The organism is Streptomyces sp. NPDC045431 (genome assembly GCF_040646655.1).
Classification (GTDB): domain Bacteria; phylum Actinomycetota; class Actinomycetes; order Streptomycetales; family Streptomycetaceae; genus Streptomyces.
Genome location: NZ_JBEZAQ010000001.1, coordinates 792,886 through 849,157, shown reverse-complemented (window position 1 = coordinate 849,157; position 56,272 = coordinate 792,886). Strand labels below are relative to the sequence as shown.

At 71.8% G+C, this 56,272-nt stretch carries 54 protein-coding genes (2 of these 54 running past the window's edge); 16 read left to right on the top strand and 38 right to left on the bottom strand.

Annotated features, from left to right (window positions below):
* Positions 1–1,645: the 5' portion of a cellulase family glycosylhydrolase gene (locus AB0A69_RS03785; RefSeq protein WP_361414910.1), read on the bottom strand. Its footprint begins 446 nt before the window's first position; the window shows 1,645 of its 2,091 coding nt (coding positions 1–1,645); it begins with the start codon at positions 1,643–1,645; its stop codon lies beyond the left edge, outside the window.
* Between the two features lie 430 nt (positions 1,646–2,075).
* Here AB0A69_RS03785 and AB0A69_RS03780 point away from each other — a divergent pair, with 430 nt between their 5' ends.
* Genes AB0A69_RS03780 through AB0A69_RS03770 form a run of 3 tightly spaced genes read left to right on the top strand, consistent with a single transcriptional unit; the run spans position 2,076 to position 4,760 of the window.
* Positions 2,076–2,624 (top strand): cysteine dioxygenase family protein, encoded by a 549-nt coding sequence (locus AB0A69_RS03780; RefSeq protein ID WP_361414908.1) that lies wholly within the window; start codon positions 2,076–2,078, stop codon positions 2,622–2,624.
* Positions 2,621–3,799, top strand: a complete 1,179-nt coding sequence (locus AB0A69_RS03775; RefSeq protein ID WP_361414906.1) for a methyltransferase domain-containing protein — start codon at positions 2,621–2,623, stop codon at positions 3,797–3,799. Before AB0A69_RS03780 ends, AB0A69_RS03775 begins: the two co-directional genes overlap by 4 nt.
* A 31-nt stretch (positions 3,800–3,830) precedes the next feature.
* Positions 3,831–4,760, top strand: coding sequence for an EamA family transporter (locus AB0A69_RS03770; RefSeq protein ID WP_361414904.1), 930 nt, complete (start codon positions 3,831–3,833; stop codon positions 4,758–4,760).
* A 62-nt stretch (positions 4,761–4,822) separates the two neighbouring features.
* Here AB0A69_RS03770 and AB0A69_RS03765 read toward each other — a convergent pair whose 3' ends face one another.
* The 14 genes from AB0A69_RS03765 to AB0A69_RS03700 all read right to left on the bottom strand — a co-directional run bounded on the left by AB0A69_RS03765 (position 4,823) and on the right by AB0A69_RS03700 (position 21,504).
* Entirely contained in the window at positions 4,823–6,127 is a 1,305-nt protein-coding gene (locus AB0A69_RS03765) for a polysaccharide lyase family 1 protein (protein ID WP_361414902.1), read from the bottom strand.
* A gap of 16 nt (positions 6,128–6,143) precedes the next feature.
* On the bottom strand, positions 6,144–6,992 hold the full coding sequence (locus AB0A69_RS03760) for a rhamnogalacturonan acetylesterase (RefSeq protein ID WP_361414900.1): 849 nt from the start codon (positions 6,990–6,992) through the stop codon (positions 6,144–6,146).
* Positions 6,993–7,031: 39 nt separating this feature from the next.
* The gene (locus tag AB0A69_RS03755) at positions 7,032–8,378 is read right to left on the bottom strand and encodes a sugar ABC transporter substrate-binding protein (RefSeq protein ID WP_361414898.1); all 1,347 of its coding nucleotides are present in this window, start codon (positions 8,376–8,378) and stop codon (positions 7,032–7,034) included.
* Between the two features lie 52 nt (positions 8,379–8,430).
* Complete coding sequence (locus tag AB0A69_RS03750; protein WP_361414896.1) at positions 8,431–10,425, bottom strand: pectinesterase family protein; 1,995 nt, start codon at positions 10,423–10,425, stop codon at positions 8,431–8,433.
* Positions 10,426–10,453: 28 nt separating this feature from the next.
* Complete coding sequence (locus tag AB0A69_RS03745) at positions 10,454–12,010, bottom strand: family 43 glycosylhydrolase (RefSeq protein WP_361414894.1); 1,557 nt, start codon at positions 12,008–12,010, stop codon at positions 10,454–10,456.
* The gene (locus AB0A69_RS03740; protein WP_361414892.1) at positions 12,007–12,843 is read right to left on the bottom strand and encodes a PmoA family protein; all 837 of its coding nucleotides are present in this window, start codon (positions 12,841–12,843) and stop codon (positions 12,007–12,009) included. Before AB0A69_RS03740 ends, AB0A69_RS03745 begins: the two co-directional genes overlap by 4 nt.
* Positions 12,840–13,976: a Gfo/Idh/MocA family oxidoreductase gene (locus AB0A69_RS03735; RefSeq protein ID WP_361414890.1), complete on the bottom strand. Its 1,137-nt coding sequence runs from the start codon at positions 13,974–13,976 to the stop codon at positions 12,840–12,842. The genes AB0A69_RS03740 and AB0A69_RS03735 overlap by 4 nt, the downstream gene beginning before the upstream one ends.
* Before the next feature lie 6 nt (positions 13,977–13,982).
* Positions 13,983–14,894, bottom strand: a complete 912-nt coding sequence (locus tag AB0A69_RS03730; protein WP_361414888.1) for a carbohydrate ABC transporter permease — start codon at positions 14,892–14,894, stop codon at positions 13,983–13,985.
* Positions 14,891–15,781 (bottom strand): sugar ABC transporter permease, encoded by an 891-nt coding sequence (locus AB0A69_RS03725; RefSeq protein WP_361414886.1) that lies wholly within the window; start codon positions 15,779–15,781, stop codon positions 14,891–14,893. The genes AB0A69_RS03730 and AB0A69_RS03725 overlap by 4 nt, the downstream gene beginning before the upstream one ends.
* 120 nt (positions 15,782–15,901) lie before the next feature.
* A complete protein-coding gene (gene araD / locus AB0A69_RS03720; protein ID WP_361414884.1) occupies positions 15,902–17,626 on the bottom strand; it encodes an L-arabinonate dehydratase in 1,725 nt (574 codons plus the stop codon).
* Positions 17,623–18,525, bottom strand: a complete 903-nt coding sequence (locus tag AB0A69_RS03715) for a dihydrodipicolinate synthase family protein (protein WP_361414882.1) — start codon at positions 18,523–18,525, stop codon at positions 17,623–17,625. The genes araD and AB0A69_RS03715 overlap by 4 nt, the downstream gene beginning before the upstream one ends.
* A 32-nt stretch (positions 18,526–18,557) precedes the next feature.
* Positions 18,558–19,196 (bottom strand): GntR family transcriptional regulator, encoded by a 639-nt coding sequence (locus tag AB0A69_RS03710; RefSeq protein ID WP_361414880.1) that lies wholly within the window; start codon positions 19,194–19,196, stop codon positions 18,558–18,560.
* A gap of 173 nt (positions 19,197–19,369) precedes the next feature.
* A complete protein-coding gene (locus AB0A69_RS03705; RefSeq protein WP_361414878.1) occupies positions 19,370–20,548 on the bottom strand; it encodes a hypothetical protein in 1,179 nt (392 codons plus the stop codon).
* Positions 20,545–21,504 (bottom strand): 5-dehydro-4-deoxyglucarate dehydratase, encoded by a 960-nt coding sequence (locus tag AB0A69_RS03700; RefSeq protein ID WP_361414876.1) that lies wholly within the window; start codon positions 21,502–21,504, stop codon positions 20,545–20,547. Before AB0A69_RS03700 ends, AB0A69_RS03705 begins: the two co-directional genes overlap by 4 nt.
* Before the next feature lie 255 nt (positions 21,505–21,759).
* Between AB0A69_RS03700 and AB0A69_RS03695 the strand changes: the two genes are divergently transcribed.
* The 3 genes from AB0A69_RS03695 to AB0A69_RS03685 all read left to right on the top strand — a co-directional run bounded on the left by AB0A69_RS03695 (position 21,760) and on the right by AB0A69_RS03685 (position 24,682).
* The gene (locus AB0A69_RS03695) at positions 21,760–22,569 is read left to right on the top strand and encodes an NAD(P)-dependent oxidoreductase (RefSeq protein ID WP_361414874.1); all 810 of its coding nucleotides are present in this window, start codon (positions 21,760–21,762) and stop codon (positions 22,567–22,569) included.
* Between the two features lie 80 nt (positions 22,570–22,649).
* Positions 22,650–23,855, top strand: coding sequence for a TerD family protein (locus AB0A69_RS03690; RefSeq protein ID WP_361415211.1), 1,206 nt, complete (start codon positions 22,650–22,652; stop codon positions 23,853–23,855).
* Positions 23,856–23,914: 59 nt separating this feature from the next.
* Positions 23,915–24,682: an SDR family oxidoreductase gene (locus tag AB0A69_RS03685; RefSeq protein WP_361414873.1), complete on the top strand. Its 768-nt coding sequence runs from the start codon at positions 23,915–23,917 to the stop codon at positions 24,680–24,682.
* 153 nt (positions 24,683–24,835) lie between these two features.
* Here AB0A69_RS03685 and AB0A69_RS03680 read toward each other — a convergent pair whose 3' ends face one another.
* Positions 24,836–26,308 (bottom strand): hypothetical protein, encoded by a 1,473-nt coding sequence (locus AB0A69_RS03680; protein ID WP_361414871.1) that lies wholly within the window; start codon positions 26,306–26,308, stop codon positions 24,836–24,838.
* A 205-nt stretch (positions 26,309–26,513) separates the two neighbouring features.
* Here AB0A69_RS03680 and AB0A69_RS03675 point away from each other — a divergent pair, with 205 nt between their 5' ends.
* Positions 26,514–28,379, top strand: coding sequence for an endonuclease/exonuclease/phosphatase family protein (locus tag AB0A69_RS03675; RefSeq protein WP_361414869.1), 1,866 nt, complete (start codon positions 26,514–26,516; stop codon positions 28,377–28,379).
* 21 nt (positions 28,380–28,400) lie between these two features.
* Here the strand turns inward: AB0A69_RS03675 and AB0A69_RS03670 are convergent, their stop codons facing one another.
* The 4 genes from AB0A69_RS03670 to AB0A69_RS03655 all read right to left on the bottom strand — a co-directional run bounded on the left by AB0A69_RS03670 (position 28,401) and on the right by AB0A69_RS03655 (position 30,176).
* Positions 28,401–29,123 (bottom strand): antibiotic biosynthesis monooxygenase, encoded by a 723-nt coding sequence (locus AB0A69_RS03670; protein ID WP_361414867.1) that lies wholly within the window; start codon positions 29,121–29,123, stop codon positions 28,401–28,403.
* A gap of 104 nt (positions 29,124–29,227) precedes the next feature.
* On the bottom strand, positions 29,228–29,524 hold the full coding sequence (locus AB0A69_RS03665; RefSeq protein WP_361414865.1) for a DUF4235 domain-containing protein: 297 nt from the start codon (positions 29,522–29,524) through the stop codon (positions 29,228–29,230).
* An 8-nt stretch (positions 29,525–29,532) separates the two neighbouring features.
* Complete coding sequence (locus AB0A69_RS03660; protein ID WP_361414863.1) at positions 29,533–29,790, bottom strand: DUF3618 domain-containing protein; 258 nt, start codon at positions 29,788–29,790, stop codon at positions 29,533–29,535.
* A complete protein-coding gene (locus AB0A69_RS03655; protein WP_361414861.1) occupies positions 29,787–30,176 on the bottom strand; it encodes a phage holin family protein in 390 nt (129 codons plus the stop codon). The genes AB0A69_RS03660 and AB0A69_RS03655 overlap by 4 nt, the downstream gene beginning before the upstream one ends.
* Positions 30,177–30,318: 142 nt before the next feature.
* Between AB0A69_RS03655 and dapA the strand changes: the two genes are divergently transcribed.
* Complete coding sequence (dapA, locus tag AB0A69_RS03650) at positions 30,319–31,239, top strand: 4-hydroxy-tetrahydrodipicolinate synthase (RefSeq protein WP_361414859.1); 921 nt, start codon at positions 30,319–30,321, stop codon at positions 31,237–31,239.
* On the opposite strand, the gene AB0A69_RS03645 is transcribed toward dapA, so the two are convergent.
* The 10 genes from AB0A69_RS03645 to AB0A69_RS03600 form a co-directional block, all read right to left on the bottom strand.
* Positions 31,221–31,430 (bottom strand): hypothetical protein, encoded by a 210-nt coding sequence (locus tag AB0A69_RS03645; protein ID WP_361414857.1) that lies wholly within the window; start codon positions 31,428–31,430, stop codon positions 31,221–31,223. The two genes, dapA and AB0A69_RS03645, sit on opposite strands and share 19 nt — an antisense overlap.
* A 233-nt stretch (positions 31,431–31,663) precedes the next feature.
* Positions 31,664–32,656, bottom strand: a complete 993-nt coding sequence (dapD, locus tag AB0A69_RS03640) for a 2,3,4,5-tetrahydropyridine-2,6-dicarboxylate N-succinyltransferase (protein ID WP_361414855.1) — start codon at positions 32,654–32,656, stop codon at positions 31,664–31,666.
* A 115-nt stretch (positions 32,657–32,771) separates the two neighbouring features.
* Positions 32,772–33,086 (bottom strand): metal-sulfur cluster assembly factor, encoded by a 315-nt coding sequence (locus tag AB0A69_RS03635; protein WP_361415209.1) that lies wholly within the window; start codon positions 33,084–33,086, stop codon positions 32,772–32,774.
* Positions 33,087–33,190: 104 nt separating this feature from the next.
* Positions 33,191–33,655, bottom strand: coding sequence for a Fe-S cluster assembly sulfur transfer protein SufU (gene sufU, locus AB0A69_RS03630; protein ID WP_361414853.1), 465 nt, complete (start codon positions 33,653–33,655; stop codon positions 33,191–33,193).
* An 8-nt stretch (positions 33,656–33,663) separates the two neighbouring features.
* A complete protein-coding gene (locus AB0A69_RS03625) occupies positions 33,664–34,920 on the bottom strand; it encodes a cysteine desulfurase (protein ID WP_361414851.1) in 1,257 nt (418 codons plus the stop codon).
* A complete protein-coding gene (gene sufC, locus AB0A69_RS03620) occupies positions 34,917–35,681 on the bottom strand; it encodes a Fe-S cluster assembly ATPase SufC (protein ID WP_355360186.1) in 765 nt (254 codons plus the stop codon). The genes AB0A69_RS03625 and sufC overlap by 4 nt, the downstream gene beginning before the upstream one ends.
* A gap of 7 nt (positions 35,682–35,688) precedes the next feature.
* The gene (locus AB0A69_RS03615) at positions 35,689–36,006 is read right to left on the bottom strand and encodes a non-heme iron oxygenase ferredoxin subunit (protein WP_361414848.1); all 318 of its coding nucleotides are present in this window, start codon (positions 36,004–36,006) and stop codon (positions 35,689–35,691) included.
* Positions 36,006–37,202, bottom strand: coding sequence for a Fe-S cluster assembly protein SufD (sufD, locus tag AB0A69_RS03610; protein ID WP_361414846.1), 1,197 nt, complete (start codon positions 37,200–37,202; stop codon positions 36,006–36,008). Before sufD ends, AB0A69_RS03615 begins: the two co-directional genes overlap by 1 nt.
* 56 nt (positions 37,203–37,258) lie before the next feature.
* The gene (gene sufB, locus AB0A69_RS03605) at positions 37,259–38,674 is read right to left on the bottom strand and encodes a Fe-S cluster assembly protein SufB (protein ID WP_355360177.1); all 1,416 of its coding nucleotides are present in this window, start codon (positions 38,672–38,674) and stop codon (positions 37,259–37,261) included.
* Positions 38,671–39,402, bottom strand: a complete 732-nt coding sequence (locus AB0A69_RS03600; protein ID WP_361414844.1) for a metalloregulator ArsR/SmtB family transcription factor — start codon at positions 39,400–39,402, stop codon at positions 38,671–38,673. Before AB0A69_RS03600 ends, sufB begins: the two co-directional genes overlap by 4 nt.
* Positions 39,403–39,628: 226 nt before the next feature.
* Here AB0A69_RS03600 and AB0A69_RS03595 point away from each other — a divergent pair, with 226 nt between their 5' ends.
* The 3 genes from AB0A69_RS03595 to AB0A69_RS03585 all read left to right on the top strand — a co-directional run bounded on the left by AB0A69_RS03595 (position 39,629) and on the right by AB0A69_RS03585 (position 42,350).
* Entirely contained in the window at positions 39,629–40,555 is a 927-nt protein-coding gene (locus AB0A69_RS03595) for an ABC transporter ATP-binding protein (RefSeq protein ID WP_361414842.1), read from the top strand.
* Positions 40,552–41,319: an ABC transporter permease gene (locus AB0A69_RS03590; protein WP_361414840.1), complete on the top strand. Its 768-nt coding sequence runs from the start codon at positions 40,552–40,554 to the stop codon at positions 41,317–41,319. The genes AB0A69_RS03595 and AB0A69_RS03590 overlap by 4 nt, the downstream gene beginning before the upstream one ends.
* A gap of 65 nt (positions 41,320–41,384) precedes the next feature.
* Positions 41,385–42,350 carry a COX15/CtaA family protein gene (locus tag AB0A69_RS03585; protein ID WP_361414838.1) on the top strand — a complete coding sequence of 322 codons (966 nt, stop codon included), beginning with the start codon at positions 41,385–41,387 and terminating at the stop codon, positions 42,348–42,350.
* Between the two features lie 21 nt (positions 42,351–42,371).
* On the opposite strand, the gene AB0A69_RS03580 is transcribed toward AB0A69_RS03585, so the two are convergent.
* The 3 genes from AB0A69_RS03580 to AB0A69_RS03570 all read right to left on the bottom strand — a co-directional run bounded on the left by AB0A69_RS03580 (position 42,372) and on the right by AB0A69_RS03570 (position 44,864).
* Entirely contained in the window at positions 42,372–43,451 is a 1,080-nt protein-coding gene (locus AB0A69_RS03580) for an amidohydrolase (RefSeq protein WP_361414836.1), read from the bottom strand.
* A gap of 90 nt (positions 43,452–43,541) precedes the next feature.
* On the bottom strand, positions 43,542–43,874 hold the full coding sequence (locus tag AB0A69_RS03575) for a hypothetical protein (protein WP_361414834.1): 333 nt from the start codon (positions 43,872–43,874) through the stop codon (positions 43,542–43,544).
* A gap of 45 nt (positions 43,875–43,919) precedes the next feature.
* Positions 43,920–44,864, bottom strand: a complete 945-nt coding sequence (locus tag AB0A69_RS03570) for a heme o synthase (RefSeq protein WP_361414832.1) — start codon at positions 44,862–44,864, stop codon at positions 43,920–43,922.
* Positions 44,865–45,242: 378 nt separating this feature from the next.
* Between AB0A69_RS03570 and tkt the strand changes: the two genes are divergently transcribed.
* The 5 genes from tkt to pgl are packed head-to-tail and all read left to right on the top strand — an operon-like array spanning position 45,243 to position 51,867.
* Positions 45,243–47,330, top strand: coding sequence for a transketolase (gene tkt, locus AB0A69_RS03565; RefSeq protein ID WP_361414830.1), 2,088 nt, complete (start codon positions 45,243–45,245; stop codon positions 47,328–47,330).
* Positions 47,331–47,364: 34 nt separating this feature from the next.
* The gene (gene tal, locus AB0A69_RS03560) at positions 47,365–48,483 is read left to right on the top strand and encodes a transaldolase (protein ID WP_361414828.1); all 1,119 of its coding nucleotides are present in this window, start codon (positions 47,365–47,367) and stop codon (positions 48,481–48,483) included.
* Between the two features lie 5 nt (positions 48,484–48,488).
* Positions 48,489–50,021: a glucose-6-phosphate dehydrogenase gene (gene zwf, locus AB0A69_RS03555; RefSeq protein ID WP_361414826.1), complete on the top strand. Its 1,533-nt coding sequence runs from the start codon at positions 48,489–48,491 to the stop codon at positions 50,019–50,021.
* Entirely contained in the window at positions 50,018–51,088 is a 1,071-nt protein-coding gene (opcA, locus tag AB0A69_RS03550) for a glucose-6-phosphate dehydrogenase assembly protein OpcA (RefSeq protein ID WP_361414824.1), read from the top strand. Before zwf ends, opcA begins: the two co-directional genes overlap by 4 nt.
* A complete protein-coding gene (gene pgl, locus AB0A69_RS03545; protein WP_361414822.1) occupies positions 51,085–51,867 on the top strand; it encodes a 6-phosphogluconolactonase in 783 nt (260 codons plus the stop codon). The genes opcA and pgl overlap by 4 nt, the downstream gene beginning before the upstream one ends.
* Positions 51,868–51,931: 64 nt before the next feature.
* Here pgl and AB0A69_RS03540 read toward each other — a convergent pair whose 3' ends face one another.
* The 5 genes from AB0A69_RS03540 to secG all read right to left on the bottom strand — a co-directional run.
* Complete coding sequence (locus tag AB0A69_RS03540; RefSeq protein WP_361414820.1) at positions 51,932–53,449, bottom strand: PH domain-containing protein; 1,518 nt, start codon at positions 53,447–53,449, stop codon at positions 51,932–51,934.
* A complete protein-coding gene (locus tag AB0A69_RS03535) occupies positions 53,446–53,946 on the bottom strand; it encodes a PH domain-containing protein (protein ID WP_361414818.1) in 501 nt (166 codons plus the stop codon). The genes AB0A69_RS03540 and AB0A69_RS03535 overlap by 4 nt, the downstream gene beginning before the upstream one ends.
* Positions 53,947–53,960: 14 nt before the next feature.
* The gene (pgi, locus tag AB0A69_RS03530; protein ID WP_361415207.1) at positions 53,961–55,619 is read right to left on the bottom strand and encodes a glucose-6-phosphate isomerase; all 1,659 of its coding nucleotides are present in this window, start codon (positions 55,617–55,619) and stop codon (positions 53,961–53,963) included.
* A 175-nt stretch (positions 55,620–55,794) separates the two neighbouring features.
* Positions 55,795–56,130 carry an RNA polymerase-binding protein RbpA gene (locus tag AB0A69_RS03525; RefSeq protein ID WP_003957010.1) on the bottom strand — a complete coding sequence of 112 codons (336 nt, stop codon included), beginning with the start codon at positions 56,128–56,130 and terminating at the stop codon, positions 55,795–55,797.
* Between the two features lie 110 nt (positions 56,131–56,240).
* Positions 56,241–56,272, bottom strand: partial view of a preprotein translocase subunit SecG gene (secG, locus tag AB0A69_RS03520; protein ID WP_361415205.1) — the 3' end only. The gene runs 199 nt beyond the window's last position; only the last 32 of its 231 coding nucleotides appear in the window; the start codon falls outside the window, past its right edge; its stop codon occupies positions 56,241–56,243.

Here is a 56,272-nt window from a genome sequence, read left to right as displayed (position 1 = left end):
CACCGGACGGGGTGCCGGCCGATTCCGTGGTGACGCTGAGCGCTGCTGACGGCGTCGACACGTTGCCCGCCGCGTCATGCGCCCGCACGGTGTAGCTGTACGCCGTCGAGGCCGCGAGCCCCGTGTCGGTGTACGTCGTCCCCGTCACCGGGGCCGCGTTCACCTTCGTACCGCCCCGGTACACGTCGTACCCGCTCACACCCACGTTGTCGGTCGACGCCGTCCACGACAGCGTCACGGAGGACGACGTCTTCGCCGGGCTGGTCAGGCCGGTCGGCGCGGTGGGAGCGGTGGTGTCCGTGGGATCACCGGGGCCGTCCCCGTACACATCGCGCAGGCTGACGCCGGTGGTGGTGCCGGAGCCGCCGAGCGGGACCTCGTGGTCGAGGCTGACGAACTTGCCGTCGTGCTGCCACAGGGCGGGCTTGAGGAGGGCGTACTTCTCCTCGTCCCAGGTCTTCCAGTCGCCGAGGAGGAGCCCGCCGGTGTCGCCGGAGTTGGGGTTGAGGCACCAGAAGGTCTGGTGGATGCGGTGCTCGACGATGAGGTCACGGAGCGCGGTCATCCACTTCTGGTTCGGGCCGCCGTCGAGGAAGCCGCCCCATTCGCCGATGAGCAGCGGGGCCTTGTTCTCCTTGTGGAGGTAGAGCCAGTTGGGGTCCCAGACGTCGCGTTCGAGGGTGGTGCGGTTCCAGTCACCGGTGAACCAGGGCTGGAGGTGGACCAGCGGTCCGTAGTCGTGCGGGGAGTAGACGAGTTGGTCGTTGTGGGCGCCCAGGTCGACGGGGTGGTCGCGGACGCCGCGCAGGTTCCCGCCCCACCAGGTGGAGTGGTAGTCGGTCGGGGTGGTGGAGGTCCAGCTCACGCCCGCCTTGGGGTAGATCTCGATGCCCTCGCACAGCACGAGCAGGTTCGGGTTGATGGCGAGCATGCGCTTGCCCGCGGTCTCACAGACGTACTTGAAGTTGTCCTGGTCCGTCGAGCCGTCCCACTTGGCGCGCGGGCTCGTGCTCGCGGTGCCGTGGGGCTCGTTCTTGACGTCCATGGCGACGAGCGTGTCGTCGTTCTTGTAGCGCGCGGTCACCCACTCCCAGGCGGTGTAGAAGTCCTCGGAGGTGATGGAGCCCTTCCACCACACCGGGTACACGTGCCCGGAGTTGTCGGCCTCGGCGCTGTGCACGTCGAGCATGACCTTGATGCCGTACCGCTTGCACAGGGCCAGCCAGGTGTCGAAGACCTCCAGGGAGGTCTTGCCGGCGATCTCGGGGTTGGCGTAGGCGTTGACGCCGCTGGGGACGGCCGCCTGGCCGTTCTTCCACTCCAGGAGGAGCTGGGTGGAGACGGGGACGCGGACGATGTTGATGCCCCGGTCGGCCATGGACTTGGTGATCTCGGTGATGTTGCCGGACCAGAGACCGTGGAAGACGCGCTCGCCGGCGTTGAAGCCGAACCAGTTGGCGCCGGTGAGCCAGACCTCGTCGCCCTGCGCGTCGACGATCTTGTTGCCCTGCGTGCGCAGCCAGTCGTCCCCCGGGGCGGCGTCGGCGGCGGCCCCCGGCTCGACCGACCGCACTGCGGGCTTGGCGGCGGCCGCGTCCGCGGCCCACACGTCGGTCCCGGCCGCACCCAGCAGCCCGACGGTCATCACCGCGGCGACGAGTGCCCGGACATGTCGGAGTGGCCCGCGGGGGCGGCGGCTCCTTGTTGGTGACTGTCCCACTGTGTGCCCTTCTGTCGTTTTGCCGAAACGAGAAGCACGTTCAGTTGTGGGAGCGCTCCCATTGCGCGATGTTCATGAAGCCAGGCGCCACAGGAGGTGTCAACCTTCCCGACACGATCCGACTGCCGAAGCGACTTCCGGAGGCGGAGCGCGGCCCGGGGAGCCGGAGCGGGATCAGAGTGCGGAGCACGCCCCGACCGCACATTCTTTCGTGGCGAGCGCTTCCGAAAAGAGCCTTGACTGCCCATCCGGACAACTGATGGCCTTTTCCCGCTTGAACCCCAACTAGGCGCTGCGCGCGGAAGGTTGACCCCTCATGCAGTTGATCGAGCGCATATCAAGCACATTCGATTCCTTGCGGCGGCCCGGCCCGCACGAACTCCGGGAAGCCTGGGAGAGCATCGACGCCTCACTGGACGAGGTCCTGCCCTACGCGGGCGACCCGGGCGTCTACCCCTACGGGCGCAAGAAGCTGTACGCCACCGGGGACATCGAGATCCTCGCCATGAACTGGGCGTCCCACCGTCCCTGCGCGCCGCACGACCACGGGCACTCCTTCGGGTGGATCAACGTCATGGCGGGAACCGTCCGGCACACCCTGTACACCCTCGACCAGGACGACATCCCGGTCTCCTTCCTCACCCGCGACGAGCCGTGCGGCTCCCGGTACTTCGCCCCCCGCGGCATGATCCACAGCATGGAGAACCCGACGGACGACCTGACGGTGACGCTCCACCTGTACGCACCGCCCATCACCGGCATGCGCGTCTACGACCTCGAGCGCTGCGCCGCCTGCGTCGTGAGCGACGACTGCGGGGCGTGGTGGCCCGACGAGCAGCGCCAGCTCGTGCGGGAGATCAAGCTCAGCCGTACCCGTACCGTCCGAGAAGAGGCCCTGTCGTGACCGCGACGCCCCCGGTGCACCACGCGATATCGCTGCGGAGCGTCCTCGCTCCCGATACCTCCTGGAACGAGCTGCGCTCCACCCTGACCACGGGCTCCGTCGACATCGACTCCTTCGCGGCCCTGGAAGAGGCCCGATGTCTGCCGGACGGCAGGACGGTCGCCCGGCGATGTATCGACGGGCCGGTGTGCTTCACCGTCTCCGACGAGGCGTTCCTCCTCGTCGTCTCCGGCCGGGTCGAGCTCGTCGCGCTCGCCGGCCACGCCTCGGACGGGCCCTCGGGCGAGGTCGTGGGCGAAGGCCAGGTCCGCCGGCTCGTCCCCGGCGCGGCGGCCGGGATCCGGCCGAGTGCCAGTACGGACACCGCCGTGGTCGTGGAGGTCTCGAACGTCCCCGGTGCCCTGAAGGAGCAGCCCGAGTCGCTCCCGCGCCTGGCGGAGGTCCCCGCGCTGCCCGACTACTACTACGGCTACTCCGACCGGTACGCCCGGGTCTACGAGGCCGGCGCGCCGCTCTGGGAACCCCCCGAGCCCAACGAGGCGCTGGTGCACGCCCTGGAGACCATGGGCGTCGAGCCCTGCTCCGTCATCGACCTGGGCTGCGGCGAGGGCCGCGACGCGAACTACCTGGCGGGGCGGGGCTTCGACGTGGTGGGCGTCGACGTCGCCCGCCCCGCGCTCACCAAGGCGCGGGAGCGGGCCGCCGCCCAGGGCGTGGAGGCGACGTTCCTGGAACGGGACATCTGCGTCCTGGCGGACCTGCCCCGGCAGCGGTTCGACCTGGCGATCAACATGGGCTGCCTGCACATGATCCCGGACAGCGACCTCCGCTCCGCGCACCTGAAGCGGGTGCACGAACTCCTCGCCCCCGGCGGCCTGTTCCTGGTGGCCCACTGCCGGGAGCGGTGGCTCGACGGGTTCTTCTCCGTGCCGGACTACGAGTCGGTGGGCCCGGTGGTCCCCGGACGGGTCATCCCGCGGCGCATCCGCCTCGAGGACGGCAGCACCACCGAGCTGATGCTGCCGCTGGTGCCGTACAAGGAGAGCCCGACGAGCGAGCTGATCGACGAGATCCGCGTGCACGGCTTCGAGCTCGCGGCGGACCTGAGCAGCCGTACCGCGGCGTTCGGCAGCACCACCGTGCTGGCGATGCGAAAGCCCTCCCCCGATGCCTGAGCCGGGAGGAGGGGGGAGGTCCACCGCCTTCGTGTGGCTGGTTTTCACCACCCTCTGCATCGCCTGGGGGAGCACCTGGATCGCGATCCGGGTCGGGGTCACCGCGATGCCCCCGCTGTGGTTCGCCGCCACGCGCTTCATCGTGGCGGGGCTGATCCTGCTGCTGCTCGCGCGGTGGCTCGGCGGCTGGAAGCCCATCGCCCGCTCCGACATCAGGCCCCTGGTGGTGATGTCCTTCGGGGCCATCAGCGTGTGCTTCGGGCTGATCTTCTGGGGCGAGCAGTACGTCGAGTCGGGGACCGCCGGAGTCATCGTCCAGGGGTTCGTCCCGATCGGGCTGTTCTTCTTCGCGGCGCTGATGACCCGTGAGGTGATCGGCCGGACGCAGTGGGCCTCTCTCGGCATCGGCCTCTGCGGCGTGGTGCTGCTCCTCTACGGGCAGACCAGCAGCGACTGGTCGCCGCGCAAGGCCCTCGCCGCCCTGGCGATCGTCGTGGGCACGCTCGTGTACGACTGGGCGGGCGTGTACGGAGGGGGCGTGCTGTCCCGCTACCCCTCGGCGCTCATGTCCGCGTTCGAGAACCTGGTGGGCGGCCTGCTGCTCCTGCCCTTCGCGTTCCTCCTGGAGGGCCGGCGCATCCTGGAGCATCCGCTGCCGGAAGCCTCGTCGACCTGGCTGAGCTGGGGCTATCTCGTCCTCGTGGGGTCGGTGCTGGGCTTCACCGCCTACACCTACCTGCTGCGGGCCTGGGGTCCCACGCGGACGTCCGCGTACGCCTTCGCGACCCCCGTCATCGCCCTGCTCCTGGGGGCGTGGCTGGCGGACGAGCGCATCACCTGGCAGCACGTCGTGGGCACCCTCCTGATCCTCGGGGCGGTGGCCGGGATCACCCGGCGGCGGAACCGGTCCTCGCGCACCGACGCGTCGAAGGGGCCGCTCCACGAACCCGTCGACGCCTGAGGGCGGCCTCCTTCTCCGGGCGTCCCGCCCCGCACGGCGGTCGCCCGGAGAAGGAGGCCCGGTCAGCGGAGCCTGCCCGCCCCCGCGCGCGCGGTGACGAGTCCCGGCAGGGCACGCGGGTCGTCGACCCTCGTGCGCAGGGTCGGGGTCCAGCCCGCCCCCGGCGTGAGGACCTCGCCCGGCGTCTCCGCGTTGTGGACGGCGATGAGATCGACCGGCCGGCCGTTGACGTGGTTGCCGACGGCCGTCACCGGGGCCTCCTTCCACTTCTTCAGGATCCGCCCGGCGCTGACGCCCGCCGGCAGGCTGAAGGAGTTCTTCTCGGCGTGGAGCCGCGACGCGTGGCCGATGCCGAAGGCGTACGCGTAGGGCTGCCCCTTCCTCACCACGTGGTGGTTGTTGTACGCGTCGACCTGGCCGAAGCGGACGCGGGGGGCGCGCTCGACGACACCGCTGAAGAGGTTGTGGTGGAGCGTCACCTTGAGCTTCCCCGCGTCCGTGGCGGCCGCGCCGTCGCTGTTGCCGATCATCAGCGTCTTGTCGTGGTCGGCGAACACGTTCCAGGAGGCGGTGACGTGGTCGGCGCCCCGCACGATGTCCAGTTCGCCGTCGTGCTGCTGGTACAGCTCGCCGTAGTAGTGGGGCAGGGAGCTGTCGGGGTACCGGCCGTCGGTGAAGGTGTTGTGGTCGATCCACACATGGGTGGAGCCGTACACCACCATCGCGTCGTACTCGGAGTTCCAGGCGCCCGTCGCGCCGTCCGTGGGGTCCCACTGCGGGAAGCAGTCGAGCGGGCTCTCCAGCGTCAGGTTGCGGACGATGACGTCGTCGACGTGCCGGATCTGGAGGCTGCCGCCCGTGATGCCGGCGTCGTCGCCGACGCCCACGATGGTGGTGCGGGCGGGGACGGCGGCCTTGACGGAGGCCGCCTGCTTCTCGGCGGAGGCGGCACGCAGGTCCTCCTGGGGGCCGCTGACGGGGGTGTCACGGCCCCACACCGCCGGGTCGTACGCGGCGAGGTACCGGTCGAAGTCGTACCCGTCGGCCTCGAAGGAGGCGCAGCCGCCCTCGGTGGCGTTCAGGGTGCCCACCACCCGGATGATCCTGGGCGCGCCGCCGGTGTCGGCGGCGAGCGCGGCCTTGAACCGGGACCAGGTGGTGACGGTGTACACGTGCTCGGGCGCGGCGGCGGCCCCGCCCTTGGTACCCGGGCCCTCGGAGGCCCAGCCGTCACCGGCCGGGAGGGTCTGCCGGGCGAGGTCGCGCGGGGCGGGCGCGGTGGCGGCGTGCGCCGTGACCGTACCGGTCAGGGCGAGCACCAGGGCGGTGCATCCGGCGATCACCGGCGCGGATCTGTGGGGACGCATGGCGGCTCCTGTCGTGTCAGGTCTGCGGGGAGGTCCCGGGTTCGGGCCAGGTGATCCACTCGGCGGGTACGGGGTCCTCCAGCCGCCGTACGTGCCGCGGTTCCAGCACTCCGGCCGCCCGCAGGCCCCGCGCCACCAGCCGGGCCACCTCGATGGCGCCGCGCGGCCGGAAGTGGGTGTTGTCCTGCTCGCCGTCCGGGAAGTTGGGCGCCTCGCCCGGCGCGAGCCACAGGAAGTACTCCTTGGAGGGCTCGGGGCCGAGCCTGCGCCACTCGGCGAGACTCGACTCCTGGACGTCGACGAGGGCGACGCCCTCCTCGGCCGCCAGCGCCCGCACGGCCGCCGGATACGCGCCGTGCGTCGGCACGGGGCTGCCCGAGGCGTCGAACCTCCGCCGCTCGACGGAGGTCAGCAGCACCGGCCGGGCCCCGCGCGCCCTGGCCCCGGCCACGTACCGGCGCAGGTGGTCCTGGTAGGTGGTCCACGGTTCGGTGGAGCGGGTGGGATCGGCCGACTTCTGGTCGTTGTGGCCGAACTGGACGAGCAGGTCGTCGCCGGGGCGCAGCACCTCCAGGACGGCATCGAGGCGGCCCTCGTCGATGAAGCTCTTGGAACTGCGGCCGTTGACGGCGTGGTTGGCGACGGCGAGGCCCGGCGTGAGGAAGAAGGGGAGCGCCATCCCCCACCCCGTCTCGGGCGCGGCGTCGGCGTACTTCCGCGCGGCGGTGGAGTCTCCGGCGATGTGGAGGGTACGGGGCCGGGGGCGGGGGCGGGCCGTGGCCTCCCCCGCGGCGGCGGGCACCAGCGGCAGGGCGGCGGCGAGCGCCGCCGCGGTCCGCACGGTCTGTCTGCGGCTCAGGGACACGGGTGGGTGCTCACTCTCGTCGGGGGGTCGTCAGAGGGCTCAGCTCTTGTTCTGCTGCTCGTTCCACTCCGCGCGCGCCGTGTTCAGCTGCTCCGCGAGCGTGTCCAGGAACTGCTTCGCGGTCAGCCGGCCCAGCAGCACCTTCTGGAAGTTCGGCTCGTTGTCGGCCTTGCTGATCTTGTTCCAGTCGGGGAGGAAGTACGGCAGCTCGACGATCGTGGTGGAGCCGTCGGTGAGCGCCTGCGCGCCCAGCTTCGTCGCCTCGGCGTCCCGCAGCCACGGATCGGCCTGGGCTTCCTTGTTGGCCGGGATGGCGCCGGCGGAGGCGTTCCACTTGCTGTTGGACTCGTGGGAGACGGCGAACTCGATGAACTTCCACGCCGCGGCCTTGTTCTTGCCGGTCTTGAAGAGGCCGAGGCCGTCCACCGGGTTGGAGACCTGGACGCGCTTGCCGTCCGGTCCGACCGGGTTGGGGATGCCGGCGAACTTGTCCTTCCCGAGCGCCTTCACGTGGTCGGTGTAGGAGCCGAGGTTGTGGCTGAGCATGCCGATGGTGCCGGTGTCGAACTGCGCGACCATCTTCTTGAAGTCGTTGTTGACGTCCGCCGCGGGCGTCGTCTTCTTGTACAGCCCGACGTACTTCTCCAGCGCCGCCACGTTCTTCGGGTCGTTGACGGTGGTCTTGTCGCCCTCCCAGAAGGAGGTGATGCCCGACTGTCCGTACATGGCGTCCAGCGCCTGGGCGATGGAGCCGGCCCCGCCCCGGATGGTGTAGCCGAACTCGTTGTTCTCGGCGTCGGTGAGCTTCTGGGCCGCAGCGTAGAACCGGTCCCAGGTCGTCGGCGGCTCGAGGCCCGCCGCCTTGAACAGGTCGGTGCGGTAGTAGAGCGTGCCGTTGCTGGCGGAGGTGGGCACGGCGTACATCTCGTCGGCGCGCCCGCCGGCCGACGTGACGGAGTCGACCATCGTCTCGACCAGCTTGCCGTCGAGGCCGGAGTCCTTGATCCGGTCGCCGACCGGGTCCAGGGCGTCCTGGGCGACCATGTTGGCGAGGTAGGCCGCGCCGACGCCGCCGACGTCCGGCAGGCCGCCGCCCGCGATGGCGGTGTCGTACTTGGACTGCACGTCCTCGCTGGGGACGGGGACGTACTTCACCTTGATGTCGGGGTGCTTCGCCTCGAAGTCCTTGATGATCTCCTGCCAGACGGCGGTGCGGACGCCGCCGTTGTTGTCCCAGAAGGTGATCGTGCCCGTGCCGGAGCCCTCGGCGCCGCTGCCGCCGGTGCCGTCGTCACCGCAGGCGGTGGCGGTGAGGGCGAGCACCGCGGTCAGGGACAGGGCCACGGCGGTCCGTCTGGTGCCGGAGTGCGGGTGGTGGTGGGTCATGTGCGGCTCTTCTCTCTCGGTGCGTGCGGGAGTGCGGGAGTGTGTGCGTGGGTCACGGAAGTCGTGGGGCGCGGTGCGGGGCCCAGCCGTCCCGGCCCGCGAGGTAGTCGGCGACCTCGTGCCGGGCGGCGTCGGCGTCGGACATCTGGGGGCGGTCGGCGGTGACGGCGGCGCCCGGGCCGTACGTGCGGTACTCGCTGAAGCGGGCGTCCTTCCACGAGAAGCCGCCCATGTCGGTCCACGGCGCCGCCTTGATCGCGGCGGGCAGCTCCGTCTCGCGGATCAGCACCTGGCCGACCGCGTCCGGGTTGCCGCCCGGGTGCCAGGGCCGGCCGAGGTGGAAGGAGCCGGCCGGGGCGTCGCTGACGATGCGGGAACGGGTGATGAGGAAGCCGTACGGGTTGTCCTTCCAGGTGCTGGCGGCGGTGACGTACCCGTTGTTCGTGGTGGAGCCGCGGCTCAGCGCCCGGATCAGCGACCCCTCGATGACGGTCGTCGCCCGTCCGTAGACGAAGTCGACGTCGCCCTCGATGTACGCGTCGCGGAGGTAGACGCGGCTGATGGCGTCCAGGCGGGGGCTGTCGGTCATCAGGGTGTCCTGGTTGCCCTTGAAGGCGGTGTTCTCGAAGACGATCCGGTCGCCGGTGGTCTTCATCGCCAGCGCCTGCTCGGCGTTGAGCTCGACCGCCGCCTCGTCGAAGTCGTTGACGAAGGTGAGGTTGCGGGCGGAGACGTCGGAGGCGGCGATCAGGACGGTGGCGCTGGCGCTGGACCCCCCGTACGCGTTCGGCGTGTCGTACACGATCACGGTGTCGGCCCGGTTCCGGCCCGTGCCGGCCAGGGCGATCCGCGGCCGGTCGGCCGGGACGCGGACCTTCTCGCGGTACGTCCCCGGCGCGATCCGCACCGTCACGAGCCCGTCGTTGCCGGCCGGCACGGCGTCCACGGCCGACTGGACGGTGGGGTACGCGGCCGGCACGTCGAGCACGGTGTCGACGCCGATCGTCTTCTGCGGGCCGGAGAAACGCTTCACCAGGGCGGGCACGGCGGCGGCCGGGTCGAGCCGGTAGGCGTAGAAGGCGCGCGGGTCGAAGGCGCTGCCCCACTCGTCGTGGCGGCCGGTCGTGCCCCGCAGGATCGAACCGCGCTCGACCAGTTCGGCCGTGGCGTCGGCCTGGTAGGGGTGCTGGACGTCCTCGTAGTAGCTGTTCTCGATGACCATCCGGGTGCGGCCGCGGGCGTAGGTGCCGTACGACCAGACCGGGTCGCCGTCCGCGACCTGGGAGGAGAGGTAGTTGTTGTAGAGGTGGGCGTAGGCGCAGTTGTCGGCGGACGGGTTGCGCTGCTTGGTGCCGCTGAACCAGTTGTGGTCGATGGTGATCTCGGTGGTGAGGTTCTCGGTCCAGCCGATCCCGAACGCCTTGTTGTGGGTGTCGAAGCGGTTGTACGAGACGGTGACGTACCGGCTGTCCTTGCGGACGTCCAGCAGCCCGTCGCCCATGTGCGTGAAGCGGTTGTGGTCGATCCAGACATGGTGGACCGCGTCCATCTGGATGGCGTCGAAGTCGCTGGTCTTGCCGTCCCAGTCGCCCTCGACGTACGAGTCACGGATGGTGAGGTTGCGGATGATGACGTTGTGCGTGCCGGGCTTCAGCTGCAGCTCGCCGTGGACGATCTCGCCGCTCGTGCCGACGCCGACGATGGTCTTGTCGGAGGCGACGGTGATCGACGAGCCGAAGGGCTCGACGTCGATCGCGCCCGCGACGCGGATGATGTAGGGCTCGGCGGCGGCCGCGTACCTCGCCAGGTCGGCCTGGGTGCGTACGGTGACGACCTTGCCGCCCTTGCCGCCGGTGGTGCCGCCGGCGAGGGAGGCGAAGCCGTGCGGCTCGTCGGCCCAGTGCCGGTCGGCCCGCTCCCGTACGGGCTGGGGCGCGGCCTCGGCCGGGGTCACCGCGCCCAGGCCGAGGACGGCCGCGAGGGCGGTGACGGTGGCCAGCGCCCGGCCCGGAAGTGAGGCCAGGCGCGTGCTCCATGGGTACGGCATGGCGGCTCCAAAGAGAGGTGCGGACGGGTCAGTTGACGCGGAAGTCGGTGAAGGTGGCCGTCCCGGCGCCGCCGGGCGGCCCCTCGGGCGGCGCCACCGCGAACAGGCCGAGCAGCGCCCCGACCCAGCGCCAGGGCGTGGCGGCGAAGACCGGCCCGGACGGCCGCCACCCGTCCCCGGTGCCGGTGTCGTACGCGAACCGGCAGCGGGCGCCGGGCGAGACCGCGACCCGCAACCGCACGCGGCCGTCGGGTGCCTGGGCCCGGAGCCGGACCGGGTGCGCCGCGTCCCGCTCCCGCTCCGCGACCGGCTCGGCGAACCGGTGCACCAGGGACACCGACCCGTCCGCTCCCCGCTCCAGCCCGATCCACGAGAAGGCGTCGCCCAGGACGGCGAGCCCGGCGCGGGCCCCCGGCACGGCGGACTCCAGGGTCAGGGTCACCTCGGCGGTGAAGGTCTCGGCGGGCAGCCGCTGCGTGAGGACGTTCGGCAGGAGGCGCAGGTCATGGGCGTCGGCGGTCCGGACGCAGGCGAGGCGCAGTCCGTCACCGCCGTGGGCGGAGGTCCAGCCGGGCCGGGGGTTCGCGGTCCACTGCCACTGGCGCCCGAACCGCCCGCCGGGGAAGGCGTCGTCGGTCGCCGGGGCCCCGACGGGCTGGGGCGGGCCGGCGGGCTTGCGGTGGACGCGTACGGGCTCGCCCGCGTCGCCGATCACGGGCCAGCCGTCGTCCGCGTCCCACGCCATCGGCTGGAGGTGGACGACCCTGCCGTACGCGCCGCGCGCCTGGAAGTGCAGGAACCAGTCCTCGCCCGCCGCCGTGCGCACCCAGCCGCCCTGGTGGGGGCCGTTGACGTCGGTGGCGCCCTGGGCGAGCACCACCCTCTCCTCGTACGGGCCGAGGAAGTCGCGCGCGCGGAAGGCGCCCTGCCAGCCGGTCTCCACTCCCCCGGCCGGGGCGAGGATCCAGAACCAGCCGTCGTGCCGGTAGAGCTTGGGCCCCTCCAGGGTGAACCAGCCGGGGATCCGGTCGCCGTCGACGATGACCGCGCCGTCGTCGAGGAGGGTGCGGCCGTCGCGGCTCATGCGGTGGCCGGTGAGCCGGTTCTTCACGCCGGAGCGGGACTTGGCCCAGGCGTGGACGAGGTACGCCTCGCCGGTCTCCTCGTCCCACAGGGGGCAGGCGTCGATGAGGCCCTTGCCCGCCTTGAGGAGGTACGGCTCGCTCCACGGGCCCCGGACGTGCTCGGCGTTCACCTGGTAGATCCCGTGGTCCGGGTCGCCCCAGAAGATCCAGAAGCGCCCGTCGGCGTGGCGCAGGGAGGGCGCCCAGACGCCCCGGTCGTGGCGCGGCGCGGCGAAGTCGGCGGCCGGCTCCAGCCGGTCCAGGGCGTGCCCGACGAGCGACCAGTTGACGAGGTCGCGGGAGTGCAGCAGCGGCAGGCCGGGGGCGCGGCCGAAGCTGGAGGCGGTGAGGTAGAAGTCCTCGCCGACGGCGATGACGTCGGGGTCGGACCAGTCGGCGTGCAGGACCGGGTTGCGGTAGGTGCCGTCGCCGAGGTCCGCCGTCCCTACCGGTGGTGTCACGACAGGGCCTTCCGTACGAGGGCGGCGGCCTCGCCCGCCTCCAGCCGGCCGTCGGCGACGACGGTCACCACGCGGCGTACGGCGGTGGCGCCGGCCGGCAGGGGCAGCCGGGTGTCCCAGGCGAGCGCGGAGCCGACGCCCGGGTACTCCTCGGTGCGGACGAACCAGGGGTCGCGGCGGGTGGCGTCGGTGGCTCCGGCGAAGACGAGCGTCCAGTCGGGGCCCGCCAGGGCGAGCCAGTCGGCGGTACGCCCGTGCACCGCCCGCTCGCCCTCCGCGTCGGCGGTGAAGACGCCCGGCGCGGCGGGGCCCTTGGGGGCGCGCCAGAAGAAGCCGCCGTAACCCGCGCCGGGGCGGCCGTTGGTGGCGGGTGATCCGATGGAGAGGTCGCCGGGGCCGGGGTTGGTGAGCGAGTAGGTGAAGTCCAGCGCCCACGCGGTGGCGGTCAGTTCGGTGGCGGCGACCGTACGGCGCTCGCGCAGCAGCTCCCGGCCGTCGGCGCGCCAGACCAGGTCCTCCACGAAGCCGTCGGGGTCGCACAGCTTCCAGTCCTCGTGGCGCTGTTCGCCGTGGTTGTCGAGGGCCGTCGGCCCCCGGTCGCGTACGTAGGTGCGCCCGCCCCAGAAGTTGCGGCCGTCGACGTCGGGCACGGCGACGCAGACGCCCAGGTGGTGGCGGTGGTCGTCGGGGAGCTCCTCGGTGACGGGGGTGCCCTTGAGGGTGGTGACGGGGTGGAGGTACGGGCGGGGCGCGAGGTCCGGGGCGAGGGAGGACGGCCGGTAGAGGTAGCGGCCGACGGGCCGGCCCGCGCAGCGCAGGACGAGGAGGTTCATGGGGAGTTCTCCAGTTCGGAGAAGAGGGAGAGGGTGTCGGCGCTCGCGTGGACGAGCGCGTCGATGCCTTTCACCACGCGGCGGTTCCCGTCCGCGTACCAGGTCCCCTCGGGGAGGCGGCGCGGTTCGGGGGCGGTGCGCACGGCTTCGACGAGCCGCATGAAGGCGCCGGTGCGGTGCGGCGGGACCAGCAGTTCCTCGCCCGCGGTCAGATGGCCGACGAGGTTCTCCAGCAGGTCGGTGCGGCCGTGGAGGCTCTCGGCCGGTCCGTGTCCGGCGCGCTGCAGCAGCACGCGGTCCTGCTTGTACCAGAGGGTGATGCGGCCGCGGGTGCCGTGGACGACGACGTACGGCTCGCCGGGTTCCTCGGCGCAGAGCGTGACGGCGACCGTGACGCGGGTGCCGCGGCGCGTGGTGAGGCGTACGCAGGAGGTGTCGTCGGCCTCGATGGCGTGGGCGCGGGCGAGCTCCAGCTCGATGGCGGCGACGTCCTCGGCGTGCGGGCTGCCGTCCAGGGCGAGGGCGGTGACGGCGGCGTGGGCGAGCGGGTTGGTGAGGACGCCGTCGACGACGTCGGTGCCGTCGTCGAGGCGCCGCCTGCCGGCCCACGGGGAGCGGCGGAAGTACGCCTCGTCGCGCGCCCAGGCCCCGGCGGCGCCGATGCCGGTGACGTCGCCGACGGCTCCCTCGGCGACGAGCCTGGCGATGGCGGGCAGGGCGTGCGAGCCGAGCGACTGGAAGCCGATCTGGCAGGCGGTGCCGGCGGCCCGTACGCCGTCGGCCATCCGCCGGAACTCCGCGAAGGAGGGCGCGGGCGGCTTCTCCAGCAGGATGTGGGTCCCGTGCGCGGCGGCGGTGAGGGCGAGGTCGGTGTGGGTGTCGATGGGGGTGCAGAGGACGGCGATGCCGCCGTCGGCGGCGCCCGTCGCGTCCAGCAGGGCGCCGAGGTCGGCGGACTGGAGCGGGGGCGGAAAGCCGAGGGCGTCGAGCTCGGCGGCGTCGAGGGGGCGCGGCTCGCAGACGCCGGCGAGGCGTACGAGACCGGCGCGCTGGAGGCGCCGGATGTTGGCCAGGTGCCACCGGCCGTGGCCTCGGGCGCCCGCCAGGACGAGCGGTATCGGGGTGGGGGTCATGCGGTCTCAGCCCTTCACCGCGCCGGCGCTGAAGCCGGTGATCAGCCACTTCTGGATGAAGGCGAAGACGATCACCACGGGTACGGCCGCGACGACGCCGCCCGCCGCGAGCGCGCCCAGGTCCACGCTGTCGGCGCCGATGAGGGTGTTGAGCCCGACCGGGATCGTCTGCTTGTCCTGTTCGCTCAGGAACATCAGGGCGAAGAGGAAGTGGTTCCAGCTGTGGACGAAGGCGAAGGAGCCGACCGCGATGAGCCCGGGCCGCAGCAGCGGCAGGACCACGGCGAGGAAGGCGCGCAGGCGCGAGCAGCCGTCCACCCAGGCGGCCTCCTCCAGGGAGACCGGCACGTTCTTGATGAAGCCGCTGATGAGGATGATCGACAGGGGCAGTTGGAAGACGGTCTCGGCGATGATGACGCTGCCCAGCGAGTTGATCATCTGGAGGTTGCGGAAGATCTCGAAGAGCGGCACCAGCATGAGCGCGCCTGGGATGAACTGCGAGCACAGCAGCGCCAGCATGAAGCCGTTCTTGACGCGGAAGTCGAAGCGGGCGAGCGCGTAACCGCCGGAGAGGGCCACAAGGGTGGTTGTCACGAGCGTCACCAGGCCGACGATCATGCTGTTCTCGAAGAAGACGCCGAAGCTGCGCTCGGTCCAGACCTTCTCGAAGTGGTCGAAGGTCATCGGCCACGGCAGGAGGGAGGTGGACCCGGCCGGCCGTACCGCGAACAGCAGCATCCAGTAGAAGGGGACGAGCGTGAACAGCAGGTACAGCCCGAGCGGGAGGTAGATCTGCCAGCGGGGTACGTCGTCGAAGGCGCGCTCGCGCTGCGGTGTGCGCGCGGGGGACGGGGGCAGCGGGCCCTCGGGCGTGGCCACGCGTACGCGGGTGCCCTTCTCGGCGAGTTGGGCGGTCATGAGCGGTCGCCTCCGAACTTGCTCAGGCGCAGATAGAGGATCGAGCAGAAGAGGAGGATCACGAACGCGACGGTGGTCAGCGCGGAGGCGTAACCGAAGTCGTGGCCCTCGATGCCGGTGTTGGCGATCATCAGCGGCAGGGTCGTGGTGACGCCGGCCGGGCCGCCGCCGGTGAGCGTGTAGAGCAGGTCGACGTTGTTGAACTCCCAGACGCCGCGCAGCAGCGTGGAGAGGATGATCGCGTCCTTCAGGTGCGGCAGCGTGATGTGGAGGAACTGCCGCAGCCGCCCGGCCCCGTCGACGGAGGCCGCCTCGTACAGGTCCCTCGGGATGGACTGGAGGTCGGCGAGGATGAGGATGGCGAAGAAGGGGACGCCGCGCCAGAGTTCGGCGAGGACCGCTGCCCAGAAGACGGTGCCCGTGTCGGACAGCACGGAGGTGCCGTACGCGCCGATGCCGGCGTCCGCGAGGTAGCGGCTCAGCCCGGTGGAGGGGTTGTAGAGCAGCATCCAGATGGTGGTGGTGAGGACGCCGGAGACGGCCCACGGGGAGAAGACCAGCGCGCGGGCGAACGCCCGGCCGACGAAGGTCTGGTTGACCAGCAGCGCCAGGACGAGCCCGAGGGCGAGTTGCAGGCCCACCTGGACGACGACCCACTTGGCGCTGAAGCCGAGGGTGGACCAGAAGAGCGGGTCCTCGGTGAAGATCCGCGTGAAGTTGTCGAGCCCGGCGAAGCCGTTCTTCCAGGGCTTGGTGACGTTGTAGTGCTGCAGGCTGTAGTAGAAGACGCTGAGCACCGGGTAGGCGATGAAGCCGGTCATCAGCAGGGCGGCGGGCGCGATCAGCAGGTACGGCAACCGGCGTGGTGCGGCCGTGGCGTGGGCCATGGCGTGTCTCCGTTCATCGGACGTGGGGAAGCGCTTTCCGGATGCCGTTCGGTATCCCGGACATGCGGATCCTCGGGCGTACGGATCCTCGGGCGTACGGATCTCCGGTACGGCGGCGGCTCAGCCCGCGTAGGGGTCCGGGACCTCGCCGCTCCTGGCCAGGAACGCGAAGTCGCAGCCGGTGTCGGCCTGGGTGATGTGCTCGCTGTACAGGGCGCCGTAGCCGCGCTCGTACCGGACCGGCGGCGGCGTCCAGGCGGCCCTGCGGCGCGCCAGCTCCTCGTCGTCCACGTCCAGGTGGAGGGTGCGCCCCTCGACGTCGAGGGTGATGAGGTCGCCGGTGCGGACGAGGGCGAGCGGCCCGCCGACGTACGACTCGGGCGCGACGTGCAGCACGCAGGCGCCGTAACTGGTGCCGCTCATCCGGGCGTCGGAGATCCGCACCATGTCCCGCACCCCCTGCTTGAGCAGGTAGTCCGGAATCGGGAGCATGCCGTACTCGGGCATGCCGGGACCGCCCTTGGGGCCGGCGTTGCGGAGCACCAGCACGTGCTCGGGGGTGAGGGAGAGCGACGGGTCGTTGATGGTGCGCTGCATGGTCCGGTAGTCGTCGAAGACGACGGCGGGGCCGGTGTGCTTGAGCAGGTGCGGCTCGGCGGCGATGTGCTTGATCACGGCGCCGTCGGGGCAGAGGTTGCCGCGGAGGACGGCCACCCCGCCCTCGGGCGCGAGCGGGTTGCCGCGGGGCCGGATGACGTCGTCGTCGTGGACGAGCGCGCCGTCGAGCTGTTCGCGCAGCGTGTCGTGGGCGACGGTGGGCCGGTCCAGGTGGAGCAGGTCGGTGATGCGGGAGAGGAAGCCGGGCAGTCCGCCGGCGAAGTGGAAGTCCTCCATGAGGTGGCGCCCGCCGGGGCGGAGGTTGGCCAGGACGGGCACGGTGCGGGCGATGCGGTCGAAGTCGTCGAGGGTGAGCCCGACCCCGGAGCGGCCCGCCATGGCGATGAGGTGGATGACGGCGTTGGTGGAGCCGCCGAGCCCGAGGACGGTCGTCACGGCGTCCTCGTACGCCTCCGGGGTCAGGATCCGCGACAGCCGCAGGTCCCGGCGGACGAGCTCGACGATCCGCATCCCGGCGGCGGCGGCCATCCGGTCGTGTCCGGAGTCGACGGCCGGGATGGAGGAGGCTCCGGGCATCGTCACGCCGAGCGCCTCGGCGGCGGCCGTCAGGGTGGAGGCGGTGCCCATGGTCATGCAGTGGCCGGGCGAGCGGGCCAGGCCGCTTTCGAGCTCGGCCAGCTCGCAGTCCCCGATGAGCCCGGCGCGCTTCTCGTCCCAGTACTTCCACATGTCCGTGCCGGAGCCGAGGACCTCGCCGCGCCAGTGGCCCGGCAGCATCGGCCCGGCCGGTACGAAGACGGTGGGCAGGTCGGCGGAGGCGGCGCCCATGAGCAGCGCGGGCGTCGACTTGTCGCAGCCGCCCATCAGCACGGCCCCGTCGACGGGGTAGGAGCGCAGCAGCTCCTCCGTCTCCATGGCGAGGAGGTTGCGGTAGAGCATGGGGGTGGGCTTCTGGAAGGTCTCGGAGAGCGTGGAGACCGGGAATTCGAGCGGGAAGCCCCCGGCCTGCCACACCCCCCGCTTCACGGCCTGGGCGCGGTCGCGCAGGTGGACGTGGCAGGGGTTGATGTCGGACCAGGTGTTGAGGATCGCGATGACCGGCTTGCCGAGGTGCTCCTCGGGGAGGTAGCCGAGCTGGCGGGTGCGGGCGCGGTGGCTGAAGGAGCGGAGACCCGCCGAGATGCCGCTGCCGTACCACCGGTGGCTGCGGAGCTCTTCCGGATTCATATCTCCCACCCCTTGACGATCTCGGCGACCTCGGCGCGGCGGGCCTCGGGCAGCGGGCGGCTCGGCGGGCGCACGTCGCGGCGGCACACCCCGAGCACGTCGAGGGCCTCCTTGACGACGGTGACGTTGTCGGCGGACTGGTCGGCGGCGCGCAGCTCCTCGAAGGGGCGGATCCGCTCCCACACCTCGGCGGCGGCCGCCCGGTCGCCGCCGCGCAGCGCGTCGCGCAGGGCGAGGGAGACGGCCGGGGCGACGTTGACGAGGCCGGAGGTGAAGCCGGTGGCGCCCATGGCCCAGTAGGCGGGCGCGTACAGCTCGGCGAGGCCCGCGATCCACACGAACCGCTCCAGACCGGCGTCGCGGGCGACGGCGCCGAAGCGGGCGGCGTCGGGGACGGCGTACTTGACGCCGATGACGTTCGGGCACAGCTCGCCGAGGCGGGCGATGGCGGCGCCGTCGAGGAGGGGGTTGCGGACGTACGGCACGACGCCGAGCTCGGGGACGGCGTCGGCGATCTCGCGGTGGTAGTCGATCCACCCGTCCCGCGAGACGTACGGGTGGACGGGCTGGTGGACCATCACCATGCCGGCGCCGGCGTCGCGGGCGTGCCGGGCGGCGGCGACGGCGGTGGGCAGGTCGTGCCCGACACCGGCGAGGACCGCGGCGCGGTCGCCCACGTACGCCACGGTCAGTTCGGTGACGAGGCGCCGCTCGTCGGGGGTGAGCGCGTAGAACTCCCCGGTGTTGCCGCCCGGGGTCACGGCCCGTACGCCGCCGTCGAGGAGCCGGCCCAGCAGGGCGCGGTACGCGTCCCGGTCGACGCCTCCGTCGGGGCCGAAGGGTGTCACGGGGATCGCGACGACGTCCGCGAGCGCCGCCCTCGGTGATGCGTGGTCCATGCGGCTGTCCTTGTCTTCCGTCTGCGGAGTGTTCACGGGCGGGGGAAGGCGCGCTCGACGAACGAGGCGATGTGCTGGTGCAGCGCCCGCGCGGCACCCTCGGCGTCCCCGGCGGCCGCGAGGTCCAGGATCCGCCGGTGCTCGTCGGCCTCGCGCCGCCAGGACGGCTCGGCGCTCCAGGCGACGGTCGACACGAGGGCGGCCTGGTCGCGCACCTCGTCGAGCATCCGCGCCAGCAGCGGGTTGCCGCAGTGCGCGTACAGGGCGCGGTGGAACTCCCGGTTGGCGAGGGACCGTTCGGCCTGGTCGGCGGCGTTGTCCGCGTCGACCAGCGCCTGGCCGGCGACCTCCAGGGACGCCTTCCGCTCGACGGTGCGCCGCAGCGCCTCGGGCTCCAGGAGGAGCCGTACGTCGTACACCTCGCGCGCCATCGCGGCGTCCACGGTGCGGACGGTGGCGCCCTTGTACTGGCTCATGACGACGAGCCCGGTCCCGGCGAGCGTCTTCAGCGCCTCGCGCACCGGCGTCTTGGACACCCCGTACTGGGCGGCCAGTTCGGTCTCCACCAGCGCTTTGCCGGGGGCCAGCCGCCCGGTGAGGATCGCGTGCTTGATCGCTTCGAGGACGTACTGGGTGCGGGAGGGTATCGGGGTGGGGGCGGCGAAGGCCATACGGGCGGCTGCTCTCATATCTCGCGTATCGCGTCTCATATATGACGTACGAAGGACGACGGGTTGAAGGTAGGGCGGTGGCATGGCTACGTCAACGCTTCCGGCGAAAAAGGCCCGGCCGGATCGGCCGGGCCCGAACGCAGGCCGCCCATAAGGGCGTTGGCCTCTCCGCGTCAGCGCAGGTCCCGCAGCGCCTCCGCCACCGCCGCGAGGTCGCGGGGCGAGGCCAGGCCCGCGTGGTAGAGGCGCAGTTCGGTGGCGCCGAGGGTGCGGGCGCGGCGGGCGTCGGCCGCGAGGGTGGCCGGGGAGCCGCCCATGCCGGAGACCACCGTGAGGTTGGCGGCCAGGACGGTGTCCCCGCGGGCGTGCGCGGCGAACGGCGGGAGCACCTCCTCCGCCCCGCCGCCCGTGCAGGGCAGGACGACGCCGTCCGCGACGGACAGGAGGTGCGCCGGGTCCGCGCCCGCGTTGGCGCCACAGCGGTACGGGGCGGGGTCGGCGTGCAGCAGCACCCGGAAGCCCGGCGGCGCGGCCGCCCGGACCGCCGCGACGCACGCCTCCTGGAGGGCTCGGGCGACACGGGTGCGCCAGGCGAGGGTGGCGTCGGCGAACCCGGCGCCCAGCAGCTTCCCGACCGCCGGCCACCCGGCCCCGCCGGTCCCGCTCCCCGCCCACACCGGCTCCAGGGCGCGGCGCACGACGGCGCCGAGCTCGTCCGGGTCCAGGCCCTCGCCCGCGTACCCGTCCCGGCAGGTGCCGCAGAAGCACAGCGACATCAGGTACTGCGCGGCGTCCCCGAGGGTGACGCCGCCGGTCTTGTCGTGGGCGTGCAGGTGGGCCATGCCGTACCAGCCGCACGACTCCAGTTCGGTGCCGCGCGCCCCGGGGCGTACCGCCGCTTCGGCGGCGAGCTCGGCGAGGTACCCCCGCACGTCGGGCCGGGCGACGCAGGGCGCCCAGGGGTAGCGGTCGCCGTACGCGTTGACGACCGAGGTGTCCGGGTGTTCGACGCCGAGGCGGGAGCTGTGCGCGAGGACGACCCAGCTGTGCACGTCGAGCCCGGCGTCCGCCAGCGCCTCGGCGGCCTCGCCGTACGCGTCGCCGGGGGCCCACGCCCCGGCCGTGTACGGGCGCAGCGGGTGGCGGGCCCAGCGGCCGGGGTCCGGCGGGTAGAGGACGGCGGCGTACTCGGCGGTGACGACGCGGTGGCGGGGATGGAGCGGGGTCAGGGCGCGGGTGGAGTGGTACGCGGAGGCGAGCGTGACCTGCCGGACGCCGAGGTCGGCGACGCGCCCGGCGGCGTCCGGGTCGCCGATGACGTCCCAGGGGTAGAGGAAGGCGGAGGCTTTCACCGCTCGCCTCCGGGGCCCGGGGCGAGCAGGGCGCGGCCGTGCTCGACCAGCCGGGCGAGCTCCTCGACGTGGGCGGGGGCGGGCTCGCTGAGCGGCGGGCGGACCCCGCCGACGTCCAGGCCGCCGAGGCGTACCCCCGCCTTGACGAGGGAGACGGCGTACCCGCGTCCCTGGGCGCGCAGTTCGACCAAGGGCCGGTAGAAGCCGTCGATGAGGCGGTCCGCGGTCGCGTCGTCGCCGTCGCGGAGCGCCCGGTGGAAGGCGAGGGCGATGTCGGGTGCGAAGCAGAAGACGGCGGACGAGTAGAGGGTGACGCCGATGCCCCGGTAGGCGGGCGCGGTCAGTTCCGCGGTGGGCAGGCCGTTGAAGTAGCACAGGTCGAGCCCTTCGGCGCGGACCGCGCTGACGACGCGCTGCATCAGGTCGAGGTCGCCGAGCCCGTCCTTGAGCCCGATGACGCCGTCGACGCGGGCGAGCGCGACGGCCGTGGCCGGGGTGAGGACGGCGTTGTCGCGCTGGTAGACGATGACGTCGAGGGAGGTCGCCCGGGCCAGCGCGGTGTAGTGGCGCAGCAGGCCCGCCTGGTCGGCCACGACCAGGTACGGCGGCATGGCGAGCAGCCCGTCCGCGCCCGCCTCCTCGGCGAGGCGCGCGTACCGGACGGCGAGCGCGGTGCCGTATCCGGTGCCCGCGACGACGGGCACCCGTCCGGCGGCCTCCTCCACGGCGGCGGCGACGCAGGCGCGGAACTCCTCCGGTGTGAGGGCGTGGAACTCCCCCGTGCCGCAGCAGGCGAAGACGGCGGCGGCGCCCGCCTCGACGCCGCCGCGTACGTGCGCACGGAAGGCGTCGAGGTCGAGCGCGCCGTCCGGTCCGTACGCGGTGACGGGGAAGAACAGCAGGCCGTCGAACCGGTCGGCGAGCGGTGCTCGACCTGGGGACGGGGCAGAGGTCACGGGGCGCTCCCTGAACAGCCGTCGCACACACGCGTGCACGATTCTGACCGATGTTTATATTTCTGAACGCCGCCACGCTAGGACAGCCCTCTTGGCGCGGTCAAGGCGCCGCTTGACGGAAAACCGCAACCGTGGCGGCGAGTTGGACGGGTACCCGCCACACTTGACGCTGTTCGCGCCCGCTCCCTAGCGTGTCCACGCTTGTGAATGCCGTCTACGCAGTTGAGCCGTCGGCCCTACCGAGGAGATCCACCCATGCCCGCTCCCCGCACCGTCCTGCTCACCGGCGCCGCCGGCGGCGTCGGCACCCTGATGCGGGGGCTGCTGCCCGCGTACGGCTACGACCTCCGCCTCCTCGACGTGACGCCCATCGACGGCGAGCCGGACGCCATCACCGCGGACCTGGCCGACCAGGACGCCCTGCGCGAGGCGGTCCGGGGCGTGGACGCGATCGTCCACCTGGCGGGCATCTCCCTGGAGGCCCCCTTCGAGAAGATCCTGCGCGCCAACATCGAGGGCACCTACCACCTCTACGAGGCGGCCCGGGAGGAGGGCGTCCGGCGGATCGTCTTCGCCTCCAGCAACCACGCCGTCGGCTTCACCCCGCGCCCGCACGGCTCGGACCCGCTGATCCCGGTGGACACCCCGCACCGTCCGGACACCCTCTACGGACTGTCCAAGTGCTTCGGCGAGGACCTGGCCCAGCTCTACTGGGACCTGCACGGCATCGAAACCGTCTCCGTACGGATCGGCTCCTGCTTCATGGAGCCCACCTCCGTGCGGATGCTGTCCGTCTGGCTGAGCCCGGGCGACGGGGCCCGCCTCTTCCACGCGGCGCTCACCGCCGAGGACGTACACCACACCGTGGTGTACGGATCGTCGGCCAACACCCGCCTGTGGTGGGACCTGTCCTCGGCGCGGGCGCTCGGCTACGACCCGCAGGACGACTCGGAGCAGTACGCCCCGAAGCTCGTCGCCGAGCACGGCGAGCTGGACGACGCCAACCCGGAGCACCGGGTCCTGGGCGGCCACTTCACCACGAACCCGCCGCAGTGGCCGCACTGACCCGTAACCGGAGTGGCCCAAGGCAGCGAAGGTAAGGGAACGGCAAAGCGGTCCCGCTCGTTACGTCAGGCATGACAGCTATGACCCCCGGCTCGAACATCCCCCTCACCGCCACCCGGGTGGCGGTGGACGTCTCCGCGCCCGTGCGGCTCGACGTATCGGGCCTGCTGCTCACCGCCGAAGGCAAGGTGCGCTCCGACGACGACTTCATCTTCTACAACCAGCCCTCCGGCGCCGGTGTCACCTACCGGTCCGGCGGCGGCACCGCCCCCGACGCGGTGATCGTGGACACCGCCGCCGTGCCGCCGGGCATCGAGAAGATCGTCGTCACCGCGAGCCCGGACGCGGCGGGCCAGACCTTCCAGGGCATCGAACCCACCGCGACCATCCGCGACGCCGACGGCGGCGCCGTCCTCGCCACCTTCACCCCGCCCCGGCTGGGCTCCGAGACGGCCCTGGTCGTGGTGGAGGTCTACCGCCGGGGCGGCGCCTGGAAGGCGCGCGCGGTCGGCCAGGGGTACGCCAACGGGCTGGCGGGCATCGCGACGGACTTCGGCGTGTCCGTGGACGAGGAGCCGGCCGCCGCACCGACCCCGGCCGCGGCCCCCGCTCCGGCCCCGGTGGCCGCGGCGCCCGTGACCCCGACGCCGGCCCCGGCTGCGCCTCCCGTACCGGCCGCGCCCCCGGCCGCCGCCGGTGCCGGCACCGGGAAGATCAACCTCGACAAGGGCCGCGTCAGCCTCCAGAAGAACCAGACCGTCTCCCTCGTCAAGGGCGGCCGCCCGCTGCTCTCCCAGGTCAAGATGGGCCTCGGCTGGGAGCCCGCGTACCGCGGCAAGGACATCGACCTCGACGCCTCCGTCATCGCCTACGGCCCCCAGCGCAACCACCTGGACAGCTGCTACTTCGGCAAGCTGTCCATCCTGGGCGGCGCCGTCAAGCACTCCGGCGACAACCTCACGGGCGAGGGCGCCGGCGACGACGAGGTGATCACGGTCGACCTGGGCCGGCTGCCGGCCGACGCGACGGGCCTGGTCTTCACCGTCAACTCCTTCTCCGGGCAGAAGTTCACCGAGGTCGCCAAGGCCTACTGTCGGCTGATGGACGCGGCCACCGGCGAGGAGCTGGTGCGCTTCGACCTCACCACGGCCGAGCCGCAGACCGGCGTGATGATGGCGAAGCTCATCAAGCAGTTCTCCGGTGAGTGGGAGATGACCGCGATGGGCGAGTTCGTGAAGTCGCGCACGGTCCGCGGCATGGTGAAGCCGGCGGCGCAGGCGCTGTGATACCCCCGGCTGACCCGGCTCCCCCGGCGGACGGCGCCGCTCCCCCTTCCCCTCCCCCGGTGGCGTTCCCCGCCACCGGCCGCCGCGTCCTGGTCAGCGGCGCCTCGCGCGGCCTGGGGCGCGCCGTCGCCCGGGCCTTCGCGGCCAACGGCGACCGGGTCGCGGTCCACTACTCCTCGCGCGGCGAGGAGGCGCGGCGCACCCTGGAGTCCCTGCCGGGCACGGGCCACGTCCTCACCCCCGGCGACCTCTCCGACCCGGCGCAGGCCGCCCGGGTCGCGGACGCCGCGGCGTCCGCGCTCGGCGGCCTGGACGTGCTCGTCAACAACGCGGCGGTCAACATCCGGCACCCCCTGGCCGAGACGCCGTACGACGCGTGGGTGGCGCTCTGGCAGCAGCACGTCTCGGTCAACCTCCTGGCCACGGCGCACCTGAGCCACCTCGCCGCGCGCCGCATGATCGACCAGGGCGCGGGCGGGCGCATCGTGAACATCGGTTCCCGCGGCGCCTTCCGCGGCGAACCGGACCACCCCGCCTACGGCGCCACCAAGGCCGCCGTCCACGCCCTGGGCCAGTCGCTGGCGGTCTCCCTGGCGCCGCACGGCATCGCGGTCGCGTCCGTCGCGCCCGGTTTCTTCGCCACCGAGCGCGTCGCGGACCGGCTGACGGGCCCGGAGGGGGAGGCGATCCGGGCGCAGAGCCCCTTCGGCCGGGTGGGCACGGCGGAGGAGATCGCGGCGGCGGTGCTGTGGCTGGCCTCGCCGGAGGCCGAGTGGTCCTCGGGCACGATCCTGGACCTCAACGGCGCCTCGCACCTGCGCGGCTGAAGCGGAATCAGGGCGGGCCGGTACGCCGCGGGCGGGCCGGCGTAACGAAGCCCCGCCCCGAGCGACGAGCGCCCGGGGCGGGCGCGGGGGGCGGGCGTGGGGGCGCGAGCCCCTACGCCCCCACGCCCCTACGCCCCGCACACCTATACGTCCTCACGCGCCCGCGCGCGACCGTGCCTTGAACGCGGCCTTCCGGGCCGCCTTCGCCACCCGCTTGTCGCGGTGCAGACGGCCCATCGCCTCCAGCACCTCCGGTGTCGCCGGGTGCTCGACGCGCCAGGCGGTGTCGAAGAAGCCGCTGTGCTGGCCCGTCAGGCCCTCCACCAGGTCCTGGAGCTCCTCCAGTTCGCCCTGCGCGTCCAGTTGCGCCGCGATCGTGTCGATGGCCAGCCAGAAGATCATCGACTCCGGCGGCGCCGGCACGTCCGCCGCGCCCCGCTCCGCGAGCCACACCCGCGCGAGCCCGCCCAGCTCCGGGTCGTCCAGCACCTCCCGTACCGCCGGCTCCGCCTCCGCACCCGCCAGGGTGAGCGCCTGCTGGCAGTGGAGCCGCCGCAGCGGCGAGTCCGCGTCCGTGCCCTTCGCGGCGGCCAGGAGCTCACGTGCCGCGGCGACCGGCTCCCGCCGGGCCAGCCACTCCCGCGTCTCGGCCCGTGCGGCCCCCTCGGGGAAGTGCGCGACGCCCGCCAGCAGCGCCTCCGCGCCCTTGTCCGCGAGGTCGCCCACCGCCGGCGCGTCCACGCCGGCGTCCAGCATGCGCGCCCTCACGCCGTACAGGCCCAGCGGCGTGAGCCGCACCATCCCGTACCGCGACACGTCCTCGTCGTCGCCGACCGCGACCGGCTCGGCGTCGCCCGCCTCCGCCATCAGCGCCTCGTCGACGGGCGTGTACTCCACGAGCCCGATCGGCTCCAGGACCCGGAACTGGTCGTCCAGCCGCATCATCGCCTCCGACACCTGCTCCAGGATGTCGTCGGTCGGTTCACCCATGTCGTCCGGGAGGATCATCGACGCGGCGAGCGCGGGCAGCGGCACCGGGCCCGGCGCGCGGCCCGTCTCCGCCGCGCCGCTCTCCGAGACGGTCAGCAGGTACAGGTTGCCGAGGACCCCGTCGAGGAACTCGGCCTCCCCCTCCGGGTCCCAGTCCAGCGCCTCCAGGTCGATCCGGCCGTCCTCGCCGACGACGTCCGCGAGGTCGTCGAGCAGCGGCGCGGTGGCGTCCGCGAACACCGTCTCCAGGCCGTCGAGCCACAGCGCCAGCACGTCCTGCGGTGAACCGCCCGTGATCAGCGGCAGGTTCTCGCCCGCCGCGACGGACGCCTCCTCCGCCTCGTCCGCGCCCTCCGCCGGGTCCTCGACCTCCACCAGCCCGGTGTCGACGGCGACCCGCCACGCCTCGCTCGCGTACGCCGCCCCGTCCTCGTCCGCCGGCAGCCCCAGCACCTCCGCGGCGGCCGGCAGCAGCTCCTCGACGAGCTCGCCCCCGGCGCCGACCCGCGTCCCGGGCCCCGCCCAGCGGGCGAGCCGGACGGCCCGGGCCAGCAGCGGGGCGGCGAGCGCGTCACGCGCCAGCTCCGCGTCCGAGGGCAGCCGCACCGGCGGCAGGGTGGGACGGTCTGACGACATCAGGGGTCTCTCCTCGGGACGGGGAAGGGGTCCGGGCGGCCCCCAGCGTAGACGCATTTGGGTGCATGTCCGGTGGTTCATGTACCGGTCAACGCCCGTACACCCGCCAACCCTTGACAACTGGCCCACCCACACAAGACATTGACGCGCGTAGATCTCTTACCCCGATCACACCCCCACCTCCCACCACCATCGGAGCCTCTCCATGCGCCCCTCTCCCCTGCCGAGAACCGCAGCCGTCTCGGCCGTCGTCGCCGCCGCGCTCGCCGCCGGCCTGCTCGCCGCCTCCCCGTCCGCGTCCGCCCCGGCCGCCTCCACCACGGCCGCCGACTCGGCCGTCCAGGCGATACGTGTGCACGACATCCAGGGCTCCACCCGCATATCCCCCCTGGTCGGCCGCCAGGTCACCGCGGTGCCCGGCATCGTCACCGGCGTCCGCCCCTACGGCTCGAAGGGCTTCTGGATCCAGGACGCGCAGCCCGACGCCGACCCCGCCACCAGCGAGGGCCTGTTCGTCTTCACCGGCTCCGCCCCCACCGTCGCCGTCGGCGACGCGGTGACGGTCTCGGGCACGGTCACCGAGTACATCCCGGGCGGCACGTCCTCCGGCAACCAGTCCCTCACGCAGATCAGCAAGCCCACCGTCACGGTGGTCTCCTCCGGCAACCCGCTCCCGGCGCCCACCGTCATCTCCGCCCGCTCGGTGCCGTCGGCGTACGCGCCCGAGGGCGACCCGGCGGCCGGCGGCTCCATCAACGGCCTGCCGCTGCGCCCGGGTTCGTACGCCCTGGACTACCTCGAGTCGCTGGAGGGGACGAACGTCCGCATCGGCTCCTCCCGGGTCGTCACCGCGAGCAACGAGCACGCCGAGCTGTGGGTGACGGTGAAGCCGCACGAGAACCCGAGCGCCCGCGGCGGCGCGGTCTACGGCTCGTACGCCTCCCAGAACACCGGCCGTCTGAAGATCCAGTCGCTCGTCCCGCTCTCCCAGCAGCCGTTCCCCAAAGCGAACGTCGGCGACTGGCTGACCGGCACGACCGAGGGCCCGCTGGACTTCAACCAGTTCGGCGGCTACACCCTCGCCGCCCGCACCCTCGGCACGCTCGCCGACCGGGGTCTGGAGCGCGAGGTCACCGAGAAGCAGCACCGCAGCGAGCTGGCGGTGGCCACGTACAACGTGGAGAACCTCGACCCGGGCGACCCGCAGGAGAAGTTCGACGCGCTGGCGAAGGCGGTCGTGGAGAACCTCGCCTCGCCCGACATCGTGGCCCTGGAGGAGATCCAGGACAACAACGGCGCGAAGAACGACGGTACGGTCGCCGCCGACCAGACGCTCAAGAAGTTCACGGACGCGATCGTCGCGGCCGGCGGCCCGGCGTACGAGTGGCGCAGCATCGACCCGGCCAACGGCAAGGACGGCGGCGAGCCGGGCGGCAACATCCGGCAGGTGTTCCTCTTCAACCCCGAGCGCGTGTCCTTCACCGACCGCGCGGGCGGCGACGCGGCGACGGCGACCGGGGTCGTACGGGAGAAGGGCCGGGCGGCCCTGACGCACTCCCCCGGCCGGATCGACCCGGCGAACTCCGCCTGGGACAACAGCCGCAAGCCGCTGGCGGGCGAGTTCACCTTCCGGGGCCGTACGGTCTTCGTGATCGCGAACCACTTCGGCTCGAAGGGCGGCGACGAGTCGCTGGTCTCTCACCACCAGCCGCCGAACCGTTCCTCCGAGACGAAGCGGCTCCAGCAGGCCCAGGCCGTCAACGCCTTCGTGAAGGACGTCCTGAAGGTGCAGCGGACCGCCGACGTCGTCGTCCTCGGCGACATCAACGACTTCGAGTTCTCGGCGACGACGAAGGCCCTGACGGACGGCGGCGCGCTGTACCCGGCGGTGATGTCGCTGCCGCGCGCCGAGCGGTACTCGTACGTCTTCCAGGGCAACAGCCAGGTGCTGGACCAGATCCTGACGAGCCCGTCGATCCGCGACTTCACATACGACAGCGTCCACATCAACGCCGAGTTCGCGGACCAGAACAGCGACCACGACCCGCAGGTGCTGCGCTTCCGCCCGTAGGGGCCCGCACGGGTCAGGCGGTTACGCTCCCGGGCGCAGGCTCAGCGCGGGCGCGTACCGCTTGACCCCGCCCCCGACGACACCGGGGTAGGTCAGCACCCTGCGCCACTGCGGGGTGTCCGACCCGATCCCGTCGCCGGGGGCGGCGAGCGCCTCGACGTGGGCCCGGGCGCTCTCCCACTCGGCGTAGTTGAGGACGCGGGTGCCGTCGAGGCTGACGTGGAAGTTCCCGGAGATGGCCCCCGGGATGGGCCGCGGCTCGGTCTCCAGCGCCTCGAACACCCCGTCCACCCAGTGCCGCTGCCGCTCCGCGTCCGCGCCCTCGAACTCGACGTCGACGATGACGACGGCCCCCGGTACGCGGCTGTCGCCCTCGGCCGGCCCGTCCGTGCGGTAGAGCTCGTACGAGAAGAGGCCCACGCGCTCGATGCCGGGCACGGCCGCGTCGATCTCGTCGATCCGGTCGTCGCGATGGCCGGTGAAGAACGCGCGGTAGGTCTCCTCGTCGCGCCACTGCGAGTAGTGGAAGAGGGTGTCGCCGTCCTCCCCGGCGTACACGGTGTACGACAGGAGGCCATCGACCGGCCAGTCGCGGTTCTGCCAGGCCTTGGCGATGGCCTCCACGGCGGCGCTCTGCCGCTCGGGCGTCCCCACGCGCCAGGTGCTCGCCTTGACGACACCGGCGTCGGGCCGGGAGATCCGCGGGCGGGCGTCGGGGCCGAAGGTCGCGATCGTACGTGCCATGGCTGCTGCCTCTCGGATTCGCTGCCGCCCCCCGTTCGGTGCGGCCGGAACCCCATGATCAGACGTCAACCGCGCTTGAGGTCAACAGCCGGCGCTCATCCCTCTCACCCCGGCCAGGTGCCGGTCAGCCGCCGGACCCCGACCGCGCCGGAGCGGTCCACGGCCGCCTTGACGACGGCGAAGATGGCGCCCTGGATCGCGGCCGCGAGCAGGATCTCCTTCCACGCGCGCTCCTCGTCCATGGCGTCCGGGGCGTCTCCGTTGCCGACCGCCGCCCAGGCGCGGGAGAACAGCGTGCTCGCGACGGCACCGCTCGCCATGCCGAGGAGGAGGCCGACGGGCCGGTAGAGGAGCTTCTGCTTCCTCTTCTTCTTGTGCTGCTTCTTCTGCTTGTCCGCCATTCCCGCGCTCACCCCCACTTACCGCTGCGCCGCAGCTGCCAGACCACGATCCCCGCGACCACCATGGCCGCGACGGCGGCGAGGACCGGGCGCGGGTGGTTGCGCACGGGTTCCGGGGTCTTGTCGTGCACCAGGTGGGCGGCGCGCGCCTTCACATCGGTCTTGGCCATCAGCTGGTCGATCGTCTCGCCCAGCTCCTGCCGCTTGCGCGCCGCTTCGCGCCGCAGCTCGTCAGGTCCGGGCGCCTTACGCGTCTCCCGTGTCATCGGTGGACCCTCTCCTTGATCTCGTGGACGTCCGAACGCATCCCGTCGATCGCCCGCTCGGGCTTGGGCGGCACCGCGGCCTTCAGCTGTTTGCGGCCGAGGAGGGCGAGGATTCCGGCGAGCACCAGGAACACTCCGGTGGCGATGAGCACCGAGGCCCATACGTCGAGGGCCAGGTTCAGCAGGGCGGCCACGGTGGCCCATATCCCGATCAGCCCGACGTACCCGACGGCGGCCGCGGCACCGAGCATCCCGCCGCCTTTGCCCGCGCGTTTGCCCTTCTGCATCATCTCGGCCTGCGCGGTGCGCATCTCGGTCCTGACCAGGTCCGTGAGCTGCTCCGACGCCTGCTTCACCAGCTCGCCGACCGACGGTTCTCCGGCCATGGCAACGCCTCCCATCTCGTACGGGGAGCTTCGGGTACCCGCGTTCCGGTGCTCGGAACCCCGCCATCGTTCAGCACCGCTAACGTCTCGGCGTAAGAAGATCTAAGTAGATCTTCACTGATCGGCCGGTCACACTGCGTACATGATCCACACCACCACCGCCCCGCCCTTCGGTCGCGCCCTCTGTGCGATGGTCACGCCCTTCACCACCTGCGGCGAGCACCCCGACCTGGACCGGGCGCAGGAGCTGGCGGCGCACCTGGTCGCCGAGGGCTGCGACGGACTCGTCCTGAACGGGACGACGGGCGAATCGCCGACCACGAGCGACGCCGAGAAGGCCGCGCTGGTACGGGCGGTGCGCGAGGCCGTCGGCACGCGCGCGGTCCTGGTGGCCGGGGTCGGCACGGCGGACACCCGCCACACCGTCGAGCTGGCCCGCCAGGCGGAGGCGGCGGGCGCCGACGGGCTGCTCGTGGTGCCCCCGTACTACAGCCGCCCGCCGCAGGCGGCGATCGAGGCGCACTTCCGGCGGGTGGCGGACGCGACGGGCCTGCCGCTGGCGCTGTACGACATCCCGGGCCGCACGGGCGTCCGCATCGAGCCGGAGACCGTGCTGCGGCTCGCGAACCATCCGCGGATCGTGGCGGTGAAGGACTGCGCGTACGACCTGCTGGGCTCGGCCAAGGTCATCGCGCGCACGTCACTGGCGTACTACTCGGGCTGCGACGAGCTGAACCTCCCGCTGTACGCGATCGGCGGCGCGGGCTTCGTCAGTACGGTGGCGAACGTGGCCCCGGGCCCCATGCGTGCGGTGGTGGACGCCTTCGACGCGGGCGACACGGCCCTGGCCGCCCGCCTCCACCAGCGCACGCTGCCGCTGACGGAACTGATGATGGCGTCGGGCCTGCCGGGCGCGGTGACGGTCAAGACCCTGCTCTCCGCCGGCCCGGTACGGGAACCCCTGCAGCCCGCCGACCGGCGAACGGTCGACGGGCTGCGTGCGGCGTACGAGGAACTGCTCCGGCACCCGGTGCGGCCCCCGGTTCAGGAGCCGGTCACCTGATTGCTCCCGAGGATCGATACGTGCTCCAGCACGTCCTCCATCGGGTCGTCGATCTGGCCGATCGACAGCAGGGTGATGCGGTGCCCGTTGTCGGACCCCCGGTGACTCTCGTCGGCCTGCGCGGCCGCCCCGGACGAGAACACGGCCGCCAGCGCGAGCACCCCGGGAACGATCAACCTGCCGGTCTTCATATCAGCCGTCCCTCGCCTTGCCCATTCGTGTGATACGCGCCGACCTGCTTATCGGTCCTACGGACCGAAAGGTCACGCGACATCACCCGATCCAGCTCAGCCCGTGCCAGATGTCCGCCAAGCCCGAGTTCGGCGAGGCCACGTGCGCGAGCCCCTCCTCGGCCGTCGTCGGGCCGCGGAAGGGCTCTCGCGGAGAACATCACGAGGCGGCCGCACGTCACGACCGCCCGTGATCAGTTGTGGCTGTGCAGGATGTCGTTCAGGCCGCCCCACACCGCGTTGTTCGGCCGGGCCTCGACGGTGCCGGTGACCGAGTTGCGGCGGAAGAGGATGTTCGAGGCGCCCGACAGCTCGCGCGCCTTGACGATCTGGCCGTCGGGCATGGTCACCCGCGTGCCCGCCGTGACGTACAGGCCGGCCTCGACGACGCACTCGTCGCCGAGCGCGATGCCGACGCCCGCCTCCGCGCCGACGAGGCAGCGCTCGCCGATGGAGATGATGACGTTGCCGCCGCCGGAGAGCGTGCCCATGGTGGAGGCGCCGCCGCCGATGTCCGAGCCGTCGCCGATGACGACACCGGCGGAGATGCGGCCCTCGACCATGGAGGTGCCGAGGGTGCCGGCGTTGAAGTTGACGAAGCCCTCGTGCATGACGGTGGTGCCGGAGCCGAGGTGCGCGCCGAGCCTGACACGGTCGGCGTCGGCGATGCGGACGCCCGTGGGGACGACGTAGTCCGTCATGCGCGGGAACTTGTCGATGCTGGTGACCTGGAGGTGCAGGCCCTCGGCACGGGCGTTCAGCCGGACCTTCTCGACGTCGTCGACGGCGACGGGGCCGAGGCTCGTCCAGGCCACGTTGGCGAGGTGCGCGAAGATGCCGTCGAGGTTCTGCCCGTGCGGCTTGACCAGCCGGTGGCTGAGCAGGTGCAGCCGCAGGTACACGTCGTGCGCGTCGAGCGGCTTCTCGTCGAGCGAGCTGATGACCGTGCGTACGGCGACGACCTCGACGCCCCGGCGGGCGTCGACGCCGATGGCCTTGGCGGCGCCTTCCCCGAGCAGGTTGACGGCCTGGTCGGAGGTGAGCCGCTCGGTCCCGGCCGGTCCGGCGGCCTCGGTGAGCTCGGGCGCGGGGAACCAGGTGTCGAGAACGGTGCCGTCGCCGGCGATGGTGGCGAGGCCGGCGGCGACGGCGCCGGTGGTGCGAGGTGCAGACGGTGCAGAAGTCATGCAGGAAACCTAACCGCCGGTCGCCCGCTCAGGCGAACCGGTCTCACTGTACGGAGAAACGGCCGTGCCCTCCGGAAACGGGCCGGAGGGCACGGCGTCAAGGACGTGAGGGATCTCAGACGTTGAAGCCGAGAGCGCGCAGCTGCTCCCGCCCGTCGTCCGTGATCTTGTCCGGGCCCCACGGCGGCATCCAGACCCAGTTGATCTTCAGCTCGCGCACGATGCCGTCCGTCGCGGCCTTCGCCTGGTCCTCGATCACGTCCGTCAGCGGGCAGGCCGCCGACGTCAGCGTCATGTCGAGGGTCGCGATGTTCGAGTCGTCGATGTGGATGCCGTAGATGAGGCCGAGGTTGACGACGTCGATGCCCAGCTCGGGGTCGACGACGTCGTACAGCGCCTCGCGGATCTCCTCCTCGGACGCCGGCTTCATCGGGGCGGCCTCGGCCGCGGGTGCCGTCTCGGCGGCCGTCGAGGCGGCCTCGGCCGGCTCGGCCGTCGCCGTCGTCTCCGCCGTGTCGGCCGTCTGGTTCTCGGTCATGCGGTCTTCCTCTCCGCGCCCTCACCCATCACCTGGGCCGTCGCGTCCTTCCAGGCCATCCAGCTCAGCAGGGCGCACTTCACCCGGGCCGGGTACTTGGAGACGCCGGCGAACGCGACCGCGTCCTCCAGCACCTCCTCCATGGCGTCGTCCGGCTCGATCCTGCCCTTGGACTGCATCAGTTCCAGGAACGTGCCCTGGATCTGCTGCGCCTCGGCGAGTTCCTTGCCGACGAGGAGTTCATTCAGTACGGACGCCGACGCCTGGCTGATGGAGCAGCCCTGGCCCTCGTACGAGACGTCCGCGACGCGCGTGCCGTCGTACTTCACGCGCAGCGTGATCTCGTCACCGCACGTCGGGTTGACGTGGTGCACCTCGGCGTCGCCGTCCCGCAAGCCCCGGCCGTGCGGGTTCTTGTAGTGGTCCAGGATGACGTCCTGGTACATCGAATCCAGCTTCACACCCGCTCCTAGCCGAAGAAGTTCCGGACGTGCTCCAGGCCCGCCACGAGGGCGTCCACCTCGGCCGGCGTGGAGTACAGATAGAACGACGCTCGCGTGGTCGCAGGAATTCCGTACCGCAGGCAGACCGGCCGGGCGCAGTGGTGCCCGACCCGGACGGCGATGCCCTGCTCGTCGAGCACCTGGCCCACGTCGTGCGGGTGGATGTCGCCGAGCGTGAAGGAGATCGCCGCACCGCGGTCCTCGGCCGTCACCGGGCCGATGATCCGCAGGTCGGGGACTTCCCGGAGGCGCCGGATGGCGTACTCCGTGATCGCGTGCTCATGCGCGGCGATCTTGTCCATGCCGATCGAGGAGAGGTAGTCCACGGCCGCGCCGAGGCCGACGGCCTGCGCGATCGGGGGCGTACCGGCCTCGAACTTGTGCGGGGCGGGGGCGTACGTCGACGAGCTCATGGAGACCGTCTCGATCATCTCGCCGCCACCGAGGAACGGCGGGAGGTCCTCCAGCAGCTCCTGGCGGCCCCACAGCACGCCGATGCCCGTCGGGCCGCACATCTTGTGGCCGGTGAAGGCCACGAAGTCGGCCTGGAGCGCCTGCACGTCCAGAGGCATGTGCGGGGCGGCCTGCGAGGCGTCGATCAGCACCAGCGCGCCGACGTCCTGGGCGCGGCGCACCAGCGCCTCGACCGGGTTGACGGTGCCCATGATGTTGGAGACCAGCGTGAAGGAGACGATCTTCGTCTTCTCGGTGATGATCTCTTCGATGTTCGACAGGTCGAGCCGGCCGTCGTCGGTCAGCCCGAACCACTTCAGCTTCGCGCCGGTGCGCTGCGCGAGCAGCTGCCACGGCACGATGTTGGAGTGGTGCTCCATCTCCGTGATGACGATCTCGGTCTCGTGGTCGACCCGGTAGGGCTCGTCGGCCCAGCCCAGCATGTTCGCCACGAGGTTGAGCGACTCCGAGGCGTTCTTGGTGAAGATCACCTCGTTGCGGCTCGGCGCGTTGATGAAGGCGGCGACCTTGTCGCGCGCGCCCTCGTACAGCGCCGTGGCCTCCTCGGCCAGCACATGCACGCCGCGGTGCACGTTGGCGTTGTGCTGTTCGTAGTACTCACTCAGCACGTCGATGACCTGGCGCGGCGTCTGCGAGGTCGCCGCGTTGTCCAGGTACACCAGCTTCTTGCCGTCGTGGAGCACCCGGTCGAGGATCGGGAAGTCCTTGCGGATCGCCTCGGTGTCGAGAAGGCCCGGCAGCTGTGTCACGCGGATACGCCACCCTTCGTGTAGGACTCGTAGCCCTCGTTCTCCAGCTTGTCGGCGAGCTCGGGGCCGCCCGACTCGACGATCCGCCCGGCGGAGAAGACGTGGACGAAGTCGGGCTTGATGTAGCGGAGGATGCGCGTGTAGTGCGTGATCAGCAGGGTGCCGACCTCACCGGTCTCGCGGACGCGGTTGACGCCCTCGGAGACGATGCGCAGGGCGTCGACGTCGAGGCCGGAGTCGGTCTCGTCGAGGATCGCGACCTTCGGCTTGAGAAGCTCGAGCTGGAGGATCTCGTGGCGCTTCTTCTCACCGCCGGAGAAGCCCTCGTTGACGTTGCGCTCGGCGAAGGCGGGGTCCATGTTGAGGCGCTGCATGGCCTCCTTGACCTCCTTCACCCAGGTGCGCAGCTTGGGGGCCTCGCCGCGGACGGCGGTGGCGGAGGTGCGCAGGAAGTTGCTCACCGAGACGCCCGGGACCTCGACCGGATACTGCATGGCGAGGAAGAGGCCGGCGCGGGCGCGCTCGTCGACGGACATCTCCAGGACGTCCTCGCCGTCGAGGGTGACGGTGCCGCCGGTGATCGTGTACTTGGGGTGACCCGCCAGCGAGTACGCGAGCGTCGACTTGCCGGAGCCGTTGGGGCCCATGATGGCGTGGGTCTCGCCCTGCTTCACGGTCAGGTCGACGCCCTTGAGGATCTCCTTCGTGGCGTTGTCGGCCTCGACGGAGACGTGCAGGTCGCGGATTTCAAGCGTTGCCATGGGTGACTCAGGACTCCTGGGTGACGGAGACGAGCACATCGTCCCCTTCGATCTGTACGGGGTATACGGGGACGGGGCGCGTCGCGGGAAGGCCGGACGGCTTGCCGGTGCGGAGGTCGAAGGCGGAGCCGTGCAGCCAGCACTCGATCTGGCAGTCCTCCACCTCGCCCTCCGAGAGCGAGACGTTCGCGTGCGAGCAGATGTCGTGGATGGCGAACACCTCCCCCTCGGTGTGGACGATGGAGACCGGCGTGCCGTCGATCTCCACCCTCTTCGGGGTGTCCTCCTCCAGCTCGCTCAGCCCACAGGCGCGGACGAAGGGCATCAGAGTGACGCCTCCAGCTCGGCCTCGATCTTGGCGATGAGGCGCTCCTCGACGTCCGGCAGGCCGATCTGCTGGACGAGCTCCGCGAAGAAGCCGCGGACGACGAGGCGGCGCGCCTCGGCCTCCGGGATGCCGCGGGCCATCAGGTAGAAGAGCTGCTCGTCGTCGAAGCGGCCGGTGGCGGAGGCGTGACCGGCGCCGGCGATCTCGCCGGTCTCGATCTCCAGGTTCGGCACGGAGTCGACGCGGGCGCCGTCCGTCAGAACCAGGTTGCGGTTCATCTCGTACGTGTCGGTGCCCTCGGCCGCGGCCTGGATGAGGACGTCGCCGATCCACACGGCGTGCGCGTTCTCGCCCTGCAGCGCGCCCTTGTAGGCCACGTTGGACTTGCAGTGCGGGGTGTTGTGGTCGACCAGGAGGCGGTGCTCCTGGTGCTGGCCCTTCTCGGTGAAGTACAGGCCGAAGAGCTCGGCCTCGCCGCCGGTCGCGGCGTACTGCACACGCGGGTGCAGGCGGACCAGGTCACCGCCGAAGGTGACGACGACCGACTTGAAGGAGGCGTCCCGGCCGACCAGCGCGTTGTGCTGGCCGACGTGGACGGCCTTCTCGTCCCAGTCCTGGATGGAGACGACGGTGAGCTTGGCGCCGTCGCCGATGAGGTAGTCGACGTTGGCGGCGAGCACCGCGTCACCGGTGTGGTCGATGACCACGACGGCCTCGGCGAAGGCGCCGAGCTCGATGACCTGGTGGGCGAAGGCGGTGCCGCCCTCGCCGTGCACGGAGATCCGGACCGGCTCGGTGAGCACGGTCTCCTTGGGCACGGTGACGACCGAGGCCTTCTCGAAGCCGGAGTACGCCTGGGCGGCGACCCGGTCCACCGGGGTGCCGGCCTTGCCGAGCCGCGCGTCGTCGCGGCCGACGGTCTCGACGGTGACGCCCTCGGGCGCCTCCACCTCGACGCGTACGCCGTCGCCGGTGGCGACCGCGGTGCCGTCGTGCAGGCCGCGCAGCCGCTCCAGCGGCGTGAACCGCCACTCCTCCTCGCGGCCGTGCGGAACGGGGAAGTCCGCGACGTCGAAGGACGGGGGGGCGCTCATGCGGGTGGCGACGGTGGACTCGGCGGCCACCGCGATGGAGCCGGCGGTGGTGGAGCCCGCCGGGATGGTCCCCGTCGGGTTGTTCTGGGCCTCAGCCATGGCTGTCGTGTTGCTCTCTTCCTACGTAAAGACTGGTACGGACGGCGGGGGCGGCGTCAGCCGACCGCACCCTCCATCTGCAGCTCGATCAGCCGGTTGAGCTCCAGCGCGTACTCCATCGGCAGCTCCTTGGCGATCGGCTCGACGAAGCCGCGCACGATCATCGCCATCGCCTCGTCCTCCGACAGGCCGCGGCTCATCAGGTAGAAGAGCTGGTCCTCGGAGACCTTGGAGACGGTCGCCTCGTGGCCCATGGACACATCGTCCTCGCGCACGTCGACGTACGGGTACGTGTCGGAGCGGGAGATCGTGTCGACGAGCAGGGCGTCGCAGAGCACGTTCGACTTGGAGCCCGGGGCGCCCTCACCGATCTCGATGAGACCGCGGTAGGAGGTGCGGCCGCCGCCTCGCGCCACCGACTTGGAGACGATGTTGGAGGAGGTGTTCGGGGCCATGTGGACCATCTTGGCGCCGGCGTCCTGGTGCTGGCCCTCGCCCGCGAAGGCGATGGAGAGGGTCTCGCCCTTGGCGTGCTCGCCCATCAGGTAGACGGCCGGGTACTTCATCGTCACCTTGGAGCCGATGTTGCCGTCGACCCACTCCATGGTCGCGCCCTCGTAGGCCACGGCACGCTTGGTGACCAGGTTGTAGACGTTGTTCGACCAGTTCTGGATCGTCGTGTAGCGGCAGCGGCCGCCCTTCTTGACGATGATCTCCACGACGGCGCTGTGCAGCGAGTCGGAGGAGTAGATCGGGGCGGTGCAGCCCTCGACGTAGTGGACGTAGGCGTCCTCGTCGACGATGATCAGCGTCCGCTCGAACTGGCCCATGTTCTCCGTGTTGATGCGGAAGTAGGCCTGGAGCGGGATGTCGACGTGCACGCCCTTCGGCACGTAGATGAAGGAGCCGCCGGACCACACCGCGGTGTTCAGCGACGCGAACTTGTTGTCGCCGACCGGGATGACCGTGCCGAAGTACTCCTGGAAGAGCTCCGGGTGCTCCTTGAGCGCGGTGTCCGTGTCGAGGAAGATCACGCCCTGCGCCTCCAGGTCCTCGCGGATCTGGTGGTACACGACCTCGGACTCGTACTGGGCGGCGACACCGGCGACGAGGCGCTGCTTCTCCGCCTCCGGGATGCCGAGCTTGTCGTACGTGTTCTTGATGTCCTCGGGCAGGTCCTCCCAGGAAGCGGCCTGCTTCTCGGTGGACCGGACGAAGTACTTGATGTTGTCGAAGTCGATGCCCGACAGGTCGGAGCCCCAGTTCGGCATGGGCTTCTTGTCGAAGAGGCGCAGACCCTTGAGGCGGAGCTTCAGCATCCACTCGGGCTCGTTCTTCTTCGCGGAGATGTCGCGGACGACGTCCTCGGAGAGACCGCGCTTGGCGGTGGCGCCGGCGGCGTCCGGGTCGGCCCAGCCATACTCGTACCGACCCAGGCCCTCGAGCTCGGGGTGGCTGATCTCGGTGGTCATGCGGGGTTCCTCCCGGCCGTGCTTGCGGATGCTGATGGTGTGGTGTGCGTGGTGTGCGGGATGTACGTCGTGCAGACCCCGTCGCCGTGGGCGATGGTCGCCAGTCTCTGCACGTGCGTCCCGAGCAGCCGGCTGAAGACCTCGGTCTCCGCCTCGCACAGCTGCGGGTACCGCTCGGCGACGTGGGCCACCGGGCAGTGGTGCTGGCACAGCTGCTGTCCGACCGGCGCGTTGCGCGCCGTGGCAGCGTACCCGTCGGCGCTCAGCGCCTTGGCGAGCGCCTCCGCGCGGTCCTCGGGCGCCGCGGCCTCGACGGCCTCGCGGTACGCCTCCGCCTGGGCCTCGATCCGGTCGCGCGCGAACGCGGCGACGGCGGCTTCCCCGCCCGCGTTCCGCTCGATCCAGCGCAGGGCCTCGACGGCGAGCGTGTCGTACGACTGGTCGAAGGCGTCCCGGCCGCCGTCCGTCAGGGCGAACACCTTGGCCGGGCGGCCGCGCGTGCGCGCGCCGTAGACGCGCTGCTCGCGCGGGGCGACGACGTCGTCGGCGACGAGCGCGTCGAGATGGCGGCGGACGGCGGCCTGAGTGAGGCCGAGCCGCTGCGCCAGCTCGGCCACCGTGGACGGCCCGTGGTCCAGGATGGACCGCGCGACCCGGTTGCGCGTGGAGCGCTCCCCGGTCGCGAGCTCCTCCGCTGGAGCCTGCTGGGCGTGGCCGACGTTTTTCACAACGCCATTGTTGCGTAATTCGCGAGAGAGTGACAAGCGACGTCCTGACCAGTGGACGGTGCTCTGCGTCACTAAGGGAAGCCTCACCTGACCTGCGGAAACGATCATTGGTGGGATGATTTCCAGCCACCCGCCGCACCTGCCCGGCGCCCCTCTGACCGGCCCTTTCGAGCCCCCGCGGGGGCCTGTGGACCGGAGGGCGCCACGAGCTCTTTAGACTTCCCGCATGCGATACGAGTCCGTCGTACGGGTCCAGGGCCTCGTCAAGCGGTACGGGACCAAGACCGCCGTCGACGGCCTCGACCTCGACGTCCGCGCGGGCGGCGTGACCGCCGTCCTCGGGCCCAACGGCGCCGGCAAGACCACCACCATCGAGACCTGCGAGGGCTACCGCCGCCCCGACGCCGGCACCGTGCGCGTCCTCGGGCTCGACCCCGTCGCCGACGCCGCGCGCCTGCGGCCCCGCATCGGGGTGATGCTCCAGTCCGGCGGCGTCTACTCCGGCGCCCGCGCCGACGAGATGCTCCGCCACATGGCGAAACTCCACGCCCACCCCCTGGACGTCGACGCGCTGATCGAACGCCTCGGGCTCGGCTCCTGCGGCCGTACGACGTACCGCCGCCTCTCCGGGGGGCAGCAGCAGCGCCTCGCGCTCGCGATGGCGGTGGTCGGGCGGCCCGAGCTGGTCTTCCTGGACGAGCCGACCGCGGGCCTCGACCCGCAGGCCCGCCGCTCCACCTGGGACCTGGTGCGCGAGCTGCGCGCCGACGGGGTCACCACCGTCCTGACGACGCACTTCATGGACGAGGCGGAGGAGCTCGCCGACGACATAGCGATCATCGACGGGGGCCGGGTCGTCGCCCAGGGCAGCCCCGAGGAGCTGTGCCGCGGCGGCGCCGAGAACACCCTGCGCTTCACCGGCCGTCCCGGCCTGGACCTCGGCTCGCTGCTCAAGGCGCTGCCGGACGGGACCGCCGCCGCGGAGCTGACGCCGGGCGCGTACCGGATCAGCGGCACGGTCGACCCCCAGCTGCTCGCCACGGTGACCACCTGGTGCGCGCAGCACGGGGTGATGCCCGACCGCATCTCGGTCGAGCGCCACACCCTCGAAGACGTCTTCCTGACCCTGACCGGCAAGGAGCTGCGCGCATGAGCGCCGGGACCTACACGCCCAAGCCCGGAGCGGCGCCGATCGGCCGGATGATCGCGGCGCAGGCGGCGCTGGAGACGAAGATGCTGCTGCGCAACGGCGAACAGCTGCTGCTCACGGTCGTCATCCCGTCGCTGCTGCTGGTGCTGTTCTCGACCGTCGACATCGTCGACACCGGGAGCGGCGAGGCCGTGGACTTCCTCGCGCCGGGCGTGCTGGCGCTCGCCGTGATGTCGACCGCCTTCACCGGGCAGGCCATCGCGACCGGCTTCGAGCGGCGGTACGGCGTGCTCAAGCGGCTCGGCGCGTCGCCGCTGCCGCGCTGGGCGCTGATGACCGCCAAGACGCTCTCCGTCCTGGTGACGGAGGTGCTCCAGATCGTGCTCCTGACGGTGATCGCGCTGGCGCTCGGCTGGTCGCCGCAGGGCGGCCCGTTCTCCGTGCTCCTGCTGCTCGTCCTCGGTACGGCCGCCTTCTCGGGGCTCGGGCTGCTGATGGCCGGCACGCTGAAGGCGGAGGCGACGCTGGCGGCGGCCAACCTGGTGTTCCTGCTGCTGCTGGTGGGCGGCGGGGTCGTCGTACCGCTGGAGAAGTTCCCGGACGCGGCGCGCGCGGCGCTGGAGCTGCTGCCGATCTCGGCGCTGTCGGAGGGCCTGCGGGACGTGCTCCAGCAGGGTGCGCCGATGCCGTGGGGCGCGGCCGGGATCCTGGCGGCATGGGCGGTGCTGGGGCTGGGCGCGGCGGCACGTTTCTTCCGCTGGGAGTAGACCCGGGAGAGAACCGGACACCCCTCGTGAATCCATGCACAAGCGGGCACCTACGATAGGGAACCGTGTTGACCCCCCTCGCCTTCATCGCCCAGCGCTGGACCCCCTCCCCCCGCACGGTCCGGCGCGCCGCGCTCGCCGCCGTCGTGATGAGCGTCGTCATCATCGTCACGGGCGGCGCGGTCCGGCTCACCGGCTCCGGTCTCGGCTGCGACACCTGGCCCAAGTGCACGGACGACAGCCTCTTCGCCACGCCCGCCCAGGGCATCCACGGCGCCATCGAGTTCGGCAACCGCATGCTGACGTACGTCCTGTCGGCGGCGGTCGGCTGGGCGATCATCGCGGCGCGCTCCACCAAGCCGTGGCGGCGCGGGCTGACCCGGCTCGGCTGGGCGCAGTTCTGGGTGGTGATGGTCAACGCGGTCCTCGGCGGCATCACCGTGTGGATGGGCCTCAACCCGTGGACCGTCGCGGGGCACTTCCTCGCCGCGAACGCGCTGCTCACGGTCACCGTGCTCACCTGGGTGCGCGCCGGCGAGGGCGACGGCCCCCAGCGGCCGCGCGTCCCGGGGCCGGTGCGCAAGCTCGGCTGGGCGCTGGTCGTCGTGTCGGGGCTGCTGATCGCCGCCGGGACGACGGTGACGGGCTCCGGCAAGCACGCGGGCGACAGCAGTGACGTGCCGCGCATGCCGTTCGACTTCTCGACGATGGCCCACCTCCACGCGATCTTCGCCTGGGTGGTGTGCGCGCTGGCGCTGGCGATGTTCTTCGTCCTGCGCGTGGTGGACGCCCCGGACGACACCCGGGCGCGCGCCCGCGACCTGCTGCTGGTGCTGCTGCTCCAGGGCGGCGTCGGCTATGTGCAGTACTTCACCGGGGTGCCGGAGGTCCTGGTGGGCCTGCACATGCTGGGCTCGTCGCTGATGTGGATCGCGGTGCTGCGCCTGGCGCTGAGCCTGCGCGAGCGGCCGTCGGCCACCCCGGACATCCCCGCCCCCCAGCAGGCCGGCCCGGCGCTGACCGCCGCCTAGGCCTGATCCGAAAGACAGGCCCTAACCGAGCCCGTACACCCGGCGGGCGTTGCCCGCCGCGATCATCCCGGCGACCCGTTGCGCGTCCGTACGGGTCCACGCGCCGGCGTACACCCAGTCGTCCAGTACGCGCCCGAGCGCCTCGGCGAACACCCGCGCACCCACCACGTGCAGCTCGGGCAGGCCGCGGGCGCCGCTGGAGAAGAGGAGCTTGCCGAACGGCGCGAGCTCCAGGGTCTCCGCCAGCACGGCGGCGGCCCTGGGGCCGGTCTGGGCGAGGGCGGCGCCGAGGTCGGCGTACACATGGGGGAAGACGCTCGTCAGATGGGCGGCGTGCCGGTGGTACGGGTAGCCGTGCAGCAGCACCAGGTCCGTGCCGAGGCCGCTGGTGGCGGCGGCGAAGTCGCCGAGGCGTATCGGGTCGTCGACGCCGACGTACAGCTGGAGCGGCCGTCCGGAGGCGACGGCGATCCACAGCAGGTGGCGCAGCAGGACCGGATCGGTGAGCGGATCCCCGACGCGGCGCCCCGCCAGCCAGCGTCCGGCCGCGCCGCGCACCTCGCCGGGTCCGGGCGGGTCGGGTGCGAGGGCCAGCCCGTGCCGTACGGCGGCGACGGAGGCGAAGGCGACGGCGGAGACGGCCGCGCCGTGGACGGCCTCGGCGAGATTGGCGAGGAGCCCGTCGACGGTGCCGGAGGTGTCGGCGACCTGCTGGGCGAGCGGTTCGAGGCGGACGATCTCACGGACCTCGGCGTCAGCCGTGGCGGCCATGTCCACCGGACCGGTGAGGTCGCCGGGCGGTCCGGTGTCCACCAGATAGGTGGAGATCCCGGTGGACCGCAGGAGCCGCCGACCCGCTTCGAGGGCACCGAGCTCGCGGCGGCGGGCCAGATAGCGGGCGGGTGAGCAGTGCGGCTCCAGGCCGAGGAGCGGCGGGCACCAGCGCCGTACCGCGAAGCCGGTCTGGGTGTCGAAGAACGTGGTGCCGGGCGCGGGCAGGCCCGCGGCCCTGCCGAGGTGGGCCTCGAACGTGCCGAGGCCCAGTTCCGTGCGGAGCACCCCGTGGCAGTACTGGTCCACCAGCGACGGGGTGTCGAGCATGGCGGGGGCTCCCTGCGGTGGACGCGTCCGATGGACCTTCACAGGTCCTAACGGGTGAACCCCGCGCAAGGTGTTGCCTCCGGCGGCGGGTCAGTCGCCGGCCGGGCCGTTGGACGGGCCGCCGACCTGGATACCGGCCATCCGGGTCCACTCGTACGGGCCGGTGCGCACCTTCGCCGCGAAGTCGCCGTCGAAGGTCTCGTGGAGCGTGAGCCCGGCCTTCTCGGCGGCGCTCTTCGCGACCTCGTGGGTGGGCGCGACGAGGTCGCCCCAGCCGCCGTCCTCGCCGACGAGCACGATGCGGGTGCCCATCTGGCCGATGTACGCCAGCTGACCCTCGGCACCGCCGTGCTGCTTGGAGAACGCCTGGATCTGCTTGGCGAGCTTCGAGGCCCTGCGCTCCGCCTGCTTGGTGTCTGCCATGACTGGAATGCTACCGACCAGTAGCCGACCTGGCCAGATCCCCGCTCACTTCAGGAACGGGTCCACCGCGACGGCCACGAAGAGCAGCGAGACGTAGGTGATGGACCAGTGGAAGAGGCGCATCTCCTTGAGCTTGGCGCCCGTCTCCCCCGCCTTCGCGCGGGCCTGGAGCGCGTGCGCCTCCCACAGCCACCAGCCGCCCGTGGCCAGCGCCACCGCGGTGTAGAACCAGCCGGTGTAGCCGAGCGGCGTCAGCAGCAGGGAGACGGCGACCATCACCCAGCTGTAGAGGACGATCTGCCGGGCCACCACCTTGTTGGAGGCGACGACCGGGAGCATGGGCACGCCCACGCGGGCGTAGTCCTCCTTCACCTTCATCGACAGCGGCCAGTAGTGCGGCGGCGTCCAGAAGAAGATGACGAGGAAGAGGATGACCGCGGCCCAGGACATCGAATTCGTCACGGCCGACCAGCCGATGAGCACGGGCATGCAGCCGGCGATACCGCCCCACACGATGTTCTGCGCGGTACGGCGCTTGAGGATCATCGTGTAGACGACGACGTAGAAGAGCAGGGCGCCGAGCGACAGCCAGGCCGAGAGCCAGTTGACGAGCAGGCCGAACCAGAGCGTGGAGACCACCGCGAGGGTGAGGCCGAAGACCAGGCCCTCGCGCGGCGAGACCATGCCGGTGACCAGCGGACGCTGCGACGTACGGTCCATCAGGGCATCGATGTCGCGGTCGATGTACATGTTCAGCGCGTTCGCGCCACCGGCCGAGAGGTAACCGCCGAGGCAGGTGGCGAGCACCAGCCACAGGTCCGGCACCCCCTGCTCGGCGAGGAACATCACCGGCACCGTGGTGATCAGCAGCAGCTCGATGATCCGCGGCTTGGTCAGCGCCACGAACGCCTTGACGCGGGCCCCGAATGGCCGCTTGCCGGTGCTCGGTGCTCCAAGCACACCCGCCGGACGGGATTCGACGGCCGTCACGCACACCCCTGACAGAGACTCCCAGCGAGTCGCACCGGACGTGACGACGTAAGGCCGTGAAGGGCCGGTAAGGACTCGCGCGTACCACGCCACTCTAGACGTTGCCCATACCTCGCCCTCCGCCGGGGTGGGCCGTGTTGGGGAGGGTGCAGCAAAGGGCCTGGATGGCGCTCGATTGAGCACTCGGGTGAGCGCCTCCGTATTCATTTGCCGAACACCGAAAGGGCCCGTCGGGAGGCGGGGATCTTCGGGGGACCACACTCTGGAATGACCCGAAAAAATGCGCGTTCTCACGGGGGTAGGCTCGACGACAGCCGGTGAGATCGACGTCACCGGCATTCGACATGTGGAACATGTGGAGAGGAGCCCTGACCCAGGGTGAGCACCAAGCCGACCACCACAGACCTCGAGTGGACCGAATTGGACCAGCGGGCCGTAGACACCGCCCGCATCCTGGCCGCGGACGCCGTACAGAAGGTCGGCAACGGCCATCCCGGTACGGCCATGAGCCTGGCCCCCGCCGCGTACACCCTCTTCCAGAAGGTGATGCGGCACGATCCCTCGGACGCCGACTGGACCGGCCGTGACCGGTTCGTGCTGTCCGCGGGCCACTCCTCGCTGACGCTCTACACCCAGCTGTACCTGGCCGGCTTCGGCCTGGAGCTGGACGACCTGAAGGCGTTCCGCACCTGGGGCTCGAAGACGCCGGGCCACCCGGAGTACGGACACACGGTCGGCGTGGAGACCACGACGGGGCCGCTGGGCCAGGGTGTCGCCAACGCCGTGGGCATGGCGATGGCCGCGCGCTACGAGCGGGGTCTGTTCGACCCGGAGGCCGCGCCGGGCACGTCGCCGTTCGACCACTTCGTCTACTGCATCGCCGGCGACGGCTGCCTCCAGGAGGGCATCTCCGCGGAGGCGTCCTCGACGGCCGGGCACCAGAAGCTCGGCAACCTGATCCTGCTGTGGGACGACAACCACATCTCGATCGAGGGCGACACCGAGACCGCCGTGTCCGAGGACACGATGAAGCGGTACGAGGCGTACGGCTGGCACGTGCAGCGCGTCGAGCCCAAGGAGAACGGCGACCTCGACCCGCAGGCGCTGTTCGACGCCATCCAGGCCGCCAAGGCCGAGACCGAGCGCCCGTCGTTCATCGCGATGCGCTCGATCATCGCCTGGCCCGCGCCGAACGCGCAGAACACCGAGGCCTCGCACGGCTCGGCCCTCGGCGACGAGGAGGTCGCGGCCACCAAGCGCGTCCTGGGCTTCGACCCGGAGAAGACCTTCGAGGTGGCCGACGAGGTCATCGCGCACGCCCGCGAGGCCGTGGACCGCGGCCGCGAGGCCCGTGCCGCCTGGGAGAAGCAGTTCGAGGAGTGGCGCTCCGCCAACCCCGAGCGCGCCGCCGAGTTCGACCGGATCGCCGCGGGCGAGCTGCCGGCGGGCTGGGAGGAGAAGCTCCCGGTGTTCGAGCCCGGCAAGGGCATCGCCACCCGCGCCGCCTCCGGCAAGGTGCTCCAGGCGCTCGGCGGGGTCATCCCCGAGCTGTGGGGCGGCTCCGCCGACCTCGCCGGCTCGAACAACACGACGATCGACAAGACGTCGTCGTTCCTGCCGAAGGGCAACCCGCTGCCGGAGGCCGACCCGTACGGCCGGACCATCCACTTCGGTATCCGCGAGCACGCGATGGCCGCCGAGATGAACGGCATCGCGCTGCACGGCAACACCCGGATCTTCGGCGGCACCTTCCTGGTGTTCTCCGACTACATGCGCAACGCCGTCCGTCTCTCCGCGCTGATGCACCTGCCGGTGACGTACGTGTGGACGCACGACTCGATCGGCCTCGGCGAGGACGGCCCGACGCACCAGCCGGTGGAGCACCTGGCCTCGCTGCGCGCCATCCCGGGCCTGAACGTCGTGCGCCCGGCGGACGCCAACGAGACGTCGATCGCGTGGCGCGAGATCCTGCGCCGCTGGACCAAGGAGTTCGGCAAGGGCGCCCCGCACGGCCTCGCGCTGACGCGCCAGGGCGTGCCCACGTACGAGTGGAACGACGACGCCGCGCGCGGCGGGTACGTGCTGTTCGACGCCGACGGCGGTGAGCCGCAGGTCGTCCTGATCGGTACGGGCTCCGAGGTCCACCTCTGCGTCGAGGCGCGCGAGCAGCTGCAGGCCGCCGGCATCCCGACCCGCGTGGTGTCGATGCCGTCCGTCGAGTGGTTCGAGGAGCAGGACCAGGGGTACCGGGATGCCGTGCTGCCGCCGTCGGTGAAGGCGCGGGTCGCGGTCGAGGCCGGGATCGGCCTGACCTGGCACCGGTACGTGGGCGACGCGGGCCGCATCGTCTCGCTGGAGCACTTCGGTGCCTCGGCGGACGGGAAGGTCCTCTTCCGCGAGTACGGCTTCACCGCCGACAACGTGGCCGCCGCCGCGCGGGAATCGATCGAAGCCGCAGCGCGCTGACGCCGGTATACGACAAGTAGGAGATGCAACTCTCATGACAGACGCACTCAAGCGCCTCTCCGACGAAGGCGTCGCGATCTGGCTGGACGACCTTTCGCGCAAGCGGATCACCTCCGGCAACCTGGCCGAGCTGATCGACCAGAGCCACGTCGTGGGCGTCACCACGAACCCCTCGATCTTCCAGAAGGCGATCTCCGAGGGCCACGGTTACGACCGGCAGCTGGAGGACCTCGCCGCCCGCGAGGTCACCGTCGAGGAAGCCATCCGCATGATCACGACGGCGGACGTCCGCGACGCCGCCGACATCCTGCGCCCGGTCTTCGACGCCACGCAGGGCCAGGACGGCCGGGTGTCGATCGAGGTCGACCCGCGCCTGGCGCACAACACCAAGGCGACGGTCGCCGAGGCGAAGCAGTTGGCGTGGCTGGTGGACCGGCCGAACACGCTTATCAAGATCCCGGCCACCCAGGCGGGCCTGCCGGCGATCACCGAGGTCATCGGCCTGGGCATCAGCGTCAACGTCACGCTGATCTTCTCGCTGGAGCGCTACCGCGCGGTCATGGACGCGTACCTGGCCGGTCTGGAGAAGGCCAAGGAGCGCGGCCTGGACCTGTCGAAGATCCACTCGGTGGCGTCCTTCTTCGTGTCCCGCGTGGACACCGAGATCGACAAGCGGCTGGACTCGATCGGCACCGACGAGGCCAAGGCGCTGCGCGGCAAGGCCGCCCTCGCCAACGCCCGCCTGGCGTACGAGGCGTACGAGGAGGTCTTCTCCTCGGACCGCTGGGCCGCGCTGGACAAGGCGCAGGCCAACAAGCAGCGTCCGCTGTGGGCCTCGACCGGCGTCAAGGACCCGGCGTACAAGGACACGCTGTACGTCGACGAGCTGGTCGCGCCGGGCACGGTGAACACCATGCCGGAGGCCACCCTGGAGGCCACCGCCGACCACGGCGAGATCACCGGCAACACCATCGCGGGCACCTACGAGCAGGCGCGCGCGGACCTCGCCGCCCTCGCGAAGCTCGGCATCGGCTACGACGACGTGGTGCAGCTGCTGGAGGACGAGGGCGTCGACAAGTTCGAGGCGTCCTGGAACGACCTGCTCAAGTCGACCGAGGCGGAGCTCAAGCGCCTCGCACCTTCGGAGGCGTAAGAACATTGTCCGTTCTTCACGGAGCCAACCCGCTTCGTGACGCCGCAGACCGACGGCTCCCGCGCATCGCGGGGCCGTCGGGTCTGGTGATCTTCGGCGTCACGGGCGATTTGTCCCGTAAAAAGCTGATGCCCGCGGTCTATGACCTCGCGAACCGCGGCCTGCTCCCGCCGGGCTTCTCGCTGATCGGGTTCGCCCGCCGCGAGTGGGCCGACGAGGACTTCGCGGACGAGGTGTACCAGGCCGTCAAGCAGCACGCGCGCACGCCGTTCCGCGAGGAGGTCTGGCAGCAGCTGAGCCAGGGCATGCGCTTCGTCCAGGGCAACTTCGACGACAACGAAGCCTTCGAGACCCTCAAGAAGACGATGGAGGAGCTGGACCAGGCGCAGGGCACCGGGGGCAACTTCGCCTTCTACCTGTCCGTGCCGCCCAAGTTCTTCCCCGTCGTCGTCCAGCAGCTGAAGAAGCACGGGCTGGCCGACCAGAAGGAGGGCTGCTGGCGGCGCGCGGTCATCGAGAAGCCCTTCGGCCACGACCTGTCCTCCGCCAAGGAGCTCAACTCCATCGTCCACGAGGTGTTCGCCCCGGAGCAGGTCTTCCGGATCGACCACTACCTGGGCAAGGAGACCGTCCAGAACATCCTGGCGCTGCGGTTCGCCAACACGCTCTTCGAGCCGATCTGGAACCGGTCGTACGTCGACCACGTACAGATCACCATGGCCGAGGACATCGGCATCGGCGGCCGCGCCGGGTACTACGACGGCATCGGCGCCGCCCGTGACGTCATCCAGAACCACCTCCTCCAACTGCTCGCGCTGACCGCGATGGAGGAGCCCGCCTCCTTCGACGCGGACGCGCTCGCCGCCGAGAAGACCAAGGTGCTGGGTGCGGTGCGGCTGCCGAAGGACCTCGGCAAGTCGACCGTGCGCGCGCAGTACGCCGCGGGGTGGCAGGGCGGCGCACAGGCCGTCGGCTACCTGGAGGAGGAGGGCATCGACCCGAACTCCAAGACCGACACGTACGCCGCGATCAAGCTGGGGATCGACAACCGCCGCTGGGCGGGCGTCCCCTTCTACCTGCGCACCGGGAAGCGGCTGGGCCGCCGGGTCACCGAGATCGCGGTGGTCTTCCAGCGCGCCCCGCACTCCCCCTTCGACCACACCGCGACGGAGGAGCTCGGGCAGAACGCCCTGGTCATCCGCGTCCAGCCGGACGAGGGCGTGACCATGCGGTTCGGCTCCAAGGTGCCGGGCACCTCGATGGAGGTGCGGGACGTCTCGATGGACTTCGCGTACGGCGAGTCCTTCACGGAGTCCAGCCCGGAGGCGTACGAGCGGCTCATCCTCGACGTCCTGCTCGGCGACGCCAACCTCTTCCCGCGCACGGAGGAGGTCGAGCTGTCCTGGCAGATCCTCGACCCGATCGAGCAGTACTGGGACAAGCACGGCAAGCCGGCGCAGTACCAGGCCGGCACCTGGGGACCGGTCGAGGCGGACGAAATGCTCGCACGAGACGGACGGAGCTGGCGCCGGCCATGAAGATCGACCTTACGGACACCTCGTCTGGCAAGATCAACAAGGCCCTGGTGCAGGCGCGGCGGGCCATCGGCACGCCGGCCATCGGCATGGTGCTCACCCTGGTCATCGTCACCGACGAGGAGAACGCGTACGACGCGCTCAAGGCCGCCAACGAGGCGTCCCGCGAGCACCCCTCGCGCAAGCTCGTCGTCATCAAGCGGGTCTCGCGCTCGCCCCGGGACCGCGCCCAGGCGCGCCTGGACGCCGAGGTGCGGGTGGGAACCGCCGCCGGGACCGGCGAGACGGTGGTGCTGCGGCTGTACGGCGAGGTGATCAACCACGCCCAGTCGGTGGTGCTGCCGCTGCTGCTGCCGGACGCCCCGGTGGTGGTGTGGTGGCCGATCGACGCGCCGACCGACCCGGCGAACGACCCGCTGGGCGCCCTCGGGCAGCGGCGGGTCACCGACACCTACGCCGCCGAGCACCCCATCGAGGAGCTGAAGGGCCGCGCCGCCGCCTACACCCCGGGCGACACGGACCTGTCCTGGACGCGGATCACGCCGTGGCGCTCCATGCTGGCGGCGGCCCTGGACCAGATCGCGTGCGAGGTCACGTCGGCCGAGGTGGAGGGCGAGGAGTACAACCCGAGCGTCGAGCTGCTGGCCATGTGGCTGGCCGACCGGCTGAAGATCCCGGTGAAGCGGTCGGGTTCGCAGGGGCCGGGGCTCACCGCCGTCCGGCTGGCGACCGACTGCGGTCCGATCGTGCTGGACCGGGCGGACGGCTCGCTGGCCACCCTCTCCATCGAGGGGCAGCCGGACCGGGCGGTGGCGCTCAAGCGGCGTGAGACCTCCGAGCTGATCGCGGAGGAGCTGCGGCGCCTGGACCCGGACGACACGTACGCGTCGGCGCTGCGGTACGGCGTCGACCGGCTGGGGGCGCCGGCTGCCGCGGAGAAGCCCGCCGCGGACAAGGCGGACGAGTCCGCCGCTCAGGAGTCCGCCGCTCAGGAGCCGCCCAAGAAGGCGGCCCCGGAGAAGGCCGCGGGCGCGGCGAAGGCGCCGGCCAAGAAGGCGGCCGCCAAGTGAGCGCTCCGCAGCTGGTGGTCCACCGGGACAAGGAGCTGCTGGCGCAGGCCGCGGCGGCCCGGCTGATCACCAAGATCGTGGACGCCCAGTCCGCGCGGGGTTCCGCCTCGGTGGTCCTGACGGGTGGCCGCAACGGCAACGGGCTGCTCGCCGCGCTCGGCTCCTCCCCCGCCCGGGACGCGATCGACTGGTCGCGGCTCGACCTGTGGTGGGGTGACGAAAGGTTCCTGCCGGAGGGCGACCCGGACCGCAACGACACCCAGGCCCGCGCGGCCCTGCTGGACGCCGTCCCGCTGGACCCGGCGCGGGTGCACACCATGCCGGTGGCGGGCGGGGCGTACGGCTCGGACGCGGACGCGGCGGCCGCCGCCTACGCCGAGGAGCTGGCCGCGGCCGCCAGGCCCGACGACCACGGCCCGGTGCCGGCCTTCGACGTGCTGCTGCTGGGCGTGGGCCCGGACACCCATGTCGCCTCGCTCTTCCCGGAGCACCCGGCGACGCGCGAGACCGAGCGCACGGTGGTGGGCGTCCACGGCGCGCCCAAGCCGCCGCCGACCCGCATCTCGCTGACCTTCCCGGCGATCCGGGCGGCGCGCGAGGTGTGGCTGCTGGCGGCGGGCGAGGACAAGGCGAAGGCCGCGGCCATCGCCCTGTCGGGTGCGGGCGAGCTCCAGGCCCCGGCCGCCGGGGCGTACGGCCGCTCCCGCACCCTGTGGCTCCTGGACGCCGCGGCGGCCTCCCACCTGCCGCGCGCGCTGTACCCGCCGGCATCGCCCTGAGCCTGCGGGACGGACGGACAGACCGTAACGGCCCGGTTCACCGCGAGGTGGACCGGGCCGTTCGTCATGTACGGGCTTCGAGGAAGGGCTCCAGCAGCTCCGGCACCGCCTCCGCCGCGAAGCGCAGGCCCTCCGTCTCGTCGGCGTCGTGGACGGCGTACGCGCCGGTGCCCGCCGCCGTCGTGGCGGTCAGGGTGATCAGGCCCGCGCGGCGCTGGGCGTACGACTGCCTGACCGTCCAGCCGATGACGCCGCCGCGCTGGAGGGCGATCGTCGCGCGGCGGAGGGTGCCGGAGCGGGTCAGGAGGTAGTCGCCGCCGAGGCCGTGGCCCAGGCTCCGGTACGCGTCGAGGGCGAGGACCGTCGCGAGCGGCAGGAGCACCACGGCGCAGGCCGCCGCCGCGTAGAGGAGTACGCCGGTGAGGAGGGCCCCGAGCACCGCCAGGACCAGTACGGGGAGGAGCGCGGCGCCGAGGGCCCAGCGCAGGCGGCGGGTGCGCGCCGCGCGGGGGTGGGCGGTGAGCGGCGTACCGGTGGGGGCGGCGGGTGCGCGCAGGACCCGGGCGGCGACCGCGTCCGCGACGGCGCGGGGTGCGGTGGGCAGCAGCGCCCGCAGGTCGGCGTGCTTGTCCTCCTGGTCCTTCACCAGGCCGGTGGCGACCGCGTCGAGCCGGGCGGCGCCGCACAGGCGCGCGCCGAGCGGTTCGACGAGTTCCACGCCGCGCAGCCGCCGCTCCTCGATGGAGACGGAACGCGCGGTGAGCAGACCGCGCCGGACCCTGAGCGTGCCGCCCGGCTCGCGCTCCAGCCGGTAGTTCCACCACATCTCCACCCACAGGCCGAGCGCGCCGACCGCGCCCGCGAGGGTGGCCGCCGCGGTGAGCACGACGACGATCCACAGGGGGGACGTGTCGTGGAAGCGGTCGCCTATCCAGGTGATGACCTCGCGCCGGGCGCCGAACCAGTCGCTGACCTGCAGCACGGCACCGGCCGCCGCGCCGCCGAGCGCCGGGGCGACGAACGACACCGGCGCGTACCGGATCCAGGCGGGGTCGAGGGCGGCCAGTTCGCCGTCGTCCCGGCCCTCCTGAGGGCCGGTCAGGGTGCGGTCGAGGAGTTCCCGGCGCAGCCGCTCCCCCTCGGCCCGGGTGACGGCGTCGAGCTCCAGGGTGGATTCGCCACCGCCGGTGTGCTCACCGGTGCCTATGCGGACCTTGACCAGCCCGAGGACGCGCAGCAGCGGATGGGCCGTCAGGTCGACGCTGCGGATACGCTCCCGGGCCAGGGAGCGGCGCTTGACCAGCAGCAGCCCGGTGTGGAGCTCGGCGTGGTCGGGCCCGATGCGGTAGCGGGTCTTGCGCCAGCGGACGTAGTCGGCGGCGGTCGCGCCGGCGACGAGCAGCGCCGCACCGGCCACCACAAGGGCGAACGCCTGCCACACGGCCATGGCGCCGGCGAGGCCCAGGAAGGCGGGGACCCCGCCGCCGACCGAGACGCCGGCCATGAGCAGGGCGGTGGCGAGAACGGTCCGCTTGTCCAGCCGCCGCCAGCCGCCGTCCGCAGGATCTGGCGCGGCGCTCATGTCGCGTCCCCGGGGGTGGCCCGGGTGATGCGGGTCAGCCGCTCGGCGAGGCCCGCGGCCAGTTCGTGGTCGAGCCCCTCGATACGGAGGGCGCCCTTGGCGGAGGCGGTGGTGACGGTCACCGTGGCCAGCCGGAACGCCTGCTCCAGCGGACCGCGCACGGTGTCCACGGTCTGGATCCGGGACATCGGCGCGATCCGCCACTCCTGCCACAGGTAGCCGGTACGGACGTAGACGGCGTCGCCCGTGACCTCCCAGCGGTGGACCGTGAACCACCAGCGGGGGAGGAACGCGGTGCAGACGAGCCCCAGCACGGCCCCGGCCGCGGCGGCCGCGAACAGCCAGGGCCGCGCGGGCCCGATGAAGCCGCCGAGCACGAGCAGCACCGTGACCGGTACCGCCGTCAGCAGCAGCAGCTGCGCCCGCCACCACCCGATGGCCCGCTCGTTCAGCGTGTGGGCCGGCGGCCGCAGCCGCACCGCGTTCTCCCCCGTCATCGGATCGGCCGCGCCTACGCCGTACGGCCCCGGAGCGCGCGGTACCGGTCGGCCAGCGCGGCGGTCGAGCCGTCCAGGCCCTCGCCGCCCTCGCCCCCGGTGAGCACCGGCTCGATCTTCTTGGCGAGCACCTTGCCGAGCTCGACGCCCCACTGGTCGAAGGAGTCGATGTTCCAGACGGCGCCCTGGACGAAGACCTTGTGCTCGTACAGCGCGATGAGCTGGCCCAGCACCGAGGGGGTCAGTTCGTCGGCGAGGATCGTGGTCGTGGGGTGGTTGCCGCGGAAGGTCTTGTGCGGCACCAGCTCCTCCGGGACGCCCTCGGCGCGGACCTCCTCGGGCGTCTTGCCGAAGGCGAGGGCCTGCGTCTGGGCGAAGAAGTTGGCCATGAGCAGGTCGTGCTGGGCGACCAGGCCGGGCAGCAGGTCGGGGACCGGCCGGGCGAAGCCGATGAAGTCGGCGGGGATGACCTTGGTGCCCTGGTGGATCAACTGGTAGTAGGCGTGCTGCCCGTTGGTGCCGGGGGTGCCCCAGACGACCGGGCCGGTCTGCCAGTCGACCGGGTTGCCCTCGCGGTCGACGGACTTGCCGTTGGACTCCATGTCGAGCTGCTGGAGGTACGCCGTGAACTTCGACAGGTAGTGGCTGTAGGGCAGGACGGCGTGCGACTGGGCGTCGAAGAACGCCCCGTACCAGACGCCCAGCAGGCCCAGCAGCAGTGGCGCGTTCTCCTCCGCCGGAGCGGTGCGGAAGTGCTCGTCGACGAGGTGGAAGCCGTCGAGCATCTCACGGAAGCGGTCCGGGCCGATGGCGATCATCAGGGAGAGGCCGATGGCGGAGTCGTACGAGTACCGGCCGCCGACCCAGTCCCAGAACTCGAACATGTTCGCCGTGTCGATGCCGAACTCCTCGACCTTCCCGGCGTTGGTCGACAGGGCGACGAAGTGCTTGGCGACGGCCTCCTGACCGGCCCTCAGCTCGGTGAGCAGCCAGTCGCGGGCGGAGGTGGCGTTGGTGATGGTCTCGATGGTGGTGAAGGTCTTGGACGCGATGATGAAGAGCGTCTCGGCGGCGTCCAGGTCGCGGATCGCCTCGTGCAGGTCGGCGCCGTCGACATTCGACACGAAACGGAACGTCAGGTCCCGCTGGGTGTAGGAGCGCAGCGCCTCGTACGCCATCGCCGGGCCGAGGTCGGAGCCGCCGATACCGATGTTGACGATGTTCCTGATGGGCTTTCCGGTGTGGCCCGTCCACGCGCCGGAGCGGACGCGCTCCGAGAACGTCGCCATCTTGTCGAGCACGGCGTGGACGCCGGCGACAACGTTCTCCCCGTCGACCTCGATCACGGCGTCGCGCGGGGCGCGCAGCGCGGTGTGCAGCACGGCCCGGTTCTCCGTGGTGTTGATCTTCTCGCCGCGGAACATGGCGTCCCGCAGCTCGGCCACCCCGGTCGCCGCGGCCAGCTCGCGCAGCAGCCTCAGCGTCTCGTCGGTCACCAACTGCTTGGAGTAGTCGAGATACAGGTCGCCCACCCGCAGGGTGTACCGGCTGCCGCGCTCCGGATCGGTGGCGAACAGCTCGCGCAGATGCGTCTGTCCCAGCTGCTCCCGGTGCTTGCCCAGAGCCGTCCACTCGGGCAACCGGTTGAGCCTGGTGCGTCCTTCTGCGTTCATCTCGGACATCAGCCCACTTCTTCTCGTACGTGCCTGCTTGCCCCGCTGCACCTCCAACCTAATTGATCCCGGACACCGGTGAGGCGATGAGCACGACGATAGGGGGCACCACTGACAACGGGCCCCGCCGGTGATGTCCACCGGCGAAGCCCGTCGTCCTGTATGCGCGTGTATGTCAGATCTCGCCCCGCAGTTTGGCCAGCGCCTCGGCCAGGATCGCCTCGCCGTCCGCGTCGCTGCGCCGCTCGCGTACGTACGCGAGGTGCGTCTTGTACGGCTCGGTGCGCGGTGGGTCCGGCGGGTTGTCCCGGTCCTGGCCGGCCGGGAACCCGCACCGCGGGCAGTCCCAGGTGTCGGGAACCTGCGCGTCGCTGGCGAAGCTCGGCTGGGTCTCGTGCCCGTTCGAGCACCAGAAGGAGATCCGGAGACGCGGCGCGGATTCGCCTCGCTCGGCCTCCCCCATCGGCCCCGCCCCGACCCGGCTTCCCCGGATCGCGTTGCCACTTGCCACGGTCGTAACTCCCTGCGTGATGGTGCTCGAAGATGCCCCAGTCTACGTAAGGCCCAACGCGCGTCCAGTGGTGGGAGTTACACCCGGCCACGGGACACGGAACCGATGGCTCAGCCGTCCAGCTTCACCAGCAGCGCGAGGA

Coding starts and splice junctions, on each gene's coding strand:
- AB0A69_RS03540 (WP_361414820.1), bottom strand. CDS start 53,449: ATGAGCGCCGCGCCAGATCCTGCGGACGGCGGCTGGCGGCGGCTGGAC.
- AB0A69_RS03655 (WP_361414861.1), bottom strand. CDS start 30,176: ATGGCCGGAGAACCGTCGGTCGGCGAGCTGGTGAAGCAGGCGTCGGAG.
- AB0A69_RS03535 (WP_361414818.1), bottom strand. CDS start 53,946: ATGACGGGGGAGAACGCGGTGCGGCTGCGGCCGCCGGCCCACACGCTG.
- dapA (WP_361414859.1), top strand. CDS start 30,319: ATGATCCACACCACCACCGCCCCGCCCTTCGGTCGCGCCCTCTGTGCG.
- AB0A69_RS03660 (WP_361414863.1), bottom strand. CDS start 29,790: ATGACACGGGAGACGCGTAAGGCGCCCGGACCTGACGAGCTGCGGCGC.
- AB0A69_RS03695 (WP_361414874.1), top strand. CDS start 21,760: ATGCCCGCTCCCCGCACCGTCCTGCTCACCGGCGCCGCCGGCGGCGTC.
- AB0A69_RS03710 (WP_361414880.1), bottom strand. CDS start 19,196: ATGGCCTTCGCCGCCCCCACCCCGATACCCTCCCGCACCCAGTACGTC.
- araD (WP_361414884.1), bottom strand. CDS start 17,626: ATGAATCCGGAAGAGCTCCGCAGCCACCGGTGGTACGGCAGCGGCATC.
- AB0A69_RS03670 (WP_361414867.1), bottom strand. CDS start 29,123: ATGGCACGTACGATCGCGACCTTCGGCCCCGACGCCCGCCCGCGGATC.
- AB0A69_RS03595 (WP_361414842.1), top strand. CDS start 39,629: ATGCGATACGAGTCCGTCGTACGGGTCCAGGGCCTCGTCAAGCGGTAC.
- AB0A69_RS03740 (WP_361414892.1), bottom strand. CDS start 12,843: ATGAACCTCCTCGTCCTGCGCTGCGCGGGCCGGCCCGTCGGCCGCTAC.
- AB0A69_RS03755 (WP_361414898.1), bottom strand. CDS start 8,378: ATGACCCACCACCACCCGCACTCCGGCACCAGACGGACCGCCGTGGCC.
- AB0A69_RS03730 (WP_361414888.1), bottom strand. CDS start 14,894: ATGACCGCCCAACTCGCCGAGAAGGGCACCCGCGTACGCGTGGCCACG.
- AB0A69_RS03680 (WP_361414871.1), bottom strand. CDS start 26,308: ATGTCGTCAGACCGTCCCACCCTGCCGCCGGTGCGGCTGCCCTCGGAC.
- AB0A69_RS03725 (WP_361414886.1), bottom strand. CDS start 15,781: ATGGCCCACGCCACGGCCGCACCACGCCGGTTGCCGTACCTGCTGATC.
- pgi (WP_361415207.1), bottom strand. CDS start 55,619: ATGAACGCAGAAGGACGCACCAGGCTCAACCGGTTGCCCGAGTGGACG.
- tal (WP_361414828.1), top strand. CDS start 47,365: ATGACAGACGCACTCAAGCGCCTCTCCGACGAAGGCGTCGCGATCTGG.
- AB0A69_RS03665 (WP_361414865.1), bottom strand. CDS start 29,524: ATGGCGGACAAGCAGAAGAAGCAGCACAAGAAGAAGAGGAAGCAGAAG.
- AB0A69_RS03635 (WP_361415209.1), bottom strand. CDS start 33,086: ATGAAGCCGGCGTCCGAGGAGGAGATCCGCGAGGCGCTGTACGACGTC.
- AB0A69_RS03715 (WP_361414882.1), bottom strand. CDS start 18,525: ATGGACCACGCATCACCGAGGGCGGCGCTCGCGGACGTCGTCGCGATC.
- sufC (WP_355360186.1), bottom strand. CDS start 35,681: ATGGCAACGCTTGAAATCCGCGACCTGCACGTCTCCGTCGAGGCCGAC.
- AB0A69_RS03580 (WP_361414836.1), bottom strand. CDS start 43,451: ATGCTCGACACCCCGTCGCTGGTGGACCAGTACTGCCACGGGGTGCTC.
- sufD (WP_361414846.1), bottom strand. CDS start 37,202: ATGGCTGAGGCCCAGAACAACCCGACGGGGACCATCCCGGCGGGCTCC.
- AB0A69_RS03765 (WP_361414902.1), bottom strand. CDS start 6,127: ATGCGTCCCCACAGATCCGCGCCGGTGATCGCCGGATGCACCGCCCTG.
- AB0A69_RS03575 (WP_361414834.1), bottom strand. CDS start 43,874: ATGGCAGACACCAAGCAGGCGGAGCGCAGGGCCTCGAAGCTCGCCAAG.
- AB0A69_RS03750 (WP_361414896.1), bottom strand. CDS start 10,425: ATGCCGTACCCATGGAGCACGCGCCTGGCCTCACTTCCGGGCCGGGCG.
- AB0A69_RS03645 (WP_361414857.1), bottom strand. CDS start 31,430: ATGAAGACCGGCAGGTTGATCGTTCCCGGGGTGCTCGCGCTGGCGGCC.
- AB0A69_RS03690 (WP_361415211.1), top strand. CDS start 22,650: ATGACCCCCGGCTCGAACATCCCCCTCACCGCCACCCGGGTGGCGGTG.
- AB0A69_RS03675 (WP_361414869.1), top strand. CDS start 26,514: ATGCGCCCCTCTCCCCTGCCGAGAACCGCAGCCGTCTCGGCCGTCGTC.
- opcA (WP_361414824.1), top strand. CDS start 50,018: ATGAAGATCGACCTTACGGACACCTCGTCTGGCAAGATCAACAAGGCC.
- sufB (WP_355360177.1), bottom strand. CDS start 38,674: ATGACCACCGAGATCAGCCACCCCGAGCTCGAGGGCCTGGGTCGGTAC.
- AB0A69_RS03615 (WP_361414848.1), bottom strand. CDS start 36,006: ATGCCCTTCGTCCGCGCCTGTGGGCTGAGCGAGCTGGAGGAGGACACC.
- AB0A69_RS03590 (WP_361414840.1), top strand. CDS start 40,552: ATGAGCGCCGGGACCTACACGCCCAAGCCCGGAGCGGCGCCGATCGGC.
- AB0A69_RS03735 (WP_361414890.1), bottom strand. CDS start 13,976: ATGACCCCCACCCCGATACCGCTCGTCCTGGCGGGCGCCCGAGGCCAC.
- dapD (WP_361414855.1), bottom strand. CDS start 32,656: ATGACTTCTGCACCGTCTGCACCTCGCACCACCGGCGCCGTCGCCGCC.